The sequence below is a fragment of the Aliiroseovarius sp. S253 genome (assembly GCF_049800855.1).
Taxonomy (GTDB): Bacteria; Pseudomonadota; Alphaproteobacteria; order Rhodobacterales; family Rhodobacteraceae; genus Aliiroseovarius.
Genome location: NZ_JBNAFW010000002.1, coordinates 676,312 through 722,500 on the forward strand (window position 1 = coordinate 676,312; position 46,189 = coordinate 722,500).

The 46,189-nt window shown below is 58.5% G+C and carries 41 protein-coding genes and 1 tRNA gene (2 of these 42 running past the window's edge); 27 read left to right on the plus strand and 15 right to left on the minus strand.

Annotated features, from left to right (window positions below; translation table 11 throughout):
• The 9 genes from ACP15F_RS14785 to ACP15F_RS14825 all read left to right on the plus strand — a co-directional run.
• Positions 1 to 924 carry the 3' portion of an RsmB/NOP family class I SAM-dependent RNA methyltransferase gene (locus ACP15F_RS14785; protein WP_424941586.1) on the plus strand. Its footprint begins 336 nt before the window's first position, so only the last 924 of its 1,260 coding nucleotides appear in the window; its start codon lies off the left edge, out of view; the stop codon is at positions 922 to 924.
• Between the two features lie 269 nt (positions 925 to 1,193).
• Positions 1,194 to 2,795, plus strand: coding sequence for a heparinase II/III family protein (locus ACP15F_RS14790; RefSeq protein WP_424941587.1), 1,602 nt, complete (start codon positions 1,194 to 1,196; stop codon positions 2,793 to 2,795).
• 30 nt (positions 2,796 to 2,825) lie between these two features.
• The gene (gene purH / locus ACP15F_RS14795; protein WP_424941588.1) at positions 2,826 to 4,415 is read left to right on the plus strand and encodes a bifunctional phosphoribosylaminoimidazolecarboxamide formyltransferase/IMP cyclohydrolase; all 1,590 of its coding nucleotides are present in this window, start codon (positions 2,826 to 2,828) and stop codon (positions 4,413 to 4,415) included.
• 4 nt (positions 4,416 to 4,419) lie between these two features.
• A complete protein-coding gene (gene lspA, locus ACP15F_RS14800; RefSeq protein WP_424941589.1) occupies positions 4,420 to 4,896 on the plus strand; it encodes a signal peptidase II in 477 nt (158 codons plus the stop codon).
• Between the two features lie 57 nt (positions 4,897 to 4,953).
• Complete coding sequence (locus tag ACP15F_RS14805; RefSeq protein ID WP_424941590.1) at positions 4,954 to 5,481, plus strand: DUF3035 domain-containing protein; 528 nt, start codon at positions 4,954 to 4,956, stop codon at positions 5,479 to 5,481.
• Positions 5,482 to 5,618: 137 nt separating this feature from the next.
• A complete protein-coding gene (locus ACP15F_RS14810; RefSeq protein ID WP_424941591.1) occupies positions 5,619 to 6,965 on the plus strand; it encodes a M16 family metallopeptidase in 1,347 nt (448 codons plus the stop codon).
• Positions 6,965 to 8,275 (plus strand): M16 family metallopeptidase, encoded by a 1,311-nt coding sequence (locus ACP15F_RS14815; RefSeq protein WP_424941592.1) that lies wholly within the window; start codon positions 6,965 to 6,967, stop codon positions 8,273 to 8,275. Before ACP15F_RS14810 ends, ACP15F_RS14815 begins: the two co-directional genes overlap by 1 nt.
• A gap of 51 nt (positions 8,276 to 8,326) precedes the next feature.
• Positions 8,327 to 10,189, plus strand: coding sequence for a DNA mismatch repair endonuclease MutL (mutL, locus tag ACP15F_RS14820; protein WP_424941593.1), 1,863 nt, complete (start codon positions 8,327 to 8,329; stop codon positions 10,187 to 10,189).
• Positions 10,186 to 11,415 (plus strand): DNA recombination protein RmuC, encoded by a 1,230-nt coding sequence (locus ACP15F_RS14825; RefSeq protein ID WP_424941594.1) that lies wholly within the window; start codon positions 10,186 to 10,188, stop codon positions 11,413 to 11,415. The genes mutL and ACP15F_RS14825 overlap by 4 nt, the downstream gene beginning before the upstream one ends.
• Positions 11,416 to 11,483: 68 nt before the next feature.
• On the opposite strand, the gene ACP15F_RS14830 is transcribed toward ACP15F_RS14825, so the two are convergent.
• The 7 genes from ACP15F_RS14830 to ACP15F_RS14860 all read right to left on the minus strand — a co-directional run bounded on the left by ACP15F_RS14830 (position 11,484) and on the right by ACP15F_RS14860 (position 16,920).
• On the minus strand, positions 11,484 to 12,128 hold the full coding sequence (locus tag ACP15F_RS14830) for a hypothetical protein (RefSeq protein WP_424941595.1): 645 nt from the start codon (positions 12,126 to 12,128) through the stop codon (positions 11,484 to 11,486).
• Between the two features lie 159 nt (positions 12,129 to 12,287).
• Positions 12,288 to 13,061 carry a DUF6782 family putative metallopeptidase gene (locus ACP15F_RS14835; protein ID WP_424941596.1) on the minus strand — a complete coding sequence of 258 codons (774 nt, stop codon included), beginning with the start codon at positions 13,059 to 13,061 and terminating at the stop codon, positions 12,288 to 12,290.
• 81 nt (positions 13,062 to 13,142) lie between these two features.
• On the minus strand, positions 13,143 to 13,730 hold the full coding sequence (locus tag ACP15F_RS14840) for an HD domain-containing protein (protein WP_424941597.1): 588 nt from the start codon (positions 13,728 to 13,730) through the stop codon (positions 13,143 to 13,145).
• 68 nt (positions 13,731 to 13,798) lie between these two features.
• Complete coding sequence (locus ACP15F_RS14845; RefSeq protein ID WP_424941598.1) at positions 13,799 to 14,941, minus strand: saccharopine dehydrogenase family protein; 1,143 nt, start codon at positions 14,939 to 14,941, stop codon at positions 13,799 to 13,801.
• 13 nt (positions 14,942 to 14,954) lie between these two features.
• Positions 14,955 to 15,203, minus strand: coding sequence for a SemiSWEET family sugar transporter (locus ACP15F_RS14850; protein ID WP_108858248.1), 249 nt, complete (start codon positions 15,201 to 15,203; stop codon positions 14,955 to 14,957).
• Complete coding sequence (locus ACP15F_RS14855) at positions 15,203 to 16,258, minus strand: saccharopine dehydrogenase (RefSeq protein ID WP_424941599.1); 1,056 nt, start codon at positions 16,256 to 16,258, stop codon at positions 15,203 to 15,205. The genes ACP15F_RS14850 and ACP15F_RS14855 overlap by 1 nt, the downstream gene beginning before the upstream one ends.
• Positions 16,259 to 16,269: 11 nt before the next feature.
• Entirely contained in the window at positions 16,270 to 16,920 is a 651-nt protein-coding gene (locus ACP15F_RS14860) for a histidine phosphatase family protein (RefSeq protein ID WP_108858250.1), read from the minus strand.
• A 146-nt stretch (positions 16,921 to 17,066) separates the two neighbouring features.
• Here ACP15F_RS14860 and fdhF point away from each other — a divergent pair, with 146 nt between their 5' ends.
• On the plus strand, positions 17,067 to 19,817 hold the full coding sequence (gene fdhF, locus ACP15F_RS14865) for a formate dehydrogenase subunit alpha (protein ID WP_424941600.1): 2,751 nt from the start codon (positions 17,067 to 17,069) through the stop codon (positions 19,815 to 19,817).
• Positions 19,818 to 19,852: 35 nt separating this feature from the next.
• On the opposite strand, the gene glpD is transcribed toward fdhF, so the two are convergent.
• A complete protein-coding gene (gene glpD / locus ACP15F_RS14870) occupies positions 19,853 to 21,424 on the minus strand; it encodes a glycerol-3-phosphate dehydrogenase (RefSeq protein WP_424941601.1) in 1,572 nt (523 codons plus the stop codon).
• A 167-nt stretch (positions 21,425 to 21,591) separates the two neighbouring features.
• On the opposite strand from glpD, the gene ACP15F_RS14875 reads away from it, so the two are divergent.
• Entirely contained in the window at positions 21,592 to 22,350 is a 759-nt protein-coding gene (locus ACP15F_RS14875; protein ID WP_424941602.1) for a DeoR/GlpR family DNA-binding transcription regulator, read from the plus strand.
• Here ACP15F_RS14875 and ACP15F_RS14880 read toward each other — a convergent pair.
• Positions 22,347 to 23,036, minus strand: a complete 690-nt coding sequence (locus tag ACP15F_RS14880) for a response regulator transcription factor (protein ID WP_281501336.1) — start codon at positions 23,034 to 23,036, stop codon at positions 22,347 to 22,349. The two genes, ACP15F_RS14875 and ACP15F_RS14880, sit on opposite strands and share 4 nt — an antisense overlap.
• 8 nt (positions 23,037 to 23,044) lie before the next feature.
• Positions 23,045 to 24,967 (minus strand): PAS-domain containing protein, encoded by a 1,923-nt coding sequence (locus tag ACP15F_RS14885; protein WP_424941603.1) that lies wholly within the window; start codon positions 24,965 to 24,967, stop codon positions 23,045 to 23,047.
• Positions 24,968 to 25,180: 213 nt separating this feature from the next.
• On the opposite strand from ACP15F_RS14885, the gene ACP15F_RS14890 reads away from it, so the two are divergent.
• The 7 genes from ACP15F_RS14890 to ACP15F_RS14920 all read left to right on the plus strand — a co-directional run bounded on the left by ACP15F_RS14890 (position 25,181) and on the right by ACP15F_RS14920 (position 33,834).
• Positions 25,181 to 27,346 carry an AMP-binding protein gene (locus tag ACP15F_RS14890; protein WP_424941604.1) on the plus strand — a complete coding sequence of 722 codons (2,166 nt, stop codon included), beginning with the start codon at positions 25,181 to 25,183 and terminating at the stop codon, positions 27,344 to 27,346.
• A complete protein-coding gene (locus tag ACP15F_RS14895; protein ID WP_239058425.1) occupies positions 27,343 to 28,167 on the plus strand; it encodes an ABC transporter ATP-binding protein in 825 nt (274 codons plus the stop codon). Before ACP15F_RS14890 ends, ACP15F_RS14895 begins: the two co-directional genes overlap by 4 nt.
• A gap of 11 nt (positions 28,168 to 28,178) precedes the next feature.
• The gene (locus ACP15F_RS14900) at positions 28,179 to 29,165 is read left to right on the plus strand and encodes a branched-chain amino acid ABC transporter permease (RefSeq protein ID WP_163039543.1); all 987 of its coding nucleotides are present in this window, start codon (positions 28,179 to 28,181) and stop codon (positions 29,163 to 29,165) included.
• Positions 29,166 to 29,168: 3 nt separating this feature from the next.
• Complete coding sequence (locus tag ACP15F_RS14905) at positions 29,169 to 30,245, plus strand: branched-chain amino acid ABC transporter permease (protein WP_424941605.1); 1,077 nt, start codon at positions 29,169 to 29,171, stop codon at positions 30,243 to 30,245.
• A 104-nt stretch (positions 30,246 to 30,349) separates the two neighbouring features.
• Positions 30,350 to 31,636: an ABC transporter substrate-binding protein gene (locus tag ACP15F_RS14910; protein WP_424941606.1), complete on the plus strand. Its 1,287-nt coding sequence runs from the start codon at positions 30,350 to 30,352 to the stop codon at positions 31,634 to 31,636.
• A 72-nt stretch (positions 31,637 to 31,708) separates the two neighbouring features.
• Positions 31,709 to 32,533 carry an ABC transporter ATP-binding protein gene (locus ACP15F_RS14915; protein WP_424941607.1) on the plus strand — a complete coding sequence of 275 codons (825 nt, stop codon included), beginning with the start codon at positions 31,709 to 31,711 and terminating at the stop codon, positions 32,531 to 32,533.
• Positions 32,534 to 32,613: 80 nt separating this feature from the next.
• Positions 32,614 to 33,834 carry a phenylacetate--CoA ligase family protein gene (locus ACP15F_RS14920; protein WP_424941608.1) on the plus strand — a complete coding sequence of 407 codons (1,221 nt, stop codon included), beginning with the start codon at positions 32,614 to 32,616 and terminating at the stop codon, positions 33,832 to 33,834.
• A gap of 153 nt (positions 33,835 to 33,987) precedes the next feature.
• Here the strand turns inward: ACP15F_RS14920 and ykgO are convergent, their stop codons facing one another.
• Both ykgO and ACP15F_RS14930 read right to left on the minus strand, forming a co-directional pair.
• Entirely contained in the window at positions 33,988 to 34,113 is a 126-nt protein-coding gene (gene ykgO, locus ACP15F_RS14925) for a type B 50S ribosomal protein L36 (protein ID WP_005850168.1), read from the minus strand.
• A gap of 81 nt (positions 34,114 to 34,194) precedes the next feature.
• Positions 34,195 to 34,269: transfer RNA gene (locus tag ACP15F_RS14930), tRNA-Val, on the minus strand.
• Positions 34,270 to 34,423: 154 nt separating this feature from the next.
• Here ACP15F_RS14930 and ACP15F_RS14935 point away from each other — a divergent pair.
• Positions 34,424 to 35,284, plus strand: a complete 861-nt coding sequence (locus ACP15F_RS14935; RefSeq protein ID WP_424941609.1) for an N-formylglutamate amidohydrolase — start codon at positions 34,424 to 34,426, stop codon at positions 35,282 to 35,284.
• 3 nt (positions 35,285 to 35,287) lie between these two features.
• Here ACP15F_RS14935 and ACP15F_RS14940 read toward each other — a convergent pair whose 3' ends face one another.
• Positions 35,288 to 36,541 carry a DNA polymerase IV gene (locus ACP15F_RS14940; RefSeq protein ID WP_424941610.1) on the minus strand — a complete coding sequence of 418 codons (1,254 nt, stop codon included), beginning with the start codon at positions 36,539 to 36,541 and terminating at the stop codon, positions 35,288 to 35,290.
• 51 nt (positions 36,542 to 36,592) lie between these two features.
• On the opposite strand from ACP15F_RS14940, the gene ACP15F_RS14945 reads away from it, so the two are divergent.
• Genes ACP15F_RS14945 through ACP15F_RS14955 form a run of 3 tightly spaced genes read left to right on the plus strand, consistent with a single transcriptional unit; the run spans position 36,593 to position 38,242 of the window.
• On the plus strand, positions 36,593 to 37,027 hold the full coding sequence (locus ACP15F_RS14945; protein ID WP_424941611.1) for an NUDIX hydrolase: 435 nt from the start codon (positions 36,593 to 36,595) through the stop codon (positions 37,025 to 37,027).
• Positions 37,028 to 37,085: 58 nt separating this feature from the next.
• Positions 37,086 to 37,973, plus strand: a complete 888-nt coding sequence (locus tag ACP15F_RS14950; RefSeq protein WP_424941612.1) for an SPFH domain-containing protein — start codon at positions 37,086 to 37,088, stop codon at positions 37,971 to 37,973.
• The gene (locus ACP15F_RS14955) at positions 37,973 to 38,242 is read left to right on the plus strand and encodes an NfeD family protein (RefSeq protein WP_424941613.1); all 270 of its coding nucleotides are present in this window, start codon (positions 37,973 to 37,975) and stop codon (positions 38,240 to 38,242) included. The genes ACP15F_RS14950 and ACP15F_RS14955 overlap by 1 nt, the downstream gene beginning before the upstream one ends.
• 60 nt (positions 38,243 to 38,302) lie before the next feature.
• On the opposite strand, the gene pyrF is transcribed toward ACP15F_RS14955, so the two are convergent.
• On the minus strand, positions 38,303 to 38,998 hold the full coding sequence (gene pyrF, locus ACP15F_RS14960; RefSeq protein ID WP_424941614.1) for an orotidine-5'-phosphate decarboxylase: 696 nt from the start codon (positions 38,996 to 38,998) through the stop codon (positions 38,303 to 38,305).
• Between the two features lie 178 nt (positions 38,999 to 39,176).
• On the opposite strand from pyrF, the gene clpB reads away from it, so the two are divergent.
• Entirely contained in the window at positions 39,177 to 41,792 is a 2,616-nt protein-coding gene (gene clpB, locus ACP15F_RS14965; protein WP_424941615.1) for an ATP-dependent chaperone ClpB, read from the plus strand.
• Positions 41,793 to 42,570: 778 nt separating this feature from the next.
• On the opposite strand, the gene ACP15F_RS14970 is transcribed toward clpB, so the two are convergent.
• Complete coding sequence (locus ACP15F_RS14970; RefSeq protein WP_424941616.1) at positions 42,571 to 42,804, minus strand: hypothetical protein; 234 nt, start codon at positions 42,802 to 42,804, stop codon at positions 42,571 to 42,573.
• A gap of 371 nt (positions 42,805 to 43,175) precedes the next feature.
• On the opposite strand from ACP15F_RS14970, the gene ACP15F_RS14975 reads away from it, so the two are divergent.
• The 4 genes from ACP15F_RS14975 to msrQ form a co-directional block, all read left to right on the plus strand.
• Complete coding sequence (locus ACP15F_RS14975; RefSeq protein WP_424941617.1) at positions 43,176 to 44,666, plus strand: FMN-binding glutamate synthase family protein; 1,491 nt, start codon at positions 43,176 to 43,178, stop codon at positions 44,664 to 44,666.
• Positions 44,667 to 44,765: 99 nt separating this feature from the next.
• The gene (msrP, locus tag ACP15F_RS14980; RefSeq protein ID WP_424941618.1) at positions 44,766 to 45,674 is read left to right on the plus strand and encodes a protein-methionine-sulfoxide reductase catalytic subunit MsrP; all 909 of its coding nucleotides are present in this window, start codon (positions 44,766 to 44,768) and stop codon (positions 45,672 to 45,674) included.
• Positions 45,674 to 45,883: a GDCCVxC domain-containing (seleno)protein gene (locus ACP15F_RS14985; RefSeq protein WP_424941619.1), complete on the plus strand. Its 210-nt coding sequence runs from the start codon at positions 45,674 to 45,676 to the stop codon at positions 45,881 to 45,883. The genes msrP and ACP15F_RS14985 overlap by 1 nt, the downstream gene beginning before the upstream one ends.
• Positions 45,880 to 46,189, plus strand: partial view of a protein-methionine-sulfoxide reductase heme-binding subunit MsrQ gene (msrQ, locus tag ACP15F_RS14990; RefSeq protein ID WP_424941620.1) — the start only. The gene runs 332 nt beyond the window's last position; 310 of the gene's 642 nt are visible here — the first part of the coding sequence; it begins with the start codon at positions 45,880 to 45,882; its stop codon lies off the right edge, out of view. Before ACP15F_RS14985 ends, msrQ begins: the two co-directional genes overlap by 4 nt.

Here is a 46,189-nt window from a genome sequence, read left to right on the forward strand (position 1 = left end):
GGTCTGGTGAATGCCGTTCTGCGCAAGATTGACCGCGAGAAAGACAAGTGGGACACGCTGCCCATCCCGCGTCTGCCAAAATGGCTGCGTAAGCCGTTGCTGGCGGATTACGGGAAAGAGGCCGTGGCCGCGATGGAAGTCGCGCATTTCGCGGGTGCTCCGGTCGATTTGACCGCAAAGGGCGATGCCAAGGCACTAGCCGGGGCTGTGAAAGGCGAACTACTGCCGATGGGATCGGTTCGATTGTCAGATGCCGGGCAGATCACCAATCTTCCGGGCTATGCCGAAGGTGATTGGTGGGTTCAGGACGTCGCCGCCACTTTGCCCGCCAAGGTGTTGGACGCGAAGGCGGGCGAGACTGTTCTGGACATGTGCGCGGCGCCCGGCGGGAAAACCATGCAGCTTGCGGCCGCTGGGGCGAAGGTCACGGCCTTGGATGTGTCCGAGGGGCGGATGAAGCGGGTTGAAGAAAACCTGACGCGCACGAAGCTTGAAGCCGAATTGGTCATCAGCGATGCGTTGGAATTCGAAGGGGGGCCGTTTGATGCGATCCTGCTGGATGCGCCCTGTACCGCCACCGGCACCATCCGCCGTCACCCCGATCTGCCCTATGCCAAGGATGGTGGCGAGTTTCCGGGTCTGTTCGAGCTTCAGGAATACATGATCGATCGGGCGCTGGGGCTTTTGAAGTCCGGCGGACGTCTGATCTATTGCACCTGTAGCTTGCTTATCGACGAAGGCGAAGAGCAAGTGCGCGACGCTTTGGCCCGTCACGAAGGTCTGTCGGTCGAGCTTGATGCACTGCGTCTGCCGGGCGTCGAAGCCGACTGGATCGGCCCCGAAGGGCTGCGTCTGTTCCCGCATTATATGGCGGATCAAGGCGGGATGGACGGGTTCTTTATCACCTGCCTGCGCCGGAAATAAACCCACGCGCTTGATTTCGCCATGACAGGCGTGGGCTGTCTTGGTATGCTTTGCGAAAGCCCCCAAAGAGGGGCGGGTCAAAATGGCCCCGGGCAAGGTTGAATGAGGCGAGGCGCGCTGTGGCTCCACAGATCGGTTCTTCCGGGTTAAGCACCCGATTTTCAAATCGTTGGCATGCAAAGCGTGCGGCAAAAGCACGGCCTGCGGCGGGGTTTGTTTCGCAACCCGAACCGCGGACTATTGGGTCGTTTGCGCGCGGTAAGCAGCTTTTGGCTGGCAACTTCCTGTTTGCTGGGCATCTGGTGAATGCACCTGATTACATGCTGTGGGACATCGCGCCACCCAATCCTGCGTTCATAGAAGAAACTCAAGGTTTTGCCTGGCTGGATGATCTGGCCAGTGTTGGCGACGCCGAGGCGCGCGACCGTGCGCAGGACTGGGTGTTCGGCTGGATTGACGCTTATGGCAATGGGCGCGGCGAGGGATGGACACCGGACCTGACCGGGCGGCGGTTGATCCGCTGGATCAGCCATGCGTTGTTTCTGATGCGGGGCATGACCTCGGACCAAAGTCAGCGGTTTTTCCGGTCGCTGGGGCAGCAAACCTTGTTTCTGGCCCGCCGATGGCGCGGGGCAACACCCGGCCTACCGCGGTTCGAGGCTCTGACAGGCCTGATCTACGCCGGTTTCAGCCTGACGGGCGTCAATGTTCATGTGGACGCCGCTATTCGGGCCTTGGCACAGGAATGCGCAGATCAGATTGACGATCAAGGGGGCATTCCAACCCGGAACCCCGAAGAGCTTTTGGAAGTGTTTACGCTTCTGAATTGGGCCGCACTGACCCTTCGCGAAAGCGGACGAGAGCCCGAGGTCGCTCATCTTGAGGCGATCAATCGGATTGCCCCAACGTTGCGCGCACTTCGCCATTCTGATGGCGGTCTGGCCCGGTTTCACGGTGGAGGGCGCGGGTTAGATGGTCGTTTGGATCATGCGCTGGCGAACTCTGGTGTGCGGGCTGGCGTGAACGAGGGTCTGGCCATGGGCTATGCCCGTCTGTCTGGCGGTCGGACCAGTGTGATCATCGATGGAACGCCGCCTCCGGTCGGAAATGCATCGGCCAATGGGCATGCTTCGACCCTTGCGTTCGAGCTGACGTCAGGTCGTCGTCCCGTGATCGTGAATTGCGGCTCTGGCGTTCAGTTCGGCCCGGAATGGCATAAAGCGGGACGTGCTACGCCGTCCCATTCGGTATTGGGCATCAAAGGCATGTCATCGTCGCGACTATCTCAGCCGCAGGTTCTGGATGGGATCGAACGAACCTTTTTGGTGCAGACCCCCAAACAAGTTCCGTTGCAGCACGTGGTCGGGACTGGAACGACCGGGATTGTTGCCGCCCAAGATGGCTATGTCGCGACCCACGGCCTGACCCATATGCGCAAGTTGGAGCTGAGCGTGTCGGGGCGTGAATTGTCTGGTGAAGACACGCTGGCTGCGGTGACCGATGCGGATCAAGAGCTGTTCGACACTGCTTTGGATGACACGTCCTTGCAAGGCGTACCCTTCACTGTTCGCTTTCACCTGCATCCCGAAGTCGACGCGACCGTCGATATGGGTGGTACTGCGGTTTCGCTGGCGCTTCGGTCCGGCGAGATTTGGGTGTTCCGCTTCGAAGGGCGCGGCGAACTGATGCTGCAAAGCAGCATTTACTTGGAAAAGTCACGCCTGAAGCCTCGAAAAACAAAACAAGTGGTTCTCTCTGGCGTCGCAATGGACTATGCGACACGCATCCGCTGGACGCTAGCCAAGGCGCAAGACACCCCAACGGTTTTGCGTGACCTTGAAACGGGCGACCGGGCGGAGCTGCCAAGTTAACAGACTTCAGGCCTTGGGGGGCCAACTGACATGACCGACCTTCATCCCGTGCGCCGCGCGCTGATTTCCGTATCCGACAAGACCGGCCTGATTGAATTGGGCCAGGCTCTGGAAGCCCGCGGGGTCGAGATCTTGTCGACCGGCGGTTCTGCTAAGGCGCTGCGCGACGCTGGTGTCGCCGTAAAAGACGTGGCCGAGGTCACCGGCTTCCCCGAAATGATGGACGGCCGCGTCAAGACGCTGCACCCGATGGTGCATGGCGGTCTGCTGGCGCTGCGCGACAACGACGCACACGTCGCCTCGATGGACGAGCACGGCATTGGCGCGATCGACCTGTTGGTGGTGAACCTATACCCGTTCGAGGAAACTGTCGCCAAGGGTGCCGACTATGACACCTGCATCGAGAACATCGACATTGGTGGCCCGGCCATGATCCGTGCAGCCGCCAAGAACCATGCCTTCGTGAACGTGATCGTGGACGTGCAGGATTATGACACGCTGCTGGCCGAGCTGGATGGCAACGAAGGTCAGACCTCGTATGCGTTCCGTCAGCGTCAGGCGCAGATCGCCTATGCCCGCACGGGTGCCTATGACGCCGCTGTGTCCTCGTGGATGGCGGGTGCGCTGGAGCTTGAAGCCCCGCGCCGCCGTGCCTTTGCTGGCGAGCTGAAGCAGACCCTGCGCTATGGCGAGAACAGCCACCAGAAAGCGGCTTTCTATACCGACGGTTCGAACCGTCCCGGTGTGGCGACCGCGACCCAGCTGCAGGGCAAGGAACTGTCCTATAACAACATCAACGACACCGACGCCGCGTTCGAGCTGGTCGCCGAGTTTGACCCTGCCGTCAGCCCCGCTGTTGCCATCATCAAGCACGCCAACCCCTGCGGTGTGGCCCAAGGCGCGACGCTGGTGGACGCCTATCAGAAAGCCTTCGATTGTGACCGTACCTCGGCTTTTGGTGGCATTGTTGCGCTGAACCAGCCTCTGGACGCGGAAACGGCTAGCAAGATCGTTGAGATCTTCACCGAGGTTGTGATTGCCCCCGGTGCCTCGGACGAGGCGAAGGAGATCTTTGCAGCTAAAAAGAACCTGCGCTTGCTTCTGACGGACGGTCTGCCGGATACCCGCGCTGCCCTGACTGCCTATAAACAAGTGGGCGGTGGTGTTTTGGTGCAGGACAAAGACGTGGGCTATGTCGGTATGGATGACCTGAAAGTGGTCACCGAAAAAGCGCCGACCGAAGCGCAGATGCAAGACCTGCTGTTTGCTTGGAAAGTTGCCAAGCACGTCAAGTCAAACGCCATTGTTTACGTGAAAGACCAAGGTACCGTTGGCGTGGGCGCGGGTCAGATGAGCCGTCTGGACAGCGCCAACGTCGCCGCCTCGAAAGCCGAGCGTATGGCGGCCGAACTGGGACTGGATGAAAGCCTGGCGAAGGGATCGGCCGTTGCGTCGGACGCATTCTTCCCCTTCCCTGACGGCCTGCTGGAAGCAGCCGCTGCCGGCGGCACCTGCGTGATCCAGCCGGGCGGCTCGATGCGCGATCAGGAAGTGATTGACGCAGCAAACGAAGCAGGGCTGGCCATGGTCTTCACCGGCATGCGCCACTTCAAGCACTAAGCCTATGATGCGCGTGATTGGCATATCCGCTTTGGTGGCGTTCCTGCTGGATCAGCTGACCAAGTATCACGCGTTGTATATCCTTGATCTGGACCGCATCGGCGTGGTCCAGATTTGGCCCCCTTATCTTGTTTATCAGATGGGGTGGAACACTGGCATCAACTTCGGCCTGTTTGGCGGAGCAGATCCAAGCGTCACCCGCTGGATCCTGATCGCGGTGGCATTGATTATTGCTGCTTGGGTTGTCTGGTGGGTCCGGAAAGAGCGGGTCGGGACATTGGCGCAGATCTCTTCTGGATTGCTTGTCGGAGGTGCGCTGGGCAATGTGGTGGACCGTATCTATTACGGCGCGGTCGTCGATTTCCTGAACATGTCCTGCTGCGGCATACAGAACCCGTTTTCCTTTAATGTCGCGGATATTTTTGTCTTTGCAGGGGCCATTGGGCTGGTTCTTTTCACCTCGTCCAACAAGACCCCGTGACGCGGCTTTCCAGATGGGCTAATAAACCCATAGATTACCTTGGGGATTGGACGTGAAATGCGTGTATCGTCTGTGAAATTTCTGACTTTTGGCGCTGTATTGATGGGGCTGGTTGCATGTTCCAACAGCGAACCTTCGCTGATGAACTTGCGTGCATCGCAGGATGGTCCGGACGAGTTTGCAATTTTGCCAACGAAACCGCTGCAAGAGCCGAAAAGCTATACCGAGCTACCGGCTCCTACGCCTGGTCAGGCGAATCTGACGGATCCGACACCGAAAGCTGACGCAGTTGCGGCCCTTGGTGGCAACCTTGGGTCCGGTAAGCTGCGGGGCGGCGAGGGGGCTTTGGTCAGCGCGGCCAGCCGGTATGGTGTTTCGGGTAACATTCGGCAGGTTCTGGCCGCTTCGGATTTGGAATGGCGTAAGGACAACCAAGGTCGTGTGCTAGAGCGTTTGTTCAACGTGAACGTCTATTACCGTGCCTACGAGGCGATGCATCTGAACCAGCATCTTGAGCTAGATCGCCTGCGTCGACTGGGCATTTGGACCCCGGCGGCCCCACCCGAAGCGGTAACCGATCGGTAATGGAACAAAGAACTGGGCCTTCGGGCCCTTTTTCGTTTTCAAAGGGCGCAGGCCTAATTCTGATCACATCTGCGTTGCCAAGTCTTGAAGCATGCGCTGAGGTGCGTAGTTTTAAAGCCACGTAATAGGAGCATTTCATGCGTTTTATTTTTGCAGGACTGTTAGCCTTTGGATTGGGGGCGGGGCTAAGCGCCCCTTTGATGGCCAAGGATGACGTCAGCAGTTTCACCTTGGATAACGGGCTTGAGGTGGTCGTGATCGAAGACCATCGCGCGCCGGTTGTGGTGCATATGCTGTGGTACCGTGCCGGGGCTGCAGATGAACAGCCCGGCGTTTCGGGCGTTGCGCATTTTCTAGAGCACCTTCTGTTCAAAGAAACCGAGAACTTTGAAGCGGGCGCGCTTAGCCGTGTGGTGGCCGAGAACGGCGGATCGGACAATGCGTTCACCTCGCAGGACTACACGGCGTATTTCCAACGTGTCGCAGCAGATCGTCTGGGCTTGATGATGGAAATGGAATCGGATCGCGTGCGTAATCTGATCCTGTCTGAGGACGATATTGCCACTGAACGAGACGTGATCTTGGAGGAGCGCGCACAACGGACCGACAGCGAACCGGGCGCTTTGTTCCGCGAACAGATGAACGCAGCTGCCTTTCTGAACCACCCCTATGGCATCCCGGTCATCGGCTGGCGGCACGAGATGGAGAACCTATCGCGCGAGGCCGCTTCGGCCTTCTATGAACGGTTCTATGCGCCCAACAATGCCATTCTCGTCGTGGCGGGGGATGTCGCGCCAGACGAAGTCCTTGAACTGGCCAAGACGCATTACGGCCCGCTCGCGCCCACCCCTGATCTTGGGGAGCGAGTGCGCGTTCAAGAACCCCCTCAACTGGCCGAACGCCGCTTGCGATTTGCCGATCCACGTGTTGCGCAGCCCTATGTTCTTCGCCGCTATCAGGCACCCGAGCGGGACAGCGGTGCACAGGAAAAGGCCGCTGCTCTGGTCTATCTGGCCGAAATTCTTGGCGGAAACGGAGCGACCTCGGTTCTTGGACGCGCTTTGCAATTTGACGAACAGATCGCGGTCTATGCAGGAGCAGGCTATCGCTCTGTTTCGTTGGACGAAACAAGCTTTACCTTGATCGTCGTGCCGACGCCGGATGTGTCGCTGAAAGATGCTGAAGATGCCTTGGACCGCGAGATCGCCGAGTTTCTTGAGACCGGCATCGACCCTGCACAGTTTGAGCGGGTGAAGTTCCAGATCCGCGCTGGCGACATCTATTCGCAGGACAACGTGAGGGCGCGCGCCGAACGGTATGGCGAGGCGCTGACCTCGGGACTGACGATCAAGGATGTGACGGATTGGCCGGACGTGCTTCAGGCGGTCACGCCAGAAGATGTGATGGACGCCGCACGAGAACTTTTTGACGATCGCAAAGCGGTGACCGGTTGGCTGGTGCCCGAAGGCGGAGAGGAAATGTAATGAAGCGGATCGCTCTTGTTTTGGCAGGGCTGATTGCCCTGACCCTTCCTGCCCGCGCCGAAGTTGCGATTGAAGAAGTTACCTCGGCCAATGGCCATGTGGCTTGGTTGGTCAACGAACCCGCACTTCCGTTCACCGCGTTGGAAATTCGCTTTCGTGGCGGAACTGCGCTGGATCGCCCCGGCAAACGCGGCGCCGTAAACTTGATGGTTGGCCTTTTGGAAGAAGGCGCCGGAGATTTGGACGCGCAGGGCTTTGCGGAAACGCGCGAGGCTTTGGCGGCCTCGTACGGGTTTGATTCTGGGGATGACACCATCTCGATTTCCGCCCAATTCCTGACGGAAAACCGGAATCAGGCCGTGGACTTGCTGCACGAGGCGCTGACCGCGCCAACGTTTGAAGGCACGGCGCTAGAGCGCGTGCGCACGCAGGTTCTGTCACATCTGGCGTCCCGTGCGTCTGATCCAAGCTCGCTTGCCGGTGATGCGTTTGATTCAGCGGCTTACGGAAACCACCCGTATGGCAGCTATGATGGTGGGACAGTTGAAAGCGTGTCAGCGTTGACGCGCGACGATATCGTGAACGCGTATCGCGACACCATGGTGCTGGACCGAATTCATGTGGCCGCTGTCGGTGATATCAGCGCAGAGCAGCTTGGCCCGCTTCTTGACCAACTGTTCGAGGGCTTGCCGCAGACAGGTGCGGCCATGCCGGATCGGGTCGAGTTTGGTCTGCCCGGCGGCACGACCGTCGTGCCTTTTGACACGCCGCAATCTGTTGCTCTGTTCGGGCATAACGGCATTGAACGCGAAGATCCTGATTTCTTCGCAGCATATTTGGTGAATACAGTTCTGGGTGGCCCAAGTTCGATTTCGCGCCTGATGAACGAGGTGCGGGAAGAGCGTGGACTGACCTATGGGATCGGTTCCTATCTGATTCCAGCCGATTGGACCGAGAGCGTGCTGGGGCAGTTCTCGAGCCAAAACGCTGTGATTGGTGAGGCAATAAATGTGGTGCGCGATGAATGGGCAAAAATTGCCAGCGAAGGCATCACACAAGAGGAACTTACAGCCGCGCAGACCTATCTGACCGGATCGTATCCGTTGCGCTTCGACGGCAATGCCAACATTGCCAACATCATGGTTGCGATGCAGTTGGAAGGGTTGCCAATCGACTATATCGCGACCCGGAACGAACAGGTGATGGCGGTCACGTTAGACGAGGCAAATCGCGTTGCGTCCGAGCTTTATCGCCCCGATGCTCTGCATTTTGTGGTCGTCGGTCAGCCTGAAGGCGTCGTGTCGAATTAAGCGGTTTTGCGTAATGGTCGAATCGGACGCAAATATGCTAGTTCTTGTGGTATGCCCGAAGATAGCCCCCATATAAGCCCGGATCAGCCGGTGCATCGCCCCGTTATCCGCCAGTTGGATGATGCTGCAATCAACCGGATTGCGGCAGGTGAGGTGGTGGAACGACCAGCCTCGGCTGTGAAAGAACTTGTCGAAAACGCCATTGATGCAGGTGCGACCCGGATCGAGGTTGCGTATGCCGATGGCGGCAAGACGCTGATCCGCGTGACCGATGACGGCTGTGGCATCGCACCGGACGATCTGGCGCTTGCGATGTCACGTCATGCGACGTCGAAGATCGACGGATCGGATTTGCTGGACATCCATACGTTCGGTTTCCGTGGCGAAGCGCTGCCATCGCTCGGCGCGGTGGGTCGCCTGACGATCACCTCGCGCGCTGACGGGTTTGACGCGGCGGTGATCCGTGTGGCTGGCGGACAAATGGATCCGGTGAAACCGGCGGCCCTGTCCGGCGGCACGGTGGTCGAACTGCGCGATCTTTTCTATGCTACACCTGCACGGCTGAAATTCCTGCGCACCGACCGTGCCGAGGCTCAGGCGATCAGCGACGTTGTGAAACGCTTGGCGATGGCCGAACCGCAGGTCGGCTTTACTTTGCGCGATGTGTCCGGTGGGGGCGAAGGCCGCGTGACCTTCCGCGCGGACCCGGAAACAGGTGACATGTTTGACGCGCTCTCGGGTCGGCTGGCAACCATTTTGGGCCGCGATTTTTCCGAAAATGCCATCCCGATTGACGCCGAACGTGAAGGGCTGCGGCTGACTGGGTTTGCCGCGCTTCCGACCTATTCGCGCGGGGCTGCGGTCGCGCAATTCTTGTTCGTGAATGGTCGTCCAGTGAAGGACAAGCTTCTGACCGGTGCGCTTCGTGCCGCCTATTTCGATTTCCTCAGCCGAGACCGCCATCCGGCGGCAGCGCTGTTTGTCTCGTGCGATCCGCATCTGGTCGACGTGAACGTCCACCCCGCGAAGTCCGAGGTTCGTTTCCGCGAACCCGGCATCGCGCGTGGTCTGATCGTGTCGGGCTTGCGTCATGCGTTGGCCAATGCAGGGCACCGCGCGTCGACCACTGTGGCGGGCGCCACGCTGGGCGCGATGCGGCCGGAACAGGTCGAGCCCCGTGTCTATCAGATGGACCGCCCCAGCGCCGGTGTAATGCGGACGGCCTACACCAGCCAAACGCCCATGCCTGATGCACCGGGCTTTGCCGAGATGTCCACGCCATCCGCGCGCTTCGACCCGGTGATCGAGCCCGAACAGGAAACCCCGCAAGAGGCTCTGCCATTGGGCGCCGCCCGTGCGCAGGTGCACGAGAACTACATCGTCGCGCAAACCGAGACCGGTATGGTTATCGTCGACCAGCACGCCGCTCACGAACGTCTGGTCTATGAGAAGCTGAAACGCCAGATGGCCGAGAACGGCGTGGCCCGGCAGGCGCTATTGATCCCCGAGATTGTCGAGCTGTCGGCGGGTGATGTTGCGCGACTGCTTGAGGTCGCGGATGATCTGGCCGGGATGGGTTTGGTCATCGAACCCTTCGGCGGAGATGCCGTCGCCGTGCGCGAAACCCCCGCCATTCTGGGCGAGATCAACGCCACTGCGATGATCAAGGACGTGCTCGACGAATTGGCGGACCTTGGCGACAGCAACATGGTGCAAGCCAAGATCGAGGCCGTTCTGTCTCGCGTCGCCTGCCACGGCTCGATCCGGTCCGGTCGCTGGATGCGCCCCGAAGAAATGAACGCCCTGTTGCGCGAGATGGAGGCCACGCCCCATTCCGGCCAATGCAACCACGGGCGCCCCACCTATGTGGAATTGAAACTCGCTGATATCGAAAGGCTGTTTGGACGCACATGATCCAGATCGGTGACATGACCTATGACCTCTCTGACCCGCTGGTGCTTTTGACCCTCGGGGGTATCGCGCTGGCGGTGTTGATGTTCATCTTATTGGTGGTGGTCTTGCGCCGTGCGGGTCGTTCGACCCAAGTGACCGAGGATTTGGCCCGCCAGATGGGTGGGCTTGGCCAGGCGGTGCAGGTGCTGGGTGCCGGGCAGGACCAACTGTCGGGCGGACTGCGCACCGTGTCAGATGCGCAAGCGACCGGGCAAACGCAGGTGCTGCAAGCGATGGAAAGCCGCTTGGCGCATGTGCAGCAGCAGATGAACGACCGGTTGCATGACAACGCAATGAAATCCGCCCGCGCTATGTCCGAACTGCAAGAGCGGATGAAGGAAAGCCTTCAGGGCAACACGGTGAAGACGACCCAAAGCCTGACGCAATTGCAGGAACGGTTGGCGGTGATCGACAAGGCGCAGGACAACATCACGCGACTGTCGGGCGATGTGCTAAGCCTTCAGGACATTCTGTCGAACAAGCAAACTCGCGGCGCGTTCGGGGAAATCCAGCTGACAGACATCGTGTCCAAGGCGCTGCCGAAAGACAGCTATGACCTGCAACAGACACTCTCGAACGGGAAGCGCGCGGATTGCTTGATCCACCTGCCGAACCCGCCGGGTCCGATCGTGATCGACTCCAAGTTTCCGCTGGAGGCCTACGAGGCGCTGCGCAAGGCCGAGACGCAATACGAACTGAACGAAGCCGCAAAGGCAATGAAGGTCGCGGTGAAGGCGCACATCAAAGCGATCTCGGAGAAATACATCATCGAAGGCGAAACCGCCGATGGCGCGCTGATGTTCCTGCCGTCCGAAGCCGTCTATGCCGAGCTGCACGCTAACTTCCCCGAACTGGTCCGCGAAGGGTTCGAGGCGCGCGTCTGGATCGTCTCGCCCACCACCTGCATGGCAACGCTGAACACCATGCGCGCGATCTTGAAAGACGCGCGGATGCGCGAACAGGCAGGCGAGATCCGCAAGATGCTGAAGAACCTGCACCGCGATGTGGAGCTCGTGGTCGAACGCGCCGGTAAGCTGGAGACCCATTTCGATCAGGCGCGCCGGGATGTCGAGGGGATAACAACGGCTGCCGAACGCGCAGGGAAACGCGCCGCGCGGCTGGATAATTTTGATTTCGAAGAGCTGTCCGACGGGGCCGAGAATGTGGTGCCGATTGGGAAGGGGTAGGGATTTAGACCGCTTGGAGCCCAATTTCCCATGTTTTTCAGTTCAGCGGATGCTGTCAGAAATAAAATTCAAGACCATTGCCGTTTGGCTTCTTCCAAGTACCAATCGAAAGTGTCGGTGACCCAAAGATAGTCTGATTCCAAAGTTTTCAAGCTTGGAATGCCCGACCTGCGACGCGGATATGCCAAGTCCAATGCCTTTTCCGTCCATTCCTGAAACCCAAAGCGTTCCTCGACTAGCGCAGAACCTTTGAAACACTCAAAGACACGCTTCATTGTTGATGGATGTCCCAGCCGCCCGTTTTGCTCATACACACGAAACATAGCTGACAGCGAATGTCCCAAATGGGAGTAGTTGACGTGTGGAGGTGCGAAATCCTCTGAAATCTCGAACTGATCGTTCGAAATCAGGAGCTTGCAGGCATGAGAAGGATGTTCAGGAACAAATGCGAAACCACATGTAAGCAATGCAGAGACCGCTGTTTCATGCGCCGATAGCGCGTGATCAAGCAACACAGTTTCGGCCTGCACAACTCCATTTGTTGGCAAAACGACTTTCGGTAACTGGTCATCAATGTCAAATTTGTTCCGAGATGCGAGTAGTGTTTGGGAATGGTATTTGCAGAGTTCGACCATTAATTCGCGTTCGGATTTGGTCCAAATCTCTCGTTTCATCGGCGTTCCCATGGAAATCTGATCGGTAGCTGGCTGCATAAGGAAGACCTGATTACCAAGAAGGTCAAGGCTCGCTTAGCCTGTAATGTGGACGGCTAGCAGGTAGGTGGGATGTCGTAGACCACCTCACCCATCACGCACCTCGTTCAACTCCATATGTCCCTCTGACCAGCGGGTGGCATACCATCGGTTCCTTGCCTATCTCGTGCCCCCCTCTGGTCCGGCGCAGTGATACGCCTGCCCATCTGGAAGTTTGCATAGGGCCTCGTAGAATCCAGCTTCAAGCGTGTGATAGCGAGGGATCTGGTGGTTGGCCTCTTGCCAGTCCAGATAGTTGCTGCAGGCTTCGATGTAATAGATCTCGCGCCGTTCTTCCGAGACATACCATTGGTCGAATGCCGCTGATACCGCGGCCCCCGCCTCCTGAGCGTCCGTCATGGTTTGCTCGAACCTCGCGGCAATATCTGACTGTGACGCCCATTCAGAAACAGCCGTCCAAACCGTCCCGTCTCCGGTTTCTTTCATGTCCCATGCGATCAGAAGCGTGATTGCGCTGGCGTCGGCCTCAAGCGCGAAAGTGGCGTGGGCATATTCCTTCATGGCCAGATCAGTCGAAGGGCAAGTCCCAGTTGTGGACTGCCACAGGTGGCGCAACTCGTGCAGAAGAACGGCACGCTGAAGGTTCAGGGGCAAGTCGCGTTCGATGACAATCCGATTGCCCTCGGTATCTAGAAACCCGATCGCGTTGTTCATCTGGTCTGAAAAACACAACGTGGTGTCTTTGGCGCTGATTATCCTGCCGATCGCGGGGAATCGGGCAAAGGTTGGCTGCAGGCTGTCGAGCAGATGCGCCAGATTCTTCTGGTCTTCCGTTTCGGGTGCGGGACTGCCCAGAATGATGCAGGGCTCAGCCGTGAGCGTCGCAGGGAATGCGAGCGTAAAGATCAAGCTGAGAGCAGACAGTCGGGGCATGACAGAGATGTTGTCTGCTATCGTGTGCGTTGTCTAGCCAAGTGCGTGGGATGCGTTGACGCAGTGGGTTCGCTCACTTGGTCAGGTATCCCGCACCTCATTCAACTCCATATGCCCCTCTGATCGACTGAACACACGGCGGAGCATCGGTTCGAAGAACTCCAAAGGCTTCGTTGGATAATCCGGGTCGAACGAGTTCTGGTCGTACTCGTGGCAGAACTTCACACAGGCGTCATAATGCGGGCTGTCTTTGTATTTCTCGCGCGCAAAGCGGTCGCCGCCAAGGTGGTGGTTGTAGTAGTAGCCTTGGAAAACGCAGTGGTGTTTCAGGATCCAGTGGGTGCGCTCGGACACATAGGGTTTCACGATGGCGGCGGCCAGTTCGCCGTGGTTGAAGGGCGACAGCGTGTCGCCCAGATCGTGCAGAAGGGCGGCGATGACAAGGTCTTCCGGCTCGCCCGCTTCATGCGCCCGCGTGGCGGATTGCAACGAGTGCTGGTAGCGGTTGATCGGATAGGGGGTGTCTTCCTCGTCCAGCTCTTTCAACGCATCCAGCAGACGGTCGGCGACGGCGTTTGCATAAGCCTCGTCATACTCCATGACCGCAAGGAAATCCTCCTTGGTGGCGTTTTCGAAACTTGTCCAAGTCGGTTTTGGTTTGTCCAGCATGGCGGCCTCCCTTTTGGGTCAGCCTAGCACGGCTTATCCGCCATGCTGGTCATTTTGCGACGTCGCGATCAGGCGGTGTGATCGACCACGGCGACGTGTTGGGCCAGCTCGTTTACATGGCCCATCCATGTGTCGATCAGCGCAGGATCGGCGGTGGCAGCGGTGACACCTGCGGGGGCTTTGCCGTCAAGCACCATGTCGATGGCCAGCGACACGGGGGTCGAGACCAGTCGCGCCATTGCGGTGCCGCGGTCATCTCCCCAAGCGTCCATCACGTAGGTTTTGTGATAGGCATCCGCGCCGTCGGTTTCGGCTTTAAGTTCCACGCACATGATGACGCGGTCGGGTTCGCCGTCGTCATACGAGTTTTCGTCCCAGAACTGGTCGGACATTTCTTTCAAACGGGCGTCGCCGGCGTCACCTTCCAGTGTTTCAACTTCGGCAAACACGTCGCTCCACGCATCTGCCCAGCCGTTCAGGCGCAGGGTGCCGCGCACGAACAGGTCGACGTCCCAGTCGGCGTCGAACTTGTAGTCCTCCATGAAGGGGATCGAGTCGCGGTTGGGGTAGACCTCGAAGGTCTCAGATGTGGGCAGCGGCGCGGTATAGGCGCTGATCGCGTCCCACGGGCGGGAAACGTCGAAAGGCGCGCCGTCTTTGATGGATTTCGAGGGCGAGCGGAGCGCTTTCAACACGCCCAGAGGCGACCAGCTGAATTTATAGCGGAACGGGTTCGCGATCTTCGGAACGCCACCGCAATAGCTGCGGAAGCTCAGTTTGTTGCCCGCGTCATAGGCGTCCGAGGCGCGGTAATCCGCGACCAGCCAATGGGCCATCAGGTGGTCGATGCCGGGGTCTAGACCGATTTCGTTCACGCAGGCCAGCCCGGCCTCTTTGAACGCGCCATCCAGCGCTTTCATCTCGGGCGCGATATAGCTGGAGGACACGAAATGCGCGCCCTTCTCAAGGCACAGCTTGGCGACAGGGACGTGCAGGTCGCCGGGCAGCATCGACACGGCGATGTCGCCGGGCTTCAGCGCCTCGGCCAGAGCGTCCAGCGAAAATGCGCGGATGTCGTCGGTAAGATCGCCCACGGCCTCTTGTGCTTTTTCGACGGTCCGGTTCCAGACGGTAACCTCGCGCCCGTTCTCGATCAGGCGACGCAAGCCGGGGATGGCCGACAGGCCGGTGCCACACCAGTGGATTGTCATAACAAGGCTCCTTTCAGCCGAATTTCAGTTTCGCGATGATGATGGAGCCCACCAGAACAATCGCGATTGCGTTGGCGACAACCATGGGCCACGCGGCCAGCATGATGCCGTAGATAAGCCAGAGCGTGACCGACAGCAGCACCAGAAGGTTGGTCGACAGCGACAGGTCTTTGGTCTGTCGCGTGCGCCAAGTGCGGATGGTTTGGGGCATCCAGCAGATCGTGCTGATGATCCCGGCCAGTGTGCCGATCAGGGTCTCCATCAGATGTCCTTCATATGGGTGCGGAAGGTGTCCTCGGCCCGACCCCAGACGCCCGATGTCAGGTCAGTCAAGGTTATGAGCGAGGCCAGAAGCTGCCCCGCATAGTCGATCGAGCTTTCCAGGGGCAGCATCGAGGGCAGGTTGTCGATCGCCATGACGTCCATCACCGGATCCTCAGCCACGCGCAAGGCAGGCGTGTTCCAACTGGTCGCTTTGTTATAGACGGGCACCGGATTGTAGTCGCTGTCGGGGTCGCAGGCCACGTCGCCAATGGCGGTGAGTTTGCGGTCGGCGGTTAGTGCGTCCTTCGGGACGAACACCGGGGTTTGCGGTCCGGCCAGAATGCAGTTGATGAACAGGTCATGGTCCAGAATTTCGGGGAAGGGGCCACCGCTGGCGGTCTCGGCCATGTCCCATTTGGTGACGGTGACGCCCATCGCTTCCATCAGGTCAGACGCGCCAGTACCGACACGGCCAAGGGCGCCGATCACGATGGCGTTCGGGCGGGCGGCGCCGGTGGCGTCCAGCTCGGCGCGCAGTTCGTCCATCATGGCGTCTTTGTTCTTGTAGGCGCCAACCGGGCCACACAGCTTGCCATGCTGTTGGGCAGCCCAAGCTTTCAGCGTGACAGCGGCCCCCGCGAACCCGGCCCAATAGCCGAATGCAGCAACGCGGCGACCGGTTTCGTCCACCAGATATTCAAGGTCATAGAGCGTCCCGCCGCCTGCCTTGAAGCGCTCCAGCAACGCGCGACCCGAGTGTTGGCCCTTGAAGGCGTGGCCGAACATGATGTGGCGATGGGGCAGGGGGGTGCCGTCCTCGGGCAGCTCTTTCAGGCCAAAGATGATCGCGTCGCGGGGCGCGTCGGGCCAGCTGTTTTCAGCAGCAATCTCGCATCCCGCATCCTTGTAGCCGTCAATGCCGATGGCGCGGACAGAGCTTTCTTCGACCGTCACACGGATGCCAGCCTTGATCAGTTCAGCAGCCCCTTCCGGCGTCAAACCGACGCGATCTTCGTTTTCACGTTGTTCTGCACGGACCCAAAGATGTGTCATCCGTTATCCCCCTAGAAATGTGTTTGCGCGTGGTGGCGATCTTTATGTTCCAGATGCGGAACCGCGTTGTACTGAGTCAGCGTCAGCCCTGCAGGCATCAGCCGCATCCGGTGGATCGAGCTGTTCATGATCGGCAGAATGGTGCGGGTGAACGGGCCAAGGTCCAGCCCCATCACCACCCGCGTTGCCATGCCGATAAACCCGCCCGATGTGAAGATGATCGCGTCTTCGCCGCCTTCGGCAATCTCGTGAATCACCTCGGACACGCGGGTCTGGAAGTCGTGGAAGGTTTCGGGCGCCCCATCGATTTTGCCTTCTTGCCACGCGGCAAAGGTCAGCGGCAAGTGGTCGATGAAGTCTCCGTGCCCGGTCGGATGCGGAATGCCGAATTGGGCGTGCATCCGTTCGGACAGATCGAAATAGCGGACCTCATCCAGACGGGCATCGGCAGTGAAGTCCTCGGTGCCCCATTCCTGTGCGGTTTGCTGGTGGCGCGTTAGAGTCCCGGTGTAATGGCGGGCATATCGCTGGCCGGTGTCGCGCATATGCTCGCCCAACCAACGTGCCTGTTGACGGCCCAGATCGGACAGCCGGTCATAACCAGCCTCGTCCGTGGCTGTGTTGTTCGCTTGTCCGTGCCGGATCAGGGTGATGGTGGTCATTGGCGACTCCTTTCCGACCATTGCTAGAGAATTGGATCCAATTCGAAAAGGGGGGCTGGCGCAAAAACGATGCCTTGCGTCGGGAATGGCGAACTGACGGCGCGACGAGCATGGTTTATACTGAGAGTCGGATTACGGAGGTATGGATGAGCGACGGTATCAAATTCACCCTTGATGGGCGCGAAGTTGTTGCGCGTGATGGCGAAAGCATCTGGGATGTGGCCAAGCGTGAAGGCACGCTAATTCCGCACCTGTGCCACAAGGATGTGCCCAACCTGCGCGCCGACGGCAACTGCCGCGCCTGTGTGGTCGAGATCGAGGGTGAGCGCACGCTGGCCGCGTCCTGTATCCGCGAACCGGCCGAGGGCATGGTGGTCACCACCGACAACGCCCGCGCCAAATCCGCCCGCAAGATGGTGATCGAACTTCTGGTTGCCGACCAGCCGGAAGAACGCCACGACGCCGCCGCGCATTTCTGGGATATGGTTGACCTGAACGGGGTCGAGCAAAGCCGCTTCCCGAAAATGGCCGAAGGTCGCGTGCCGCTGCTCGATGACAGCCACGTCGCGATGAGCGTCAATCTGGATGCCTGTATTTCCTGTAATCTCTGCGTCCGTGCCTGCCGTGAAGTGCAGGTGAATGACGTGATCGGCATGGCCGGCCGCGGACATGACGCCTTCCCGACCTTTGATATTGATGACCCGATGGGCGCCTCGACCTGTGTGGCTTGCGGCGAATGCGTTCAGGCCTGCCCGACCGGCGCGCTGATGCCGGCCAAGGTGCAAGACACCTCGGATTTCGACAAGGAAGTCGAAAGCATCTGCCCCTTCTGCGGTGTTGGCTGTCAGGTCAGCCTGAAGGTGAAGGGCGACAAGGTCGTCTATGCCGAGGGGATCAACGGCCCCGCAAACGAAGGCCGCCTGTGCGTGAAAGGCCGATTCGGCTTTGACTACATCAATCACCCGCATCGCCTGACCAAGCCGCTGATCCGTAAGGAAGGCGCTGAAAAAGGCATGAACGTCGACCCGGCCAACCCGCTGACCCACTTCCGCGAAGCGACTTGGGACGAAGCGCTGGACGTCGCCGCCAAAGGCCTGACGCGCCTGCGCGACGAACATGGCGGCGAGGCTGTGGCCGGTTTCGGCTCGGCCAAGTGTACTAACGAAGAGGCCTATCTGTTCCAGAAGTTCATCCGTCAGGGCTTTACCCACAACAACGTCGACCACTGCACCCGACTGTGCCACGCCTCGTCTGTGTCGGCGCTGTTGGAGAACGTCGGCTCGGGCGCTGTGACCGCGACCTTTAACGAAATCGAAAACGCCGATGTGGCGATCGTCATCGGCTCGAACCCGATCGAGAACCACCCCGTTGCCGCGACCTATTTCAAACAGTTCACCCAGCGCGATGGGAAGCTGATCGTGATGGATCCGCGCGGCGTGGGCATGGGCCGTTTCGCGACGCACCGTCTGCAGTTCAAACCCGGCGCTGACGTGTCGATGCTGAACGCGATCATGCATGTGATCGCCGAGGAGGGCCTGCAAGACGACGCTTATATCTCCGAGCACACCGAGAACTGGGGCGCGATGCGCGAGCATCTGAAAGCCTTCACGCCGGAAGCCATGGCGCCGATCTGCGGCATCGACGCGGACGAGCTGCGCGCCGCGGCCCGCACCTTTGCGAGCGGCAAGAACGGCATGATCTTCTGGGGCATGGGCGTCAGTCAGCACGTGCACGGCACCGACAACTCGCGCTGTCTGATCGCGCTGGCGCTGATGACCGGCAATGTGGGACGTCCCGGCACGGGTTTGCACCCGCTGCGCGGCCAGAACAACGTGCAGGGTGCGTCCGATGCGGGTCTGATCCCAATGTTCTATCCGGACTATAAGTCGGTGAAGGATGAAGGCGTTCAGGCGCTTTATCGCGACGTTTGGGGCGTGGACGAGCTGAACCCGAACCCCGGCCTGACCGTGGTTGAAATCATGGACGCGGTGTACGACCGCAAGATCAAGGGCATGTATATTCTGGGCGAAAACCCGGCCATGTCCGATCCCGATGTGAACCACGTGCGCGAAGCGCTGCGCCGGATGGAATTCCTTGTCTCGCAAGATATCTTCCTGACCGAAACCGCGGGCTACGCCGATGTTGTGTTCCCGGCGGCCGCGCTGGCTGAAAAGACAGGCACGACCTCGAACACAAACCGTCAGGTGCAGATGTGCCGCCCGGCTGTTCCTGCGCCCGGTGAGGCGATGGAGGATTGGGAAATCACCACCGCTCTGGCCAATCGGATGGGGATGGGATGGACCTATGATCACCCCAGCCAGATCTATGCCGAGATGGAGCTGGTGATGCCCTCGCTGGCCAACATTTCGTGGGACCGTCTGGAAGATCAGAACGCCGTGACCTATCCGTCGCTGTCGCCAGAAGACCCGGGTCAGGCGGTTGTGTTTGGCGACAAGTTCCCGCGTGAAAACGGGCGCGCGCGCTTTGCCCCGGCCTCGATCATTCCGCCCGCCGAAGTGCCGGATGACGAATTCCCGATGGTTCTGACCACGGGCCGTCAGTTGGAGCATTGGCACACTGGGTCCATGACCCGCCGCGCCACGGTTCTGGATGCAATCGAGCCTGAAGCGAACTGTTCTATGAACCCGAAAACCCTGCGCGATATGGGTGTTCAGCCGGGGGATACGGTGCGTCTGACGACCCGCCGCGGAACCATTGATGTGATGGCGCGGGCGGATTACGCAGTAGCCGAGAACATGGTCTTCCTGCCCTTCGCCTACGTGGAAGCAGCGGCGAATCTTTTGACCAACCCGGCGCTGGACCCCTACGGCAAGATCGCCGAGATGAAGTTCTGTGCGGTGAAGGTCGAAGTCCCGGCCCAGATCGCCGCAGAATGATCTATACGTAGATAGAAACTAAAAAACGCCGGCCCTTAGGTCGGCGTTTTTCGTTTGGCCCGCATCCATGCGTCGATGGCGGCGATTTGGGTCTCGTCCAGCAAAAGCCCTAGTTTCGAGCGTCGCCAAACGACGTCCTCAGCCCGGTGAGCGTACTCTTTGTCCATCAGCCAGCGCAGCTCGGCCTCGGTCAGGGTGGCTCCGAAATTTTGGCCCAGATCGGTGAGGGATTTTGCGTTGCGCAGAATATCCCGCGCCTCGGTCCCATAGGCGCGGACCAGACGTTTGGCGTGGCGTGGGGAAAGGAAGGGGTAGGCCGCGTTGATCTGACTGACCAGCGCGTCAAATCCATCCACCGGGAAGTCTCCTCCGGGCAGCGGGACGCCTGCGGTCCACTTTTCGGGCTGCGGGCCAAGCTCAGCACCGATTTTCTCCAACGCGCTTTCCGCAAGGCGGCGATAGGTGGTGATCTTGCCACCAAAGATGTTCAGAACCGGGGTGTCCTCTACGTGGTCGGTGCGTAGCACATAGTCGCGGGTGGCCGCCGCCGCCGTGCCCTCACCATCATTGAACAGCGGACGGACGCCGGAATAGGTCCAGACCACATCATCCGCTGAGATCGGATCTTTCAGATACCCATTGATGAAGGCGATCAGATAGTCACGCTCGTCTTCCGTGCAGCTCGGGGGCGTGTCTGCGTCCACGTGATCGGCATCGGTTGTGCCAATAAGGGTGAAGTCGGTCTCATACGGAATGGCGAAGATGATCCGCCCGTCCTGTCCCTGGAAGAAATAGCATTTATCGTGGTCAAATAGGCGCATGGTAACAATGTGGCTGCCGCGCACCAGACGGATATTGGCGGGTGCGGTGCTGCCAAGCGTGGCTCCCAATACGTCTGCAATCCACGGACCGGCGGCATTTACCAGCATACGCGCAGTTATCTGCCGGGTCTGACCGGTATTGGTATCCGTCAGGGAGACACGCCACCCGCCGTCCTGCGGTTCGGCTTTCGTGACTTTGGTGCGCGGATTGATCTGGGCCCCGCGGACCTCGGCGTCGCGGGCGTTCAGGACAACCAGCCGGGCGTCTTCGACCCAGCAGTCCGAGTATTCGAACGCGGTTTCGAACATGGGGTTCAGGTGCTGGCCTTCTGGCGCAGTCTTTAGGTCTACACGGGTGGTGCCGGGCAGGATTTTCCGTCCACCCAAGTTGTCATAGAGAAACAACCCCAGCCGCACCAACCACCCGGGGCGACGGCCTTTCATCCACGGCATCACCGTGTTCAGCAGCCGCGACGTGGGCGTCGAACTGTCGAAGCGCATGCTGTGGTGATAGGGCAGCACGAACCGCATCGGCCACGAGATATGCGGCATGGCGCGCAGCAGTGTTTCGCGCTCTTTCAACGCTTCGCGGACCAGTCGGACCTCAAAATACTCCAGATAGCGCAGTCCGCCGTGAAACATCTTGGTTGAGGCGGACGAGGTTGCGCCGCCGATATCCCCCATTTCGGCCAGACAGACGGACATACCCCGCCCCGCCGCATCGCGCGCGATACCGCAGCCATTGATGCCGCCGCCGATGATCAGAAGGTCGAAGTCGCTTTGCATGTCTGTCCCAAAACCGAGTCGCGTTTACGCAGACCTTGCGTGAAATTGGTGATAAAGAGAAGGTGCGAGCTTTCGTAAATGTTCGCATGTTGCGAAATTGTGATCGAAACTCTGGATTCTGGGTGTTGATTCAGGTCATATGACATGAAAACGAACATGAGGGCGCGATGAGCACCACGCTGCGAAAATCCGAGATCCTGAACATCGCCCGCCGTGAAGGCAAGGTGACGGTCGACCGCTTGGTCGAGCTGATGGGCGTGACGCCTCAGACCATTCGTCGCGATCTGACGGAGCTGTCGGATGAGGGCGCGCTGGACCGGGTGCATGGGGGTGCTGTGCTGCCGTCCTCGACTGCGAATATCGGCTATGACGCGCGGCGGCAGCTGAACCAAACCGCTAAGGTCGACATCGCGCGGGCCTGTGCGAAACAGATCCCCAATGATTGCTGCATCTTCCTGAACATCGGCACCACGACCGAGGCTGTCGCGCAAGAGCTTTTGCACCACAAGGGCCTGCTGGTCGTGACGAACAACATTAACATCGCGGTGATTCTGTCGGCCAACCCCGATGTGCAGGTGATCGTGTCGGGTGGCAGCTTGCGCCGCTCGGATGGTGGGCTGGTAGGCGAGCTGGCGACCGACCTGATCCGCCGTTTTCGATTCGACATCTCGGTGATTGGGTGTTCGGCCTTGAACAACGCGGGCGACATGCTGGATTTTGACCTGCACGAGGTTAGCGTCAGCCACGCCATTATGGCGCAAAGCGATAAGGTGTGGCTGGCCGCAGATCACAGCAAATTCGAGCGCAAGGCCCCCATTCGGATCGGCAGCATGGCGGATGTGGACGTGATCTTTACCGATCAGACGTTGCCAGAGGATTGTGCTGTGCTTTGCCAGAACAGTGGGACCGAAGTGTCACTGATTTAGCCCCAGCGTACGTCCCCTAGGAAGATATACCCCGCCCCGTAAATCGTCTTGATCAGGCGTGGATTTTTCGGGTCTTCACGCAGTTTCGTACGCAGGCGCGAGATGCGGACATCCATCGCACGGTCAAAGCTTTCACCGGCAACGCCACCCAGTGTCTCTTGCATTTGTGCACGTGAAATCAAACGTTTAGGAGCATCAAGGAACAGGCGCAGCACTTCGCCTTCTGCATGAGAGAAGGCAGTTTCGGTGCCATCTTCGTCTTCCAGAACATAGCGGTCGAAATGGGCGGTCCAGCCGTTGAAATGCGCAGTGTTCGATGCGGTGTTGCCGGGTTTCTGATTGCGCAGGCGGGCGCGAACGCGGGCGACGACCTCGGCTGGCTCGAAGGGTTTAACGATATAGTCATCGGCCCCCAGCTCTAGCCCAGTCACGCGGTCCTGCACCAAGGATCGGCCCGAGATGATGATGATCGACGCGCCCCGCTCAAGGGCCAGCCGGTGGACCAAAGTTAACCCGTCACGATCCGGCAGACCTAGGTCCACAAGGCAGACATCCGGCGACATCGTGTTCAAAGCGGCCTCGAATTCTGTCGCGCGGGCGAAAGCCGCAGTGCGGAACCCGGCTTCCTCCAAGGCGTGCGAGAGCATGCGGCGGATTTCGGGTTCGTCATCCAGAATGGCGATCATGTGTTGGGTCACGATGGAACCTCTTGCGACAGGAATGTGGCCAGCTCACCAGTGGTGAATGGCTTGGGCAAAACGGGGAACCCGGCATTTTTACGGCGCGGGTCGTCGAGCGGCAGGGAAGTCATCAGCAGCATCGGCACATCCAACCCGGCCTGATCCAGCGCGTCCAGAAACTCGGGTCCGGTCTGCGCGCCTTCCAGTATAACATCAGAAAGGATGAGGCCCAGCCCCTCGATCCCGGTCAGGGAAAGGGCTTCTTCAGCCGAGCTGGCTTCGACAACCTGATGACCCATGCTGATCAGCATCTCTCGCACCGATGTTCGGATAGCTTCGCTGTCTTCGATCAGAAGGACGAGGCGTGGTGATATGGGTTGAGCGGGAATGCGCAGGGGCAATCGAATGGATACGACGGCGCCGCCAGTTTCTTCGCTGTTGAAGATTTTTACCTGTCCGCCTGCCACCTTGGTCTGGTCATAGACCATAGACAGCCCCAGCCCTGAACCTTCCCCACCTTTTGTGGTGTAGAACGGGTCCAGCGCATGCTCTAAGGCCTCTGGTGCAAATCCGGGTCCGGTATCGGTCACACGAAACTCGATCCAGGTTTCGCGAATCGGGCGGGCGGTCAGGTGGATGTCACCTCCGGCGTCGCCAAGGGCGTGCGAGGCGTTGATGATCAGGTTCAGAAGTCCGTCCTGTACCGCGCCGGCATCCAAAATAAGGCGCATATCCAGATCGAATACTTCAACTTTCAGGTGAATGCTTTCGGGCAGGGTTGGTCCCGCTAGGCTTTCCAACCCTTTCAGCATGTCAGGGACGTGCACCGGCTCCATATGCAGATCACGCCGACCCGAGATGGTCGCAATCCGTTCCAGAAGCGTACCCCCCCTGCGCACAGCGGCGTTGGTCGCCTGCACCAACTCCTGGGCGTCGTCCCCAATCGCCATTTGAGCCAATCGACTTTGAAGGCCCATGATGATGGTCAAAAGGTTGGAAAAATCATGCGCGACGCCGGATGTCAGCTGTGCTGCCAGCTCGCGTTTGCGGGTTTGGGCAAGGGCGGCGCGGGACTGTGCCTCTTCCGTGACGTCCATTGATAGGATGTACACGCCAGTGATCTGATCTTCACCTTTATCCGGGGTCAGAGCCACGCGGATACGGCGGCCGGATGTTTCATGTGTAAACTCGAACACGCTGGATTCGCCATGAAATGCGCGGGCGAAGTAGGGGCCAATCTGTGCGAATGCCTCGTCCCCTAGGGCTTCACTGGCATGCAGGCCCAGAAGGTCGGTTGGGCGACCCGGGATAACCTTGCCCAGACGACGGTTCGAGAACGTATAGTACAGATCACGGTCGATCCGCGCGATATGGGCGGGCATCATTTCCGCGGTTAGGCGGGTGCGGCTTTCCATCAAGGTCAATTGCCGCTTGGTTTCTTCCAAGGCGGTGTTTGCGGATGCCAGCGCGCGGTTGGTCTGGGTCAGCTCTTCGGTATAGGTCAGCACTTGATCCGACAGTTCTTCGGACCGGGCGCGCAGAAGGGATTCCTGTCGCTTGATTGGGGTGATGTCGGTATAGACCGTCACCCAGCCCCCTTGAGGCAGCGGGTGCCCTTCGACCGAGATGACACGCCCATTGGCGCGGGTGCGCTCCATGTAATGCGGTTGAAAATCCAGCGCTTGATCGACCCGCGACTTCACGAATTCTTCGATGTCTCCGACCGCGCCGTAATCCCCGCGTTCCGCAAGGTGACGGATCGTATCGGAGAACGAGGCACCGGGTTGGGCAAGGTGATCCGGAAGATCGAACATGTCCTGAAACTGGCTATTTCCAATGACCAAAGTCAGACGTCGATCATAGATGGAAAGCGCCTGTTGAATCAGGTTTAGCCCGGCTTGGGTCAACGCGGCCGTTTCTGAAGATTGTAGTGGCAAGCAATCCCCTCCTGCATCTACCGCTAGCACCTGATTTGCCTAGGGAAAAGAGGAATGCGCCCTGCTGTAAGGATTCATCTGATCCTGTAACAATTCGATAGAATTAGGAAAAAGTGCCGAAACCTTTGACGGCGAGATTTTTTTCGTCAGGGTTGTCGAACAGGATTCGTTCGGCGACCGGGAACGTCGGCCGACCGACGGTGGGAGGAAAATTTGGCACAGGATCTAGTCGCTTCTGGCGCGTTTGCCTCAATTCCAGCGCTTCTCGCGCGGAATGTGAAGGAATATGGAGATCGCCCGGCTTATCGGGAGAAAGAATTCGGTATCTGGCAAAGCTGGACCTGGGCGGAGGCTGCTGAAGAAATTCAGAACCTCGCCTTGGGCCTATTGGCTTTGGGGATCGACCGTGGAGACCACGTGGCCATCATTGGCCGTAACCGTCCAGCTCACTATTGGGCGATGGTTGCAGCGCAGAAGGTAGGTGCCGTTCCGGTGCCGCTTTACCAAGATGCGGTTGTGGAAGAGATGGAATATGTGCTCGAGCATTGCGGCGCACGTTTCGTCATCTGCGGTGACCAGGAACAAGTCGACAAAGTGATCGAGGTGCAGGACAAGATCCATCACATCGAACACGTGTTGTACTATGACAAGCGTGGCCTGCGGAAATACGACCACAGCCACCTGCATTGGTATGTCGACATTCAGGAAGAAGGCCGCGTGGCCCATGCCCGTCTGGAAGACGAGATGGCTACACGCGAAGCCGAGCTGGAATACGACAGCACCTGTGTGATGTTGTACACCTCGGGTACCACGGGTCGACCGAAGGGTGTGGTTCTGTCGAACCGCAACATCATCGAAAGTGCGAAGAACTCGTCCGAGTTCGACAATCTTGGTGTGAACGAAGATGTGCTCGCCTATCTGCCGATGGCATGGGTTGGTGACTTCATCTTCTCGCTGGGTCAGGCCATGTGGTCAGGCTTCTGTGTGAACTGCCCGGAATCGGCAGACACGCTGATGTCGGATTTGCGCGAAATTGGACCGACATACTACTTCGCTCCGCCGCGCGTGTTTGAAACACAGCTGACGAACGTGATGATCCGCATGGAAGACAGTGGCGATCTGAAATACGCCATCTTCCATCACTTCATGAACTTCGCAAAAGGCGGCGCCGGTGAAAAATACGGCATGCCCAAGCGCAAGGTCACGACCCAGAAGAAAACTCTGGAACAGAAGATCCGTCACGGGTTCAACTATGCGATGGGGATCGGCTTTGCGGCTGAGACCATCATCGAAAACAGTATCCGTCTGGCATTTGCCAAACTGCGCTACGGCAAGAACGTGCGTAAGCACTTCAAAGCCAAGGATCCGCTGGGTCTGAAACTGTATCGCGGTAACCTGCAGGAATACTTCAAGTATCGCTGCGGTGACGTTCTGGTTTACGGTCCGCTGAAAGACACGCTGGGCTTTGGCCGCATTCGTGTTGGCTATACCGCTGGTGAAGCGATTGGTCCGGAAATCTTCGCGTTCTATCGCTCGATGGGGATCAACCTGAAGCAGCTTTACGGTCAGACCGAAGCGACCGTGTTCATCACGGTTCAGCCTGATGGTGAAGTGCGCAACGACACTGTTGGTGTACCTGCGCCGGGTGTGGAAGTACGCATCGAAGACAATGGCGAGATCTTCTATCGCTCGCCGGGTACCTTTGTTGAATACTACAACAACCCGGAATCGACGGCTGATACCAAAGATCCTGAAGGTTGGGTTGCAACCGGTGATGCTGGTTTCTTCGACAAGAAGAACGGCCACCTGCGCATCATCGACCGTGCAAAGGACGTGGGCAAGATGGCCGATGGCCGGATGTTCGCACCCAAATATGTCGAGAACAAACTGAAGTTCTATCCTGACATTCTGGAGGCAGTTGTCTTCGGCAATGATCGTGACATGTGCACTGCCTTCATCAACATCGACCTGACTGCCGTAGGCAACTGGGCCGAGCGTAACAACGTGGCCTATGCCTCGTATCAGGAACTGGCCGGTCACCCGGAAGTGGTGTCGACCATTCAGGAACACGTTGAAACGATCAACAAGTCGGTTGCTGAAGACGAGATGCTGTCGGGTTGTCAGATTCACCGCTTCCTGATCCTGCACAAGGAACTGGACGCAGATGACGGCGAAATGACCCGTACCCGTAAAGTACGTCGTAAGATCGTGGAAGAGAAATACGCTCCGCTGATCGACGCGCTCTACACCGGCAAGTCCGAGCAATATATCGAAACCGAAGTGACCTATGAAGATGGGCGCAAGGGGTCGATCAACGCCACCCTGGAAATCCGCGATGCGGCTGTGGTGGGTAACACTCAGGGGATGGCGGCAGAATGACAACTGATATGAACGCCGACAGCTACGTCACTGAAGACGGGCGCACCATTGGCCCCGTTGTCATGGACCTTAAAAACATCACGCTGCGCTTTGGCGGTGTGGTGGCGATCAAGGACATCAGCTTTGATATCCGCGAAGGCGAGATCCGCGCGATCATCGGCCCGAACGGTGCTGGTAAATCCTCGATGCTGAACGTCATCTCGGGGTTTTATAAACCCCAAGAAGGCGAGGTCTGGTTCCGCGGATCGAAACGTCCGCAGATGCGCCCCTATCAGGTTGCGCGTCAGGGCTTGGCACGGACCTTCCAGAACATCGCGCTGTTTGACGGCATGACCGTTCTGGACAACATCATGACGGGCCGCCTGAACAAGATGAATTCCAACCTGCTTCAGCAGGCCATCTGGAAAGGCAAAGCCGAGAAGGAAGAGCTGGAGAACCGCGAAGCGTGCGAGAAAGTCATCGACTTCCTTGAAATCCAGCACATCCGCAAAACGCCTGTAGGGCGTCTGCCTTATGGTCTGAAGAAACGTGTTGAACTGGCACGTGCCTTGGCTGCTGAACCGTCGCTGCTTTTGCTCGACGAACCGATGGCCGGCATGAACGTTGAGGAAAAAGAGGACATGTCCCGCTTTATCCTCGACATGAATGACGAGTTCGGCACCACCATTGCCCTGATCGAACACGATATGGGCGTGGTTATGGACCTGTCCGACCGCGTGGTGGTCATGGACTACGGTAAGAAAATTGGGGACGGCACACCCGACGAGGTGCGCAACAACCAGGATGTGATCGACGCCTATCTCGGCGTGTCACACGACTAAGGGGGGAGACTATGCCTGAACAACTACTCTTTGCGATGGAAGTTACCCTGAACGGCCTGATGGCCGGGGTGCTTTACGCACTTGTCGCGCTGGGCTTTGTCTTGATCTTCAAGGCGTCCGGTATCTTTAACTTTGCCCAGGGTATGCTGGTGGTGTTCGCCGCCATGACCCTGGTGGGTGTTCAGACGGGGCAAATCCCCTTCGCGCACCTTATCAACACGATTTTCGGGACTAAAATCCACCACTTCGGATGGACCGTGCCGACGATTTTGGCGATCATTGTGGCGGGTGCCGCCATGGTGTTTGTCGCTTGGATCATCGAGAAATACATCCTTCAACACCTGATCGGTCAGCCTGACATCATTCTGTTCATGGCCACAATCGGCATGTGGTACTTCATGCACGGCTTCGCGCCGCTGATGTGGGGCTCGGAAGTGATGAAGCTGGACGTAGGTCTGGCGCAGGGTATCAACGAAACAATTGATACGACCACGTATAACTGGTTCGGCTATGGCTTCTTTATTGATAACCTCGATATCGTCGCCGCGATCGTAGCTGCCCTTCTGGTGACCGCGCTGGTTCTGTTCTCGCAATACACCAAGCAAGGCCGCGCTCTGCGGGCTGTGGCGGACGATCACTCGGCAGCTCTGTCGGTCGGTATCTCGCTGCGCTTCATCTGGGTTCTAGTCTGGTCGATTGCTGGCTTTGTGGCTCTTGTCGCCGGGATCATGTGGGGCTCGAAGTCGGGCGTTCAGATCTCGCTGGCTGAAGTTGCACTGAAAGCACTTCCGGTTCTGATGCTGGGTGGCTTCACCTCGATCCCGGGCGCCATCATTGGCGGTCTGATCATCGGTGTGGGCGAGCAGCTGTTCGAATTTGCCATCGGTCCCCTTGTGGGCGGCGCAACCCAAGCTTGGTTCGCCTATGTGCTGGCACTTGTCTTCCTCATCTTCCGCCCGCAGGGGCTGTTTGGTGAGAAAATCATCGAAAGGGTCTGATTAATGTTTTACCGCGAAGCTGGTGATTTCAAAACGTCCTACCGCGACGACAACCAGACCTTTCCGATCCGCCTTGACCGGGCTGGATACTGGATTGCCCTGTTCGTCGCATTCTGTGTGATCCCGTTCTTTGTGAACGACTACTGGGTGAACTCGATCTTTGCTCCGTTCTTCATCTACGCCATTGCGGCGCTGGGGCTGAACATTCTGACGGGCTATGCCGGTCAGGTATCGCTGGGTACGGGTGGTTTCATGGCTGTAGGGGCTTACGCCTGCTATAAGCTGATGGTTGCCTTCCCGGACATCAACATCGTGTTCCACGTGTTGATCGCTGGTGGCATCACCGCCGCCGTGGGTGTGGCCTTCGGTCTGCCGTCGCTGCGCATCAAAGGGTTCTACCTTGCGGTTGCGACCTTGGCCGCTCAGTTCTTCCTGGTGTGGCTGTTCAACAAGGTGGCGTGGTTCTACAACTACTCGGCCTCGGGTCAGATCAACGCACCTGAACGTACTGTGTTCGGCGTGATCGTAACTGGCCCCAATACCGAAGCCTGGGCAAAATACATGATCTGCCTGGTATTCCTGGTGGGAGTTGCTTGGGTCGCACGCAACCTGACACGCGGCATGACCGGCCGTAAGTGGATGGGCATCCGCGACATGGACATCGCAGCCGAGATCATCGGGGTGAACCCGCTGATGGCCAAGATGTCGGCCTTCGCTGTCTCGTCCTTCTTTGTAGGTATTGCCGGTGCTCTGTTCTTCGCCGTCTATCTGGGCGCTGCAGAAGCTGGTGAAAGCTTCGGTATTACCAAGTCGTTCCTGGTGCTCTTCATGATCATCATTGGCGGCCTGGGCTCGATCTTCGGATCCTTTGCAGGCGCTGCCTTCATGGTTCTGATGCCGGTTCTCTTGAAGAACGTTCTGGTTGGTACGCTAGGTTGGCCCACCGAGATCGCTGCCGAACTGGAATTCATCATCGTTGGTGGTTTGATCGTGATCTTCCTGATCCTCGAACCCCATGGTTTGGCCCAACTGTGGCGTCTCACAAAAGAGAAGCTGCGTCTGTGGCCCTTCCCGCACTAAGCGGGCAATAAGATCCGGGCATCCGGCCATGAGGAGCGGTCGGGTGTCCAAATGCAATGCTGTCCATAAGGGCACAATATTTTGCTAATCTAGGGAGGAAGCAAATGACTTTTAAACGTGTTGCCGCGGCGTCTGTAGCCGCACTGATGGTAGCCTCGCCGGTAATGGCGGATCTGGTATTCCCATCGCTCAGCTATCGGACTGGTCCGTTCGCTGCGGGTGGTATTCCTTACGCTGACGGTTTCGCCGACTACATGACCCTGCTGAACGAACGTGACGGCGGTATCGGCGGTGTAGCTGTTCAGACTCCGGAATGTGAGACTGCCTATAACACCGAAAAAGGTGTGGAATGCTACGAAGCCACCAAAGGCGAAGGCGCTCTGGCCTATAACCCGCTGTCGACCGGTATCACCTATCAGCTGATCCCCAAAGCGACTGCTGACAACATTCCGCTGTACACCCCCGGTTACGGTCGTACCTCGGCTGCAAACGGCAACGTGTTCAGCCACGTGTTCAACTTCCCGGCCAACTACTGGAACGGCGCTTCGGCTGCTGTGAACCACATTCTGGATCTGAATGGTGGCGACCTGAACGGCAAGAAAGTTGTTCTGCTGCACTTCAACGGCGCTTACGGTAAAGAGCCGATCCCGACGCTGACCAAGCTGGGCGAAAAGCACGGTTTTGAATTCTCGACCATTCCGGTTGACTATCCGGGTCAGGAACAGAAGGCACAGTGGCTGCAGATCCGCCGCGAAAAGCCTGACTATGTTCTGTTCTGGGGCTGGGGCGTGATGAACCAGGTTGCCATTCAGGAAGCCGCAAACATCCGTTTCCCGATGGAAAACTTCATCGGCGTATGGTGGTCCGGTGCCGAGCATGACGTGAAGCCTGCTGGCGACAAAGCTACCGGTTATAAGGCTGTGACCTTCCACGGTGTTGGTTCGGACTATCCGGTCTTTGGTGACCTGCAGAAATATGTTGTAGACGCTGGTAAAGCAGCTGGCGACGGCTCCAACGTTGGTACCGTTATCTACAACCGTGGTGTTTACGCTGCGATGATGCTGGCTGAAGCCGCGAAGAAGGCTCAGGAAATCCACGGTGTTACAGACATCACCTCGGCACAGATGCGTGACGGTCTGGAGCAGCTGGAAATCACCAATGCACGTATGGCCGAACTGGGCCTGGAAGGCTTTGGTCCGGAGTTTAAGATCAGCTGTGAGAACCACGGTGGTCCGGGTACTGCTGCTATCCAGCAGTGGGATGCAGCCGCCGGAAAGTGGTCGCTGATCACCGACTTCTCGGGATCGGACATGGATGTCATCCAGCCGCTGATCGACGCTGACTCGGCTGCCTACGCTGCTGAGAACAAAATCGAGCCGCAGTGTAACTAATACACCGGCACGCGTCCGGGCCTTCGGGCCCGGACGACCCCTTTGAAACGACTACGAACAGGACGACCTGATATGCTGGACGCTGAAAAGACCGAAGAGACCCTGCTTGAGGTCAACAATATCGAGGTCATCTACAATCACGTGATCCTCGTGCTGAAAGGCGTAAGCCTGTCTGTTCCCAAGGGCGGTATCACCGCACTTCTTGGTGGTAACGGCGCAGGAAAAACAACGACCCTCAAGGCCATTTCGAACCTGCTTCAAGCAGAGCGTGGTGAAGTGACCAAGGGCACGATCGACCACATGGGCGAAAACATCGCCGAACTGAACCCGGCCGCATTGGTGAAACGTGGTGTCATTCAGGTGATGGAAGGCCGTCACTGCTTTGAACACTTGACCGTGGAAGAAAACCTTCTGACCGGTGCCTACACCCGCACCGATGGCCGTGCCGCGGTCGCGAAAGACCTGGAAATGGTCTATGAGTACTTCCCGCGCTTGGCCGAACGTCGCAAGTCGCAGGCTGGCTATACCTCGGGTGGTGAGCAGCAGATGGTTGCCATGGGTCGCGCAATGATGTCGCGCCCCGAGATGATCCTGCTGGACGAACCGTCGATGGGTCTGGCCCCGCAGCTTGTGGAGCAGATCTTCCAGATCGTGAAGCGCCTGAACGAAGAGCAGGGCACCACGTTCCTGCTGGCCGAACAGAACACCAACGTGGCGCTGAAATACGCCCACTATGGTTATATTCTGGAAAATGGCCGCATCGTGATGGACGGCCCCGCTGCTGAACTGCGCGAGAACCCTGACGTTAAAGAATTCTACCTGGGTATGTCAGATGAAGGTCGTAAGAGCTTCCGCGACGTGCGCTCGTATCGCCGCCGTAAGCGTTGGCTGGCCTAATCTGGCCTGCCTTCCACGGCGACCCAAATTTTTCATGATTAAACCGCCGATCTTGGTCGGCGCAGACAGAGGTTTTGCTCATGTCCAACTATTTTGATGCGCTCGAGACACGTTCGGAAGATGAACGCGCCGCTGGTTTGGCGGCCGCTCTGCCCGAGCAGATCGCCCGCGCCAAGGCACTGTCCGGTTATGCTAACCTTCTGGCAGATGCTGACGCGGCAAGCGTCACCTCGGCCGAAGCGCTGGCAAAGCTACCGGTTCTGCGCAAATCCGAGATCGGCAAAGCTCAGGCTGCGGATGGCCCTCTGGGTGGGTTCGGAGGTCTGCCGACGCATGAGTTCGCGCATATCTTCCAAAGCCCTGGCCCGATCTACGAACCCGGTGGTGTAGGTCATGACTGGTGGCGCATGGGGCGTTTCCTGAATGCCTGTGGCATCGGCAAGGGTGACATCGTTCAGAACTGCTTTGGGTATCACCTGACGCCCGCTGGCATGATCTTTGAAAACGGTGCACGCGCCGTTGGCGCTGCGGTTATTCCCGCTGGCGTCGGCCAGACCGAGCTTCAGGTGCGCGCCGCTGCCGATATCGGTACGACGGCCTATGCTGGAACGCCCGACTATCTGAAGATCATTCTGGATCGTGCAGATGCGGATGGCGTGAAACTGAAAATCACCAAAGCTGCTGTGGGTGGCGGGGCATTGTTCCCCAGCCTGCGTCAGGAATACGCCGACCGTGGCATTACCTGTCTGCAAAGCTATGCGACTGCCGATCTGGGCAACGTTGCTTATGAAAGCGATGCGATGGAAGGTATGATCGTGGACGAAGGCGTGATCGTCGAGATCGTTCGTCCCGGCACCGGTGATCCCGTTGCTCCGGGCGAAGTGGGCGAGGTCGTCGTGACCTCGTTGAACCCCGACTATCCGCTGATCCGTTTCGCAACCGGCGATCTGTCGGCTGTGCTGTCGGGCGTTAGCCCCTGTGGCCGGACCAACATGCGCATTAAGGGCTGGATGGGCCGTGCGGACCAGACCGCCAAGATCAAGGGCATGTTTGTCCGTCCCGAGCAGGTCGCAGATTTCGTCTCCAAGCACGCCGAGATCGCGAAGGCCCGCGTCATTGCCACTCGTGAAGGCGAGATGGACGCGATGACCGTCCAGGTCGAGGCTGACGGCGGCAACGCTGATGCTTATGCCAAGTCTGTTGCGGATACGCTGAAGTTGAAGGGTAAGATCGAATTGGTCGCGCCGGGCAGCTTGCCCAACGATGGCATCGTTATCGATGACCAGCGCGTCTACGACTGAGCCATTTTAGTTGGCTTCCTCCCGGATGGGGCTGGGGAAACCCGGCCCTTTCTGTTTTAGGGGGGTGGTTTGCCAGAGATGGCTTTGAAACCAAGCACCAAACACAAAAAAGCCGCCCAGAGGGCGGCTTTTTCTGTAACGCTGCTGAAGCGATTAGCCCTGACGGGCTTTGAACCGGCGCTGCGTCTTGTTGATGACGTATACGCGGCCTTTACGGCGCACGACACGGCAATCGCGGTGACGGTTTTTCAGCGAGCGGAGCGAGTTGCGAACTTTCATGGTCCTTCTCCTTCTACGCGGCGCTGCGGTTGCGCCTAGGCTTCAGTTTACCTTCTGACCTTTCGGTCATCTGGCGGTTCATGGTGGGCGATACTGGGATCGAACCAGTGACCCCTTCGATGTCAACGAAGTGCTCTACCGCTGAGCTAATCGCCCTAAAATCTCTGCCGAAACAGCCTTTTCAGGCCGATCCAAACGATACGACGCGGGAAAGCCCGCGCCAGTTCGCGTTGCTATAAAAGGAGTCGGGGCCACGCGCAAGGGCTTTTGGCAAGAGTTTTTTACTTTATAAAGGACCCAGGAGGCAAAGATGCGCGATCAGACATTTTCGTTGTATCATCCACGGTTCCGGGACACGAGCGTCGTTTTCGCGTCGCCTCATAGCGGGTGCCATTATGATGCGGCGTTCCTGAAGGAAACGGTTCTGGATGAACGTACGATCCGGTCGTCGGAAGATGCCTATGTGGATAGGCTCTATTCCTTTGCGACGGAATGTGGCGCTCCGTTTCTGTGCGCCAATACACCGCGCGCCTATGTGGATTTGAACCGCGGCGCAGACGAGCTGGATCCAGCGCTGATTGCCGGATTGCGTCGCGCAACATTGAACCCACGCATATCTTCAGGCCTTGGGGTTATACCACGCGTTGTTGCCGGCGGGCGGGCGATCTATCGTGGGAAGATGACTTTGGGCGCGGCGCAAAAACGTCTGAGCACCCACTGGCATCCCTATCACAACATGCTTCGGAAACTGATGGATGAAAGCCTGATGCAGCACGGGCAGGCGATCTTGTTGGATTGCCACTCAATGCCGCACGAGGCTTTGGCGACGTCGCGCCGTTCGGGCGGAGATACACCTGAGATCGTCTTAGGGGACAGGTTCGGTGCCTCGGCCGGGACCGAGATTGTTGATGCGGTCGAGTCCGTCTTTCAGGGTGCCGGGTTTCGCACGGCGCGTAACATGCCTTTTGCGGGTGCATTCATGGCTCAGCACTATGGACGCCCCCAGGCGGGGCGGCATGTGGTGCAGATCGAGATTGATCGTTCGCTCTATATGGACGAGGCGTCGATCACGCCGAACTATCGGTTCACTGAGATTCAGCAACGCCTGCGTGCAGTCATCGCACAGATTGCCGATATCGGTCGCGTTGATACGGCGCTTGCCGCAGAATAGACGCTAGCGAAGTCCACGCCCTTTCTTGATGGCATCTTTGCCGAAACGAGCACGGATCTTATCCGTAGCCTTTTCTGCCTGACGCCTTTGTTCAGCGTTCGGATCCAGCAAGTCTTGTGTCACGTCGGTTTGGATCGCTGGGCCGATATGGTTGAGACCGACGCCGATCAAGCGAAATGGTCCCTTGTCCAGCACTGTGTCCAACAATGCCCGCGCGGTGCGATAGATGCGATCCGCAGATTGGGTCATGTCCCCCAGATTGCTCTGCCGACTGAGTGCCCGGAAATCCGCGCGTTTCAGCTTCAGGGTCACAACCTGCCCCGCCATGTCGCGTGCCTTTGCCCGGTCCGAGACATTTTCGGCAAGACGCCACAGGTGGCCGTCCAGAAGGTCAGGATTGGACGTGTCCTCGAAAAACGTGGTTTCGTTCGAAATTGACTTGATCGGTGCATTGGCCGAGACGCGCCGTTTGTCTTGCCCCCGGGCCAGATGCCACAGCCGTTCCCCCATGCCCCCGAAGCGGGCCACAAGGTCTTCCTTGTCCCAGCGCAACAGGTCTTCGAAGGTGTGGACGCCTGCTTTGTCCAACTGCGCCTGACTGACGCCACCAACGCCCCAGATCAGGCCCACGGGTTTGTCGCGCAGGAAGTCCATCGTCTCGGCCTTGCCGATCACGGAAAAGCCTCGTGGCTTATCCAGATCAGACGCGACCTTTGCCAGAAACTTGTTGTGGCTGAGGCCGATGGAGCCGGTCAGACCCAGCTCGTCCTCCATCCGGTTGACCAGACGCGCCAGCATCACGGCAGGTGGGACACCGTGCAGTTGCGCTGTGCCCGTCATGTCCAGAAACGCTTCGTCCAGCGATAGGGGTTCGATCGCAGGGGTCAGTTCGTCCATCAACGCGCGGATCTGTTTTGAGACAGCCGCATAATGGCTGCCGCGCGGGCGGATCACCACGGCATCGGGGCACAGTTTCAGCGCCTGAAACATCGGCATGGCCGATCGCACGCCGCGAATGCGGGCCACATAACAGGCCGTGGACACCACGCCACGCTTGCCACCGCCAATGATCACCGGTTTATCCGCCAAGTCAGGGTTGTCGCGCTTTTCGACCGAGGCATAGAAAGCATCGCAATCCATATGTGCGATGCTCAGATCAAACAGCTCGGGATGCGACAGAACACGGGGGCTGTTGCAGGACGGGCAGCGGCGGCCCGTTTCAAACTGGGTCAGGCATTTTCGACACAAGGACGGCATAGCGTGAAATTAGCGGATGCGACGGGTGGGGAACAGACCTAGTCTGTGGCCATGACCCAAGACGACTTCATCGGTGCGAAACTGGTTCTGCTGATCGGCGGGCAGCTTGTGACGATCCTGCGAGATGATCGCCCTGACATCCCGTTTCCCGATATGTGGGATATGCCCGGCGGCGGGCCAGAGCCGGGGGAAACGCCTGAAGACTGCGTGCTGCGTGAGACGTTCGAGGAGCTCTCGTTGGCGATCTTGCCGGATCAACTGGTTTGGAAGCAGCGCTTTGAAAGCCCCCATGTTTCGGGCACCTATTCGTGGTGGTTCGGGGCGCAATTGCAGGGTGGTGTTGAGACGCAAATCCAGCTTGGGGACGAGGGTCAATGTTGGCGGTTGTTTGCGCCCGAAGAATGGCTGTCTGATCCACGTGCTATCGCTTATTTCAAGCCCCGCGTTCAGGCCGGTTTGGCTGCGCTTTCGCGCATTAGCAGTTGAAATTCGGGCATTTCATCCCCATCTATCAACCAATCGTGGACAGTGAAAGGCCATCTTAATGGATGAAATTCTTATCGGTATTGGCGGCGGCAACATTGTACTGCTTCTGCTGGCCGCATTCCTAATTATTACAGTTCTACGGGGCGTAAAGATCGTTCCGCAAAGTGAAAAATATGTGGTCGAGCGTTTCGGCCGTTTGCAGTCGGTCCTTGGGCCGGGCATCAACTTTATCGTGCCGTTTCTGGATCGTGTGCGCCACAAGGTATCGATCCTAGAGCGTCAGCTTCCGACGGCCAGTCAGGACGCGATCACTTCGGACAACGTGTTGGTTCAGGTGGAAACCAGCGTGTTTTACCGCATTCTTGAGCCGGAAAAGACTGTGTATCGAATCCGCGACGTCGACGCCGCGATTGCGACGACTGTTGCAGGTATCGTGCGTGCCGGTATTGGCGAGATGGAGCTGGACGAAGTTCAGTCGAACCGTCAGCAACTGATCTCGCAGATCAAACAGCAGGTTGCAGATGCCGTGGATGACTGGGGTATCGAAGTGACCCGCGCCGAGATCCTGGACGTGAACCTTGATGCGGCCACCCGCGAGGCAATGTTGCAGCAGTTGAACGCTGAACGTGCCCGCCGTGCTCAGGTGACAGAAGCCGAAGGTACCCGCCGCGCGGTCGAGCTTCAGGCCGACGCCGAGCTTTACGCCGCTCAGAAAGAGGCCGAAGCCCGTCGTGTGTCCGCCGACGCCGAAGCCTATGCGACCGAGGTCGTGGCAAAGGCGATCAAGGAAAACGGTATCGAGGCCGCGCAATATCAGGTTGCCCTGAAGCAGGTCGAAGCCCTGACCGCCGTAGGTGCTGGCGAAGGCAAGCAGACGGTAATTCTGCCCGCCAATGCGCTGGATGCTTTTGGTGATGCGTTTAAAATGTTGAAAGGAAAAGCGTGATGCTTTGGTCAGTCTGGTGGGCGTGGATCGGTGGGGCGATCGCGCTAGTCATCCTCGAAATCCTCGCGCCGGGCTATATCTTCCTTGGCTTCGCGATTGGCGCAACAGCTGTTGGGGTACTGCTGGCCCTCGGCGCTAGTCTAAGTCTGCCGATCCTTCTGGTGATCTTCGGCGCGGTGTCGCTGGCATCTTGGCTGGGTCTGCGCATGGCTTTCGGAGTGCGCAAGGGGCAGACCAAGAAATGGGACACGGACATCAACGAGCTGTAAGGCCCGACCGCTTTCGAAACGAAAACACCCCGCTCTGTTCAGAGCGGGGTGTTTTGTTTTTTAGATCGCTGCCAGTTCCGCCAGCACCGCTTGGGCTGCGGCGCGCGGGTCGGGGGCGTTTCGGATCGGGCGACCCACAACGATGTGATCGGCACCGTCCTTGATGGCCTGCGCGGGCGTCGCCACGCGCTTCTGGTCGCCCAGAGCAGCACCAGAGGGGCGCACACCGGGGGTGACGATCAGTTTACCTTCGGCCTCGGGCAGGGCGCGGATCAGCTTGGCCTCTTGCGGCGAGGCGATGACGCCATCGGCACCGGCTTCCATCGCGCGGGCGGCGCGTTCCAACACCAGATCCTGCACGTCACCCGGTTTGATCAAGCCCGCATCCAGATCCGAGCGATCCAGCGAGGTCAGGATGGTCACGGCCAGGATCTTCATATCCTTGCCACCTTTGCCTTCGGCAGCGGCGCGCACCACATGCGGGTCGCCGTGGACGGTCAGGAAATCCAGATCGAACTGTGCCAAACCGCGCACTGCGGCCTCGACCGTGTTTCCGATGTCAAAAAGCTTCATGTCCAGAAAGATCTTCTTGCCGAACTCGTCTTTCAGCTCGTTCGCCAAAGCAAGTCCGCCACCGGTCAGCATCCCCAGCCCGATCTTGTAGAAATTCACGGCATCGCCAAGTGTTTCGGCCAGTTTCAACCCTTCCAGCGCGTTAGGCACATCGAGGGCTACAATCAAACGATCATCGGTCATGTCTGGGGTCTCCGTTCCGGTTCGCGAGTTCCTACGCCTATGCGGCGAAAAACGCAAATCTGTCGCGCATGATCGTCTTGAATATCCCCCCGAAAACCCCAAATTAATCCCGAGGCCCAATAAGATGTGCTGCAAGGGCGGGCATCTGACCGAAAGGGCGCTTGAAAAGGAGAGTGACATGGATTTGTCGAAGTTCACTGAACGGTCACGCGGCTTCATTCAGGCTGCACAGACCATCGCCATGCGCGAAAACCACCAGAGACTGGTTCCCGAACATTTGCTGAAAGCCCTCATGGATGATGAAGAGGGCATGAGCGCCAACCTGATCACCAAAGCAGGCGGCGCGCCAGATCGCGTGCGCGCGGCTGTGGATGCGGCCGTTGGCAAGCTGTCCAAAGTGACAGGCGATGGGGCTCAGGTCTATATGGATAACAAGACGGCCAGCGTGATTGATGAAGCGCAGAAACTGGCCAAGAAGGCTGGTGACAGCTTTGTGCCGGTTGAACGTCTGCTGACGGCTTTGGCTGTCGTAAGATCCGGCGCGCGTGAAGCGCTGGATGCGGGCGCTGTGGATGCCATGAAGCTGAACGCGGCCATTAACCAAATTCGTCAGGGACGTACGGCGGACAGCGCCAGCGCGGAAGATAGCTATGAAGCGCTGTCGAAATACGCGCGCGATCTGACTGTGGCAGCGGCAGAGGGCAAAATTGACCCGATCATCGGACGTGACGAAGAAATTCGCCGCACGATGCAGGTGCTGTCGCGCCGCACTAAGAACAACCCGGTTCTGATCGGTGAACCCGGCGTGGGTAAGACCGCGATTGCCGAGGGTTTAGCCCTGCGCATTATCAACGGTGATGTGCCCGAAAGCCTGCGCAACAAAAAGCTGATGGCTTTGGATATGGGGGCTTTGATCGCTGGCGCGAAATATCGTGGCGAGTTCGAAGAGCGCCTGAAGGCCGTTCTGAACGAGGTCACCGATGCCGCTGGTGAAATCATCCTGTTCATCGACGAAATGCACACGCTGGTCGGTGCGGGTAAATCGGATGGCGCGATGGATGCCGCCAACCTGATTAAGCCTGCGCTTGCACGGGGTGAATTGCACTGTGTGGGTGCAACCACGCTGGATGAATACCGCAAGTATGTGGAAAAAGACGCAGCACTTGCCCGTCGTTTCCAGCCTGTGATGGTCGAAGAGCCGACGGTCGAGGATACGATCTCGATCCTGCGGGGCATCAAGGAAAAGTACGAGCTGCACCACGGCGTGCGGATTTCGGACAGCGCTTTGGTGGCGGCCTCGACCCTGTCGCACCGCTATATCACCGACCGGTTCCTGCCGGATAAGGCGATCGACCTTGTGGATGAAGCCGCTAGCCGTCTGCGTATGGAAGTGGATTCGAAGCCAGAAGAGCTGGATGCGCTGGACCGTCAGATCCTGCAAATGCAGATCGAGGCCGAGGCGCTGCGCGTCGAGGATGACAAAGCGTCGAAGGACCGGCTTCAGAAGCTCGAGGCCGAACTGTCGGACCTTAACGAGAAATCTTCCAGTCTGACTGCGAAATGGCAGTCCGAACGCGACAAACTGGAAGGTGCGCGTGATCTGAAAGAGCAACTGGACCGTGCCCGTGCCGAACTGGATGCTGCCAAACGCGAAGGCAATCTGGCGAAAGCAGGCGAGCTGTCCTACGGCGTCATTCCAGAGCTTGAGAAGAAGCTGGAAGAAGCCGAAGGCGCCGAGGCCGAGATGATGGTCGAGGAAGCCGTGCGTCCGGAACAGATCGCATCGGTGGTCGAACGCTGGACGGGTATTCCGACCTCGAAAATGCTGGAAGGCGAACGTGAAAAGCTTCTGCGCATGGAAGAGGATCTGGGTCGTCGGGTGATTGGCCAGACGTCGGCTGTGACCGCGCTGTCCAACGCCGTGCGCCGCGCGCGTGCTGGTCTGAATGACGAGAACCGACCGCTGGGCTCGTTCCTGTTCCTCGGCCCGACCGGCGTGGGTAAAACCGAGCTGACCAAAGCCGTGGCAGACTTCCTGTTCGACGACGACAGCGCCATGGTGCGCATCGACATGTCCGAGTTCATGGAGAAACACGCGGTCGCTCGTCTGATCGGCGCGCCTCCGGGTTATGTCGGCTATGACGAAGGCGGTGTGCTGACCGAAGCCGTGCGGCGTCGACCCTATCAGGTCGTGCTGTTCGACGAGGTCGAGAAAGCGCACCCGGACGTGTTCAACGTGCTGTTGCAGGTTCTGGACGATGGTGTTCTGACCGACGGGCAGGGCCGTACTGTGGACTTCAAGCAGACGCTGATCATCCTGACATCGAACCTTGGCGCGCAGGCGCTGAGCCAGCTGCCGGACGGGGCCGATGCCTCGGACGCGAAGCGTGACGTGATGGACGCGGTGCGGGCACACTTCCGCCCCGAGTTCCTGAACCGTCTGGACGAGACGATCATCTTCGATCGCCTGACCCGTGAAGACATGGACGGCATCGTCGAAATCCAACTGGGTCGCCTGACCAAACGCCTTGGCCGCCGCAACATCTCGCTTGAGCTGGACGAAGCAGCAATGAAGTGGCTGGCGGACGAGGGCTATGATCCGGTCTTCGGCGCGCGCCCCTTGAAACGCGTGATCCAGCGGGCCTTGCAGAACCAACTGGCCGAGATGCTTCTGGCGGGCGACGTGATGGATGGTGACACGATCACTGTGAGTGCCGGCGCCGACGGGTTGTTGGTCGGGGATCGGGTGTCGAGCTCGAACCGGCAGCCGCCTGAGGATGCGGTGGTGCATTAAACCTAAGAAGAACAAGAGCCCGCTTTTGTGGCGGGCTCTTTCTGTTTCGGTGAAATGACGGCTTCGAACCCAGATTCCCAGATGCTACTTTTGTGTCAGATGGTTGCTATTCAGCGGATGCACAAAGAAAACCGTGGTTGGAGAATGGAATTGAGCACGCCTGGGAAACATCACGCATCCTATCCTGAGAGTCTCTACATTCGGAGTAAGCTACAGTTCACTCGGCATGAAGCGTGGGCACTCAAGGCAGCAAGAAAGGCACCTTTGTTCGCCCTGTTCGCAGTCGCGACTCTATGTGTTTGGCTCGTCTTGCCAATGTTTCTGCTGGGTATACTTCTCTTCATTCTTCTCGAGAAGGCAGGGATCCTCGGGGCCATTATTTGTATGGTTCTAGGAATAGTATGCTTGGCAATAATCGCGCCTTGGTTCTTCCGTTGGTACTTCATCTGCGCAGGTTTGATGATTGGGCGTACAAGAATGGCGGACATAAAAGAGGAAGATATTTCGGCTCGATTCGATCGGCTCTCAGGAGCCTTGACTGCCTTAGAGCAGTCTTGATGTTATTGGACTGCCTGTTCTCAGCTGCAAAAATTCTTTCAATGCGATTATTTGATCTAGCACTTTGAACGGCAGCTTTGTTTGCAAACTTTTTGTAGGCTTGGGAAAAGTTCCCATAGTGTCGCGGTGTTATCCAACCTTTGTTCACTGGCACCCCAACAAAACACGCCCGCCGATCTTCACCGGCGGGCGCTTTCTTTTGTGAGTGGTGGGCGGGGAATTAGGCTTCGCTGGGGATCAGGCCAGCTTCTTGCGCGGCGGCCAGTTCGTCTGCGTCCAGCACGCCGTCATCGTTGGCATCTGCGGTCGAGAATGCCTCGGGTGTGACGTCCGGGTACATGGCAACGGTTTCATCAATCGTCACCACGCCGTCACCGTCTGCGTCCAAGCCTTCAGCGAAGGCGGCGGTTGCTGCGGTCAGGACGATGGCGCTGGTCAGAGTTGCGAGTTTCATATTTAGCTCCGTGAGTTTTGAGTAATTCGTTGTGCGTCTGAATGAACGCAGAGGCAGAGAAACACGGTGGCTGGGGCCGTGCAGGGCCAAATGCGGGAGTGGGCTGAAATCAGCAGAGCATTGCGAGATTCGCGTCTACTCATAGGCGAAGAAAGGGTCATGCAAGGGCACTGGGTCGGGGAAGGCGGGGCTCCACCGACGTGGAATCCGTATTTCGGCGGTGCTTTGCCCAGAAAGCGGTGCGTGGCGGAACCGGCGGATTTCACCTGTTTCGAATCTCACGGGCGCAAACCTGCACATAAAAGTCAGCAACTGTGTCTTTCACTTGCGCGTGGTGACGCTACACTCGCGCCTGAAACGGAGGGAACGGTATGCAGTCGATGTTCTGGGCAATCGAGCTTTTAGCTCAGGTGTTGATCTTCGCGGTGGGTGTCGTCCTCGTGTTGATCGCGATACTTTATATAATAGATCGCTTTCAGACCCATGACGCGGTGCGACGGAATTATCCGGTGATCGGGCGCTTTCGCGCGTTGTTCTCGAACCTGGGCGAGTTCTTTCGACAGTACTTCTTTGCGATGGACCGGGAAGAGCTGCCCTTTAACCGGGCGCAACGCCATTGGGTTGAGCATACGGCAGCGGGCCACGGCAATACATTGGCGTTCGGGTCGACGCGGAACCTGAACGTGGTGGGGACGCCGATCTTCGTGAATGCAGCTTTCCCCCCGCTGGACAATCAGTTTGCCCAGACTGCCCCGATGATCATCGGCCCGCATGCCCGCGCGCCCTTCGAGGCGAAGTCGATCTTCAACTTGTCCGGCATGAGCTATGGTGCGCTGTCCCGCCCGGCGGTCGAGGCGTTGTCGATCGGAACGGCCAAGGCGGGTGTCTGGATGAACACCGGGGAAGGGGGTCTGTCGCCCTATCACCTGAAAGGCGGCGGCGATGTCGTGTTTCAGATCGGCACCGCGAAATACGGGGTGCGTGATCATGACGGCAACTTGTCGGATGACAAGCTGCGCGAGGCTGCGGCCCATCCCGAAGTGAAGATGTTCGAACTGAAGCTGGCTCAAGGCGCGAAGCCGGGGAAGGGGGGTATCTTGCCGGCCGAGAAGGTCTCGGACGAGATCGCCGAGATCCGCGGCATCCGTCTGGGCGAGGCCTCGATCTCTCCGAACCGCCACCCCGAGGTAGACGATTGGGACGACCTGCTGGATATGCTGACACATATAAGAGAGGTGACCGGCAAACCTGTGGGCTTCAAAACAGTTGTCGGCGCAATCGAACCGTTTGAAGAGCTGTTTGACCGGATCGCTGCCCGTGGGGCCGACGCTGCCCCCGATTTCATCACTATTGATGGCGGCGAGGGCGGCACGGGCGCTGCCCCCATGCCCCTGATGGATCTGGTCGGTATGCCGATCCGCGAGGCATTGCCTCAGATCGTCGACCTTCGCGACGCACGGGGACTGCATGACCGTGTCCGGATCATTGCCTCGGGCAAACTGGTGAACCCCGGCGATGTAGCTTGGGCGATTTGCGCTGGTGCGGATTTCGTCGTGTCAGCGCGAGGCTTCATGTTCTCGCTGGGCTGCATCCAAGCGCTGAAGTGCAACAAGAACACGTGCCCGACGGGCATCACCACCCACGACCCGCGTTTCCAGAAAGGTCTTGTGCCGGAGGACAAATGCGTGAAGGTCGCGCGCTATGCCAAGGGCATTGTGAAAGAGGTCGAAACCATCGCGCATTCCGTCGGCGTTGCTGAACCCCGCCAGATGCGGCGGCGCCATGTACGGCTGATGCAGGACAGCGGGAGATCTGTTCCGATGAATGAAATCTACCCCTCGGTTCTGCCGCCCGCAGAATGAATTGTTACAATCCTATGGCGCGGACGTGAGCCATTGTGCTTTGGCTTTGCGCGCCCGGCATCTTAGATCAGAATAAGATCAAAAGATGAGGTGCCCGTGATGGCCTATAAGAATGTGCTGAAATACTCGGACGTGACCCCCAAGGCGGACTACATGAACCGCCGCCAGCTGATGGGCGGTGCCGCCGGGTTGTTTGCGGGGATGGCCATTGGCCCGGCGCTGGGCGCATCGAAATACTCGACAGACGCTGAACCCAACACGTTCGAGGAAATCTCGAGCTACAATAACTTCTATGAGTTCGGGACCGGCAAAGAAGATCCCGCGCGTCACGCGCATCAGCTGACTGTCGACCCTTGGTCGGTGCAGATTGACGGGATGGTCGACAAGCCGGGCAGCTATGGGCTGGAAGATATTCTGGCGAAGGTCAGCCAAGAAGAGCGCATCTATCGTTTCCGCTGTGTCGAAGCCTGGTCGATGGTCATCCCGTGGTACGGATTTGAACTGAACCAGCTTCTTGATATGGCTGGCGTGCAGTCCGGTGCGAAATACGTGGCTTTCGAAACGTTGGTCCGCGAAGAAGAGATGCCGGGCATCCGCACCGTGAACGTCGACTGGCCCTATCGCGAAGGACTGCGCTTGGACGAAGCCATGCACCCGCTGACCATCATGGCCACTGGTGTCTATGATCAGCCGATGCCGAAACAGAACGGCGCGCCGCTGCGTTTGGTGGTGCCGTGGAAATATGGCTTCAAGTCGATCAAGTCGATTGTCCGCGTCACGCTGACTGACAAGCAGCCCCAAACCTCGTGGAACATGTTGCAGCCAAGTGAATACGGCTTCTATTCGAATGTGAACCCTCAGGTTAGTCACCCGCGCTGGTCTCAGGCGACCGAACGCACCATTGGCGGCGGGCTGTTTGCCAAGCGCAAGGAGACACTGATGTTCAACGGATATGAAGAAGAAGTCGCCGGGCTGTATGCCGGAATGGACCTCGCGAAGAACTTCTGATGCAGATCGAGAGCATCTCGGAGCTGACCTGTCCCTCTTGCGGACATAAATCGCGCGAGGAAATGCCCTCTGATGCCTGCATGTTCTTTTACGAATGTAAGGGCTGCCACGAAGTCCTACGCCCGAAACCCGGTGATTGCTGTGTGTTCTGTTCCTATGGGACTGTCGCGTGCCCACCAATCCAAAACGGAGAAAGCTGTTGTTCGTGAAACTTGCTGACCATCTAAATCATGGCCTGCGCAAAGTTCCGGTCTGGCTTGTCTATACACTCGGTGCGGCGTTGCCCTTTTGGTATCTCTATCTGGGACTGACCGGGGGGCTGGGCGTCGAGCCGATCAAAGCGTTGGAACACGAGCTGGGAGAGCTGGGACTGCAAGCGCTGATCCTTGGCTTGGCGGTGACCCCGTTGCGCGCCATTACAGGTGTGAACCTGATCCGGTTGCGTCGTGCGATCGGCGTACTGACATTCTTCTATGTCGCGGCGCATCTTCTGGTCTGGCTCGTTCTCGATGTGC

Coding starts and splice junctions, on each gene's coding strand:
- purH (WP_424941588.1), top strand. CDS start 2,826: ATGACCGACCTTCATCCCGTGCGCCGCGCGCTGATTTCCGTATCCGAC.
- lspA (WP_424941589.1), top strand. CDS start 4,420: ATGATGCGCGTGATTGGCATATCCGCTTTGGTGGCGTTCCTGCTGGAT.
- ACP15F_RS14805 (WP_424941590.1), top strand. CDS start 4,954: ATGCGTGTATCGTCTGTGAAATTTCTGACTTTTGGCGCTGTATTGATG.
- ACP15F_RS14810 (WP_424941591.1), top strand. CDS start 5,619: ATGCGTTTTATTTTTGCAGGACTGTTAGCCTTTGGATTGGGGGCGGGG.
- ACP15F_RS14815 (WP_424941592.1), top strand. CDS start 6,965: ATGAAGCGGATCGCTCTTGTTTTGGCAGGGCTGATTGCCCTGACCCTT.
- mutL (WP_424941593.1), top strand. CDS start 8,327: ATGCCCGAAGATAGCCCCCATATAAGCCCGGATCAGCCGGTGCATCGC.
- ACP15F_RS14825 (WP_424941594.1), top strand. CDS start 10,186: ATGATCCAGATCGGTGACATGACCTATGACCTCTCTGACCCGCTGGTG.
- ACP15F_RS14830 (WP_424941595.1), bottom strand. CDS start 12,128: ATGCAGCCAGCTACCGATCAGATTTCCATGGGAACGCCGATGAAACGA.
- ACP15F_RS14835 (WP_424941596.1), bottom strand. CDS start 13,061: ATGCCCCGACTGTCTGCTCTCAGCTTGATCTTTACGCTCGCATTCCCT.
- ACP15F_RS14840 (WP_424941597.1), bottom strand. CDS start 13,730: ATGCTGGACAAACCAAAACCGACTTGGACAAGTTTCGAAAACGCCACC.
- ACP15F_RS14845 (WP_424941598.1), bottom strand. CDS start 14,941: ATGACAATCCACTGGTGTGGCACCGGCCTGTCGGCCATCCCCGGCTTG.
- ACP15F_RS14850 (WP_108858248.1), bottom strand. CDS start 15,203: ATGGAGACCCTGATCGGCACACTGGCCGGGATCATCAGCACGATCTGC.
- ACP15F_RS14855 (WP_424941599.1), bottom strand. CDS start 16,258: ATGACACATCTTTGGGTCCGTGCAGAACAACGTGAAAACGAAGATCGC.
- ACP15F_RS14860 (WP_108858250.1), bottom strand. CDS start 16,920: ATGACCACCATCACCCTGATCCGGCACGGACAAGCGAACAACACAGCC.
- fdhF (WP_424941600.1), top strand. CDS start 17,067: ATGAGCGACGGTATCAAATTCACCCTTGATGGGCGCGAAGTTGTTGCG.
- glpD (WP_424941601.1), bottom strand. CDS start 21,424: ATGCAAAGCGACTTCGACCTTCTGATCATCGGCGGCGGCATCAATGGC.
- ACP15F_RS14875 (WP_424941602.1), top strand. CDS start 21,592: ATGAGCACCACGCTGCGAAAATCCGAGATCCTGAACATCGCCCGCCGT.
- ACP15F_RS14880 (WP_281501336.1), bottom strand. CDS start 23,036: ATGATCGCCATTCTGGATGACGAACCCGAAATCCGCCGCATGCTCTCG.
- ACP15F_RS14895 (WP_239058425.1), top strand. CDS start 27,343: ATGACAACTGATATGAACGCCGACAGCTACGTCACTGAAGACGGGCGC.
- ACP15F_RS14900 (WP_163039543.1), top strand. CDS start 28,179: ATGCCTGAACAACTACTCTTTGCGATGGAAGTTACCCTGAACGGCCTG.
- ACP15F_RS14905 (WP_424941605.1), top strand. CDS start 29,169: ATGTTTTACCGCGAAGCTGGTGATTTCAAAACGTCCTACCGCGACGAC.
- ACP15F_RS14910 (WP_424941606.1), top strand. CDS start 30,350: ATGACTTTTAAACGTGTTGCCGCGGCGTCTGTAGCCGCACTGATGGTA.
- ACP15F_RS14915 (WP_424941607.1), top strand. CDS start 31,709: ATGCTGGACGCTGAAAAGACCGAAGAGACCCTGCTTGAGGTCAACAAT.
- ACP15F_RS14920 (WP_424941608.1), top strand. CDS start 32,614: ATGTCCAACTATTTTGATGCGCTCGAGACACGTTCGGAAGATGAACGC.
- ykgO (WP_005850168.1), bottom strand. CDS start 34,113: ATGAAAGTTCGCAACTCGCTCCGCTCGCTGAAAAACCGTCACCGCGAT.
- ACP15F_RS14935 (WP_424941609.1), top strand. CDS start 34,424: ATGCGCGATCAGACATTTTCGTTGTATCATCCACGGTTCCGGGACACG.
- ACP15F_RS14940 (WP_424941610.1), bottom strand. CDS start 36,541: ATGCCGTCCTTGTGTCGAAAATGCCTGACCCAGTTTGAAACGGGCCGC.
- ACP15F_RS14945 (WP_424941611.1), top strand. CDS start 36,593: ATGACCCAAGACGACTTCATCGGTGCGAAACTGGTTCTGCTGATCGGC.
- ACP15F_RS14950 (WP_424941612.1), top strand. CDS start 37,086: ATGGATGAAATTCTTATCGGTATTGGCGGCGGCAACATTGTACTGCTT.
- ACP15F_RS14955 (WP_424941613.1), top strand. CDS start 37,973: ATGCTTTGGTCAGTCTGGTGGGCGTGGATCGGTGGGGCGATCGCGCTA.
- pyrF (WP_424941614.1), bottom strand. CDS start 38,998: ATGACCGATGATCGTTTGATTGTAGCCCTCGATGTGCCTAACGCGCTG.
- clpB (WP_424941615.1), top strand. CDS start 39,177: ATGGATTTGTCGAAGTTCACTGAACGGTCACGCGGCTTCATTCAGGCT.
- ACP15F_RS14970 (WP_424941616.1), bottom strand. CDS start 42,804: ATGAAACTCGCAACTCTGACCAGCGCCATCGTCCTGACCGCAGCAACC.
- ACP15F_RS14975 (WP_424941617.1), top strand. CDS start 43,176: ATGCAGTCGATGTTCTGGGCAATCGAGCTTTTAGCTCAGGTGTTGATC.
- msrP (WP_424941618.1), top strand. CDS start 44,766: ATGGCCTATAAGAATGTGCTGAAATACTCGGACGTGACCCCCAAGGCG.
- ACP15F_RS14985 (WP_424941619.1), top strand. CDS start 45,674: ATGCAGATCGAGAGCATCTCGGAGCTGACCTGTCCCTCTTGCGGACAT.